Genomic DNA, 47166 nt, shown 5'->3' with positions numbered 1-47166 from the left:
CGGCCTGGAGGACGTTGCCCATGATGACCTCGTCGACGGCGATCTCGCGCAGACCGGGGTCCCAGCCGGCATATTTTTCTTCCAGCTCGATCCGGTCGCGGTCGGCGAGCCGGCCCGGCACGGTCTCGGCCAGATCGGCGCCGGCCGTCGGCCGCAGCCCGGCCTTCTCCATGGTCTTCCGCAGGACCAGGGCCCCGAGATCGACCACCGGCACATCCTTGAGGACGCCGCCGAAGGCGCCCACCGCTGTTCTGCATCCACTGACAATGACTACTTTTTCCATTTCGTGAGCTCCTTTTTGCCGTTCCATTTGCTCCGATTCGTCGGGCAACGGCTATCACTCGTCAGGGTACATTCCCCCATCACCGACGATATCCGCCGTTGCCGTTGCCTTCTCTCTATCCCTTGATGATCCGGGGAAGGAGCATTTGATGGACCGGGGTGATCGATCGTGGGTTCTGATAATTGGCCCCGACAAACGCCTGGATGTACTTGCGCAGATCAGTCAACGCTACGATTTCATCGACGAAGCCATTCATCGCGCAATAGGCCGGACGTGATTTATCCTGATAATCCTTGATCATCTGGTTCATCTTGTCGAGAACCGGATCGAGGGGTTTACCGGCCGAATCCTCCTTGACCAGGCGCCGGGCATAAGAGGCGGCGGCGGCGGTCTCACCGTGCATGACATAAATTTCCGTCATCGGGGTGCCGAGGGTGAAGGCGTTGTTGTTGTTCGCCTGGGGCCCGCACATGATATAATGGGCGGCAGCCGAGCCTTTGCGCAGTACAACGCACATCATCGACAACTCGGTCTGCTCGATCGAATAGATCAGGGACTGACCGAGGGACAGCAGTTCGGCCTCCTCCGCGAGATCACCGACATCGATCCCGGACGTGTCCTGCAGCCAGATGATGGGCAGATTGTCCCGCCCGCAGAGGGTGACGAATTCGCCCTGCTTGATCAGCCCTTCACGGTAATGCTTGCCGCCGACCCCGAAATAGGTGTCGTTGGCATACTTCGGATAATCGGGGAAGAAACCCTGATTGTTGCCGATGAAGGCCACCGGAAAACCATCGACCTTGGCGATCCCGGTAAAGACCTCGGGACCGTAGTCGGATCGATACTCCATGAACTCGCTGTTGTCGGTCAGACGGGCGAGAATCTGCTTGGCATCGTATTGCCGCTTCTGGTTGACGGGCAGGATCCGGTTGAGATCCTCGCCCGGGAACTTCGGCTCCACCGGGGCGGCGACCCGGAACATCGTCGGATCATAGGCCGGCAACATCCGCATATACTGCTTGATACCGTCCAAAACCCCCTGTTCGGTGTCGTGGACCTCGCGGAAATAGGCAGTCTGGTCAAAATGGGTCTCGACCCGGCCGGGACTCTTGGCCTTGAAGGCCTTGGTGGCCTCGATCAGCGCCTTTGCCGCTTCGACATCGAAATGCCCCTTCGGATTCATCCCGCCGACGATACCGGCGCCGCCGACGGCGATGTTGGCATCCTTGTGGGCCAGCAGGATCGTCGGGCTGATCCCCTGGTAGCCGCCACCGGCGGGATTGGTGCCGTAGATGGCGTTGAGGATCGGCACCCCAAGATGATTGAGGTCGGCATGGCGGAAGAACGGGGTGCCGCTCCCCCGCCGCCCGGCGTAGACGGTCTCCTGCTCCATCAGCTTGACGCCGCTGCAGTTGGTCATCCAGACCAGCGGGATGTTGAGCCGCTTGGCCATGTCGGTGACCATCAGGATGTTCTCCGACTGACCCGATATCCACGCACCGGCCATGACCTTGTTGTCAAAACCGATGATGACCGCCCATTTCCCGGATATCTTGCCGATGCCGTTGACCACCCCGGTGCATCCCTCCTCGTTGTCGCGGGGGTTGTACAGGGTGTGGAGGGGGCACCAGGTCCCGGGGTCGACCAGGTAGTCGAGACGGTCATACACGGTCATGCCGCCGCGATCATGAACCTTCTGGGCCGGGATCCCGGCGTTCTTGACCCGCTCGACTTCCTTGGCGATGAGCTGTTCCTGTTCCCTGACCAGATTGACGTTTTCCGCTGTGCGGGTGACCTCAACTTCACTGAGAGCACTACCGACCGGGGGCATGCTCTCAAAATATGGACGTAATGGTGTTTGTCGACGTGACATACCAATCTCCTTTTGTTCAACTTAACACGTGTAATTCCACTGTTTCGAGTTCTGCCCCCGATGTCTTCAGCGGTTGGGGGTATCCCCGAGGGCCATGCCGGCAATGATCGTCTTCTGGATGTTGCTGGTCCCCTCGACAACCCGCAGCGACTGGGCGTCACGCAGGAAACGCTCGGCAGGGAACTCGGTGGAAAAGCCGTAGCTGCCGAAAATCTTCATGGTCTCGAGGGCGGCATGGACCGCGGCCTCGGAAGCAAACAGCTTGGCCATGGAGGTCTGGTACTGGTTGGGCAGGCCCTGATCCTTGAGCCAGGCGGCCTGATAGACCAGCAGTTTGGCGGCTTCGTGCTCGGCAACCATTTCGGCGATCGCGGCCTGGATCATCTGGAAGCTGCCGATCTTCTTGCCGAACTGGGTCCGCTCGTTGGCATACTCGATGGCGGCCTTGATGGCCCCGCCGCCGATGCCAAGGGCGCCGGAGGCACAGCTGACCCGGGTGTTGTTGAGCTGGAACATGCAGATCTTGAAGCCCTGGCCGACCTCGCCCAGAACCGAATCCTTCGGAATTTTGGCGTTGGTGAAGGCAATCTCGCCGGTGGGCGAACAATGGAGTCCCAGCTTGGTCTCGATCGGGGCGGTGACGATGCCCTCATTGTTCTTGAGGTTGATGATGAAGCAGGTCATGCCGTTGTATTTCTTGCTCCGGTCGGTGAAGGCATAGAGCAGGCCCCAGTCGCCGACATGGGCGTTGGAGATCCACATCTTCTGGCCGTTCAGTTCCCAGTGGTCGCCGCGATCGGTGGCCGTCGTCCCCATGCTGGCGACGTCGGAGCCGGAGTTGGGCTCGGTGATGCCGAAAAAGCCCATCGACTCGCCCTTGACCCAGCCCGGGATGAAGCGTTCTTTCTGCTCCTTGGTGCCGAACTTGTTGACGGTGATCGCCGGGCCGATGTTCTGCATGTTGAGGGGTACCCGCCAGGAGCCGCTGACCGTCGCCAGCTGCTCGCCGAGGAGAACCGACTCGAAGAAGCCGCAGCCGTTGCCGCCGTATTCTTCCGGGATCGCACAGCCGAAGAAACCGAGATCGCCCATCTTCTTTACCAGCTCGGGGCGGAAGGTATGGTTTTTTTCATCTTCCTTCAGGGTGGGGAGGATCTCCTTCTCGGCAAAGTCCTTGGCCATGTCCTGCATCATCTTCTGTTCGTCGGTCAATTTGAAATGCATGGTGTTCTCCTTTTGTTCAGTATGATTTTTGTTTGTTATTTCCAGCTTTTTGTAGCCTGTGCTACCTTGCAGAGCATATTTTCCCGCTGCAGTCTTCCTGAACCGCTCCCTGCCTCCATCACCACCGCGGCGTGGCTTTCATCACTATAAAACGAGTTTGTGGGGATCGACCCTGTCCCGCAGAATCGTCAGTTCAACCTCCGTCGGCGGCATCGCCTCCACCGCCCTCGAGACGTCGACCGAAAATTCCATGTTGTCGAGAATCTCCCCGGGGGTCACGCCGGGGTAGTAGCAGGCCAGGTACATCTCCTTGCTGTCGTCATCGAAATGCATGACTCCGAGATTGGTGACGACCGCCGTCGGCCCGCCCGGCATCAGCCCTTCCCGCTCCCTGGCCCCCGGTCCGTCGAGGTAGCCGGGGCTGGTCAGGTAATCCAGCTTGAGCGGGAACTTGCGTTTTTCGTGGTACATGAACACGAGAAACCGGGGGACAAACGAGGCGACATCGCAGGCGCCGCCGCTGCCGGGAAAACGGGTCTCCGGCTGCGCATACTCGCCGATGCAGGTCGAGTTGAGGTTGCCGTACCTGTCGACCTGCGCCGCCCCCAGAATGCCGATGACCCGACGGCCGGTCTTGCGGTTCTGCATCGTGGCGAAGGCCTCCAGCAGCCCGCTGTTGGAGGCCGCCCCGTACATGACCCGAGGATCGGCGACCGCCATCGGAATTTCTTCGAGCTTCGGGTCGATCGCCCCGGTTTCAAAAAAGATGATGCTCTCCGGGGCATTGATGCACTTGGCGGCCATCGCCGTCATGATCGGAAGACCGGTGCCGCAGAAGACGATATCGCCGTTGTCTATCTCGCGGGCGGCCATGATCGTCATCATTTCTTTCAAGGTATATTCCATCACGTCATCGCTCCCGGGGCAACTCAGCGCCGGTCCAGGCCGATCGCATAGCCCGTCGTCTTGTCGGCCGAGATGGTGTCCAGTTGCCCTTTGCCCACAAGATTCAGGAGCCCCTGATGGTCTTTGACGCCATGGACGAACTTGGCCAGGTATTCGGCGTACAGTTTCTCATCCTTGGCGAAATGGCTGACATGCTTCAAATAGACGGGGTCATAATCGTAAAAATTGTGGCATGCGGTCGGATAGGCGCCGAACGGCACATGGACGACGGCATCGACATGGATGAAGGGGATCGAATTGTACTCGGGTTTTTCCCGTAATTGATGGACCTCGACGATCTCTTCGCAGGTGACGATGACGCTTTTCGCGGCCTTGACCTGGTCGATATCGGCGAAATTCAACCCCTCGATCCGGCAGGTGCCGTTGCGGTCGGCCTGCTGGACATGGATGATCGTGACATCGGGATTGATCGCCGGGACCACAACGACCCTGGCCGCGTCGCCCCAGGCGCCGAAGGGGTTGTCGATGATCTCCAGCTTCTTGTCCGGCAATTCCGGGTGGTTGGCCCGCATCTCCGGAGAAAAGCCCCACTTGGCGACGATGTCGGTGCCCAACCCCGATAAGGTCGGAAGGAACGGCACCCCCATGGCGCCGGCAAGAAAGCGCAGCGCCATCTGGTAGTTGGTGTAATCCTCGACCAGGAGTTGTCCCCGCTGGACCGCCAGTTTGAAGCGGATGCAGGTCGGCGCCGCCTTGCCGTTGCCGCCGTAGGCGATCTCGAGCCGGGAAATGCAGCCCCCGCCGATCAGTTCATCGACACCGGTGCCGTTCGAGTGGGCATAGCAATGGAGGTTCTTTCTCCCCTGGCGAATGATCTCGTAGACTGCAGCCATCGGATTGCGATTGACGGTAAAGCCACCGATCGAAATATGACACCCGTCGGTGACAAATCTGGCGATTGCCTCCTCGAGTGTCATGACTTTATCGTGGCTGGAATTCATCTATCCCGTTCCCTGTTGGATGCAGCGTGCTTATCGGCCTACAGATACAGGGTTAATAGCAATAGATGTGCCAATAATTTATGTTATTTTTATATTGTTGTAATTACGTCATTAATAAGGTATCAGGGCGACAATGGATGGTGAGGGTGAAATGTAGGGAGAATGCTACATTAACGGGATGAGTGGGGGTCAAGCGACCGGCAAACGACTTGTTCCACTGAATTTCATGGATAGTGTAGGGATTTTTATACACTGTAGGCTGTTTGCTACATCCCTGAACTCATCCCTCGGCAAGAGCATCGACACCAACCAGGTATAAACTTGCACCATGTGTGCGCCTCAGCGCAGCGATCGTATCACGAACGACAATCATGTCTTTTTTTGGAAAAGTCGGCACTAATCGGCACAAACGCTTGGTTTTGCCAAACCGTCAATGTAATGTATAGCAGTTGATGTGCGGCTTTGTCCGGAATCCAGGGTTTCCTGGAGACCTTCGGGCTGTTACCGAAAACATGATGAACAAGGGATGAAGGCTATGGACGACAGATGGCTGACGGTCGATGACATGTGCAAATATTTGAATGTAAGCAACGAGACGGTCTACAAGTGGATCGAACAACGGTCTATGCCCGGTCATCGCGTCGGCCGTCGCTGGATGTTCAAACAAGACGAAGTGGACGAATGGGTCCGCTCCGGCGGTGCGGCTGACAAATCCGATAAGCCGGACACCGAGCAATAAGGAGCGACCATGGCCGAGCCGATTCACGACAAGATAAAACGATCCCTCCAGGCAGCCGAAGGTCTGTACCACCGCCTGGTGCTGGTGATGGGTGTGGCGGGGTTGAAGAACTGTTTTGCCCTGACCGAGAAGCACCTCGACACCACGCCCATCTGCCCGCATTGTGGCTATCGGCCAGGCGAAACAGAGGCGAGGGGCGAGTGATTAGGGGCAAGCAATGCGGCAGTGCTGCTGAATGCATTTAACGACGAGTTGGATCGAATGCTTGAAAACCGGCCGAGGTAATTGTCGCCAACCGGCCAAGATACGGATCGTTATGGAAGGGTGAACTACGAATGAACACCAGCGAACACCAGTTGAAGGCGCTGATTGCCAAAGGCGAAGGCATCGATTTCGAATTCAAAGCATGCCGTGATCAGTTGCCGAAATCCGTCTATGAAACCGTTTGTGCTCTCCTGAACCGCCACGGGGGAACGATTCTTCTAGGCGTCAAGGATGACGGCTCGGTTCAGGGAATCGATCCGGATGCCCTCGAACAGGTGTGTAAGGATTTCGTCACCGCCATTAACAATCCCCAGAAACTGACACCACCCACGTATTTGTCCATTGATGAGGCTGAGCTGGAAGGGAAAAGACTGCTTCACATCTATGTGCCTGAAAGTTCCCAGGTTCACCGCTGTAATGGACGCATCTATGATCGCAACGAGGATGGCGACCTGGATATCACCGACCACACCGTGCAGGTGGCTCGGTTGTATCAACGCAAGCAGGCCACCTACAGCGAAAACCGCGTTTATCGCTGGATTCAGCCTGAAGACCTCCGCGCAGATCTGATTGACCGCTGTCGCCGCCATGTGCGCATCAACCGGAAGAACCACCCTTGGGCGGACATGGACGATGGAACCTTGCTCCAGAGCGCTCAACTGGTGCAGACCGATCCCGAATCCGGCAAAACCGGTATCACCCTCGCGGGTGTCATGCTCTTTGGTCATGATACGCAGATCCGGCAGGTTTGCCCCGCCCACCGAACCGACCTCCTCCTGCGCAAAGTGGATGTCGATCGCTATGACGACCGCGATCTCGTGATCACCAACCTTATCGACAGCTACGACCGTATTCTGGCCTTCGTGCAAAAGCACCTGCCCGACCCCTTCTACCTCGAAGGCATTGAGCGCCGCAGTCTGCGGGATCACATCTTTCGTGAAGTTGCATCCAACATGCTCATTCATCGGGAATACGCCAGTGGCGCTACCTCCCGCCTGATTATCGAATATGGTCGAGTTTTTACGGATAATCCCAGTCGGCCCCACGGCTTTGGTCTGCTCAATCCGGAGACGATGATCCCTTATCAGAAAAACCCCATCCTCAGCGCCTTCTTTCGTGAAATCGACCGTGCGGACGAACTCGGTTCCGGCATGCGCAAGATGATGCTGTACGGCAAAAAATACGGCGGCGCCGATCCCCAGTTCATCGAAGGCGACAGTTTCCGCATGATCATCAGCGTCCCGGAATTCGGGGCGAACCCGGCCAAGACCACCAGAATTATCCCGAACGAACAAGTCACGCCCCGAGTCGAGGCACAGCCAGAGTCACAGCCAGAGTCACAGCCAGAGTCACAGCCAGAGTCGTTGGACAAACGTGTATTGCGTCTGCTTATGGCTGGCCACATCGGGAAAGCTGCTATTTCTACGACACTTGGGCAGAAGGGTGTGTCCGGGCAACTCAATAAGGTCATGAGAACGCTTTTGACGAATCGCGCCATCGAAATGACCATCCCCGATAAACCCAATAGCCGCCTGCAAAAATATCGAATCACAGAAAAAGGACGTAAAATTGTCACGGGTCGCGAGTCATGAGTCAAAAGAAACACAAAGAATCGGAGTTACTTATAAGGGATAAATACGGACAGCAACGGACTCTATTCGAGATGGAAGAACCCGCGATCCGCGACTCGGGACCCGTGACCTGTTTAGGCATGACCTTTGACAACGACGAGGCCCGCCGCGCCCACTTTACCGAGGAACTGCGCAGGAAGCTGCAGGACCCGGAGTTCCGCAAGATCGAAGGCTTTCCCATCGGCAACGATAAGGGCATTCCTAATCTGAGCGATCCGCCGTCTTACACTACTATCCCAAATCAATAGAATAGGGTGCGTATGATTTAGTTTTGAGTAGTGAGATAAAATGCTATCATTATTTTAATGAGAGATATAAATGAAATTTTGGGTAGGCGTTACTGATAATCAGTGGTTCAAATTTCTTTCTGAATTGCAGCCAGAAGAGGTAAATTTCTGGCAGCCAAGTGCGACACCTCCATTTTCAAACGCACCGATTGGTCTTCCGTTTTTATTTAAGCTAAGACGACCGCATAACCATATTGCTGGTGGAGGTTATTTCGTTACCTACAGCAAATTACCACTGAGCCTAGCGTGGGAAATATTCGGCCCTAAAAATGGTTGTAGCTCGCTTGCTGAACTTCGTAATCTTATAAGTCCTTTAACAGCAAACAATCGTAATGATGGCGAGATTGGGTGCACAGTATTGGCAAATCCATTTTTCTTGACGAAGGATGAATGGCTCGCAGAGCCACCTGGTTGGGCGCCATCTATAGTACGAGGCAAGATGTATGAGACTACCGAGCCCGCAGGTAACAAAATCTGGAATGATATTCAACTTCGAATATCAACACCGCTTGATTTTATAGAGTCTGATGTAATTGGGGCCGAGATTACAACAGAACTTAAAGTGAAGTATGGCGCACCTGTTACCGTTAGACCCCGAATTGGGCAATCGTCATTCCGCCTTTTGGTGACAGAGGCTTATCAGCGGCGTTGTGCAATCACCGGAGAGAAGACCTTGGTGACATTAGAGGCAGCGCATATTGTTCCTTATTCAGGCACAGGTGAGCATGATGTGCGCAATGGTCTCTTGCTTCGAGCCGACTTCCACCGACTATTTGACGTAGGCCTGGTCAGCGTCACCTCTGATCTCGAAATACGCATCAGTCCTCGTATTCGAGAAGAATGGTTCAATGGAAAGATTTACTATCGTCTCGACCATAAACCTTTGTCGGTCGTACCTGCCACTCCGTCTATGCGACCTGATCCCGACCTGTTAGACTGGCATTTCAAAAATCGATTCCAAGCATGAGGTACTCATTTGATTTCAAAAAATTTGTTAAATTTATTGCTTCAATTCAGACATGAAAGGGAATGGGAACAGTTCCACTCTATAAGGAATCTTAGCGCAGCTCTATGTGTTGAGGCAGCTGAGTTGCTCGCCCATTTTCGCTGGGCACGCGACTCTGACATCGAATCTATAAAAATACAACACAAGACAGAAATCGAGTCGGAATTGGCGGATGTAACTATCCTTCTTTTATACATTTGTCATGATCTTGGTCTATCAATTGAAGACGCTGTTGCCAAAAAAATAGAAGTAAATCGAGCTAACTACCCAGTTGAAAAGGCAAAAGGAACTTTTACCAAATATGACAAGCTGTAATATCAACGAAAACTGCATGATGATCTTATACGCAGCATACACGTCGATTGAAAGCGAAGATGCTATCCGCGCCGGATTCAAGAAAGCTTGGCAGGAGCGCGACTACGCCGTCATAGTTGCCGTGGCCGACAAGTTCCTCAACAACGTTCTGAAAGAAAATCCGAAACTACTCATGTGGTACGACCAGGCAGTGTAGAGAATGGGAGGGGTTTGAAATGAGTGGCGGACATTTTGATTATCAAGAAAGCTATCTGGGATACATCGCTGAACAACTCGAACAGGATATCACGTATAATAATGTTGAATATGACAGCTCCAATCCGATAGATACACCTTATGGGTTTCAACATCCACCTGAAACAATCGAATACCTGAAAATCATGGTTGATGAGCTGAACAGGCTTCAAGAATTGCTGCATGAGTACGATTACGCTGTATCCGGCGACAGTTCAAAAGAGCGATTCCTTGAAAAAGCGAGATCGGTCTATCGAAGAGAGATGGGGGGAGAATAATGGCCAAGATTGAAGGTTTTAGAATAAAGAACTTTAGGGCATTAAAGGACATAACGCTTGGTCGGTTGTGGAATCAGCAGCAAGCCGAACCTCTCACACCCATGACGGCGGTGATCGGTAAAAATGGTGTTGGCAAGAGTACGCTGTTTGACGCCTTCGGGTTCCTTGCAGATGCTTTGAAGTCAGGCGTAGAAGATGCGTGCGACTCTCGCGGCAGGGGAGGATTTGAGCGTATCCGGGCGCAAGGCCAAAAAGGGCCAATCGAATTCGAGGTCTATTACAAAGAAGACGGGAATGCTCGGCCGATTACCTATGAAATTTCGATTGATGTTGATAGTTCAGGTCGTCCCTATGTGTTGAAAGAACGCCTCAGGCAGAGGCGCAAAGGCCAGAAGCATGGATGGCCCTTCTCGTTTCTTGTGTTGAACAGTGGAAAAGGTGTTGTTTGGAAAGGCGATCAAGAGGGCCGTCAGATCGATGAAGAACAGGGAGAGTTTGATCTGCTCGGTTTGATGGAGTCCATTAAATCAGGTGAGGCAAAAGAAGAGTCCAAGGAAACCGATGTCGTCGAACTTGAGGACATGCGCAAGCTCGGAATTGCCACACTGGGTTCATTGAAACAACATCCGAGGATTTCTGCGTTTCGCAAGTTCATTGAAGGATGGTACCTCAGCTATTTCACACCGGACGCAGCCAGAAGCCTACCCCTTGCCGGACCCCAAAAGCATCTCAACATCCATGGAGACAATCTTGGGAATGTTGTGCAATTCATGGAGCGGGAACATCCAAAGCGTTTCCAGGCTATCCTGAACCGGATCGCGGAAAAAATCCCGGGCATCAACAAGATTGATACAGAAAAAACAAACGATGGCCGCTTGTTGCTGCGGTTTAATGACAAAGGTTTTCAAGACCCATTTTATTCACAACAAATGTCTGATGGGACATTAAAGGTATTCGCGTATCTCCTGTTGCTCGAAGATCCTACACCACCACCGTTTTTATGTATCGAAGAACCGGAAAACGGGTTGTACCATAAGCTTCTAGAATCCTTAGCGAAGGAATTCCGTGAGCATGCCACGGGTCGCAAGGGCGGATCTCAGGTTTTCATCACGACTCACCAGCCCTATCTGGTTGATGCCTTAGAGCCTGCCGAAGTCTGGATTTTGGAAAAGGGTTGGGATGGCTATTCGGTTATTCGTAGAGCAAGCGACGATGCTATCGTCAAAAACATGGTGGCCGAGGGCTTGCTGTTAGGAGGACTTTGGTACAGCGATTATCTGGATGCGAGGTGATCGAATGCATTTTGAGATCCTCGTTGAAGACCAGTCCAGCAAGAAAGCGCTCGGTATTCTCGTTCCCAAAATTATCGGCGATGACCATACGTTCAAAATCATTGCGTATAAAGGTATTGGTCGTATACCCAAAAACATGCGCACTGGTGTCGATGCAAGCAAGCGCTTTCTTCTTGATAATTTACCACGACTTCTGAATGGTTATGGCAAAACCTGGCAGAATTTTCCAGCTGCCGTTTTTGTGGTCTGTGATCTTGACGACAAGTGTCTGAAGGCGTTTCGCCAAGAGCTCTTTGCCATCTTGAACAGATGCAATCCAAGACCAGAAACCCATTTTTGCATTGCGATTGAAGAAGGTGAGGCCTGGTTCCTTGGAGACATCCCAGCGGTGAAATCTGCCTATCTAAAGGCCAAAGAGCCTGTTTTGAATGCATATGTGAATGATTCCATTTGCGGCACATGGGAACGCTTGGCCGACGCAATTTATAACGGAGGATCTGCCGCACTTTCCGCCAAAGGCTGGCAGGCTGTCGGTGCCGAAAAATCACAATGGGCTGAAAAGATCTCCCCTCATATGGATGTAGCAAACAATTCGTCCCCAAGTTTTGTCTATTTCCGGAAAAAATTGCTCGAGTCCGCAGGAGCAATAGCTTAATGGAGTCGCTTTGGCAATACAGCACCGTTCATAACAGCACCGGCAAGGTCTTCGTGGAACAGGCCTTATGTGGGCAGACGGTGTGCCATGTCTGGTTGCCGAACCAGGACGCGGTGGTTGCCGGATCGACGTTGTCCGCTATGGATTGGACGATGAGCTGTTGAAATTGAAGGGCAAGTAAAAATGCACAGTCCTCCCCCGCCGTCTATCTGTTCACAGGAGAAGATGGCGACTATTCTCGAGGTAGAGGGTTTTATGGACGCTCCATATCCCCCGTCGCCGCAGTTTTTGCCTTGTTGAGCTTGTCGTACAGCGATGTCCGATGAATCCCCAGGATATCGGCCGCCTTCGATTTGTTGCCCTGAACCGACCGCAGGACATCCTCGATGACCTTCTTTTCCGTCTCTTCCAGGATCTGCTTGAGGTTGCCCACCAGCGGCGTATCGTTCTGCCCCTGCCCTTCATCATCGCCATGACGGATCTGCTCCGGCAGATCCTCCGGCATGATCATGTTGCCCCTGGCGATGATCGAGGCCTTTTCCATGACATTGCGCAGCTCCCGGACATTGCCGGGCCAGGAGTAGCGTTGCATCAGTTCCAGGGCCTCGTCGGAGATCCCCGAAGGGCCCCAGGAGATCTCCGATTTGAGTTGCGACAGCAGATAGTTGGCAATCAGCGGGATATCTTCCGGCATCTGCCGCAGGCTCGGCGCCTGGATGTTGAAGACATTGATACGGAAGTACAGATCTATTCTGAACTTATCCTCTTTGATCAGTTCACTGAGGTCACGGTTGGTGGCGGCGATCAGCCGGAAATCGACCGGGATGGTCTTTGTCCCACCCAGTCGATCGACGGTCCGCTCCTGCAGCACCCGCAGGAGCTTGGCCTGCATCGACAAGGGCAGTTCGCCGATCTCGTCGAGCAGGATCGTCCCGCCGTGGGCCATTTCAAACTTGCCCATTTTCCCTTTCGACCGGGCGCCGGTGAACGCCCCGTGCTCATAGCCGAACAGCTCGCTCTCGAACAGTTCCGGCGGAATCGAGGCGCAGTTGACCTTGATGAAGGGTTGATCGGCCCGCTGACTCGACTGATGGATGAAATAGGCGATGACCTCCTTCCCCGTCCCCGACTCACCGGTAATCAGAATCGTCGACGTCGTTTTCGCCGCCAGCAAACATTTTTCCTTGATATCCAGGATGGGGGCGGATTGGCCGATGATGACGTTCCCCCCTTTGAGCTGGCTGACCTGGTTCTGGTAATAGCGCAGCTGGCCGTCGAGCAGTTCGACCTTTTTCTGGAGATCCCAGAGCCGGGTGACCTCGTTCAGCATCCCCTTGCCGACGGCGCCGATCAGCCTGCCCTCGAAATCTTTGAGGGGGATCCTGGAGATCAGCTGTTGCCGCCCGCCGATGTACAGCATGTCGCCGATCCGGGCCTTGCCGTCCTTGAGGATTTCATGGAGGTGGGTGCCTTGTACGACCTCGGTGACATGTTTGCCGACGGCGGCGTCGGCATCGATCCCCAATAGTTTCTCGCTGTAGCGACTGATGAAAACGATGACCCCATCCGGACCGATGACAATCGGGCACTCGTAGGGATTGTCGATCAGGGCGTAGATGTATTCTTCACCGAGGCTGCGTAATTTCGCCTTATGCTCTTCTATTTTTGTGTCGTCCATGTCCCATCTTTATAGCTGCTGGATCGGGTTGAGATTGAAATTGCGTCGGCACGTATCCGGCGGTTGGCCCCGCCGGATACGCAAGTATACCAGATAATATCGTGAGGACCTATCAATGCGACATGTTGAGAGTACAAACCGGCCAGCTGCAAGGCCCTCCTTAAAAAATGATCACCGTCCCTCGTTGCAAGCGGCTTTGTTGAAGGTGGCTATTTCGCACGAGGCAGCGATGTTGACAACTCCGGACATGTTCGATAGCCTAGGCGCCATGGAACGAAGGACCTTATCAACCTTTCCGAGAATGGATGCGACATCATGAGCTTTCTGGATCAATGCGACAAAAAGAACATTCATAACCGCAATATCGATGTAGCGACGTATTCCTGGGATGCCGACCACGTCCTTGTAGTCGGCGAGCTGAAAGAGCAACGGTATGTGGGCTTTATCAACAATTTTGGAGAGCGGATCGTCCCCGGCATCTATCACCACATGAAAATCGAGCTGCTGATCGACACCAGGACCAAGACGATCAAGGATGTGGCCGTGTCTCTGCCCCGGGTCCCACGCGGTGATTGTCCGGCGATGGTGTCCAGCCTCGATCAGATCAAGGGCATGAATATCACCCGCGGCTTTTCATCGAAAATCAGGAAGATGGTTGGCGGCAACAAAGGGTGTGCGCATTTGAATACCTTGCTGCTGGCCATGGCCCCGGCGGCTGTTCAGGGGGCGTGGATAAATATCGCCTGGCTACAGAAAGAAGCTGTACCACCCGATCCGCAAACTGGCCGCCACCTCGTCGATTCCTGCTGGGCATGGCGCAAGGATGGTCCGCTGGTGGCGGAAAAAGGTATACAGGTTGAGAAATAGCTTGGAAAAACTTTGCGCGCGGATGAGGCCCCGATGCATTCAACGTAGTGCAGTGTGATCAAGGATCCAAGCTGGTTTGACGATTCCCCCTTTGCATTCGCCCCCAGCCGATAGTGAAATTGCGCCACCTTAGCCATCTCGGGAACGAAATGGCCGAGGCGGTGCGAAGAATCAGGCGATATATTTGCCGGCTTCCGATATTTCTCCGGCAATCTCTCGCCTGAGAGCAATAATGTCGACTGGAGTATACTGAAAGATCATGGCTACATTGGCCTGCATTTTCACCAGTTCGTCCCCTGCGGCAAGATTCGCCAGGGCCTCTTTGGCGGCCAATATGACTTTCTCGACTGTAGTGTAAATGAAGGCGTTGGCCATGTTTTCCTTATGTTTTGCACCACTTTGCCCATTCATTACCGCCTTTTGTGCTCGACACCAGGCGCTTTCCATTGCATAGGCCAATAAAGCCATATCCGCCAGACGTCCAAGGATTTCCTGCTGCTTCAGCAATTCGTCGCCAAAGGTGTCGGTTGCAATCCCCAATGTGAACAAAAAGGCGTCCTTTGTTGCCTGTACAAGATCGCCCGCATCTTTCCGCACCGGGATACCGGTCGTCAATCGCGATCGCACCGAACTGACGGCATCCATCAAAGGCAGTGCCCTCTTGGCAGCCCGACGAATCAGCGTGGTGGAAATCAGATTGCGATTGATTTCATTCGTTCCTTCGAAAATCCTTCTGACTCGTGCATCTCGATACAATCTCTCGATCGGATACTCGGCGATGTAACCATAACCGCCGTGAATCTGGACACCCTCATCAACGACGAATGCTTCCGCTTCGCTCGCGAATACCTTTTCCATCGAGCACTCAAGGGCGTACTCCTCGATTCCCTTGGCAGTAATCCGTCCGCCATCCGGTCCGCTCCGATCAAGGCTGTGCATCATATCGTTGAGCAAGCCTCCGGTTCGATAAACCGCGCTTTCGGCGGCAAAAGTGCGAATGGCCATCTCCGCAAGCTTTTCCTTGATGAGACCGAACCGGGCGATCGAGACCTTGAACTGTTTACGTTCATTGGCATACCGGGCTGATTCGTCGAGAGCGAGTTTCGCCGCCCCTACTGCATTGGCAGCAATCTTGTGCCGGCCGATATTGAGAATATTGAAGGCAACCACATGTCCCTTGCCTGCTTCGTAGAGCAGGTTTTCCACCGGTACGTTGACATTATCAAAAAATACACTGCGGGTTGAGGATCCCTTGAGCCCCATTTTATGCTCTTCAGCTCCGGTCGTTAATCCTTCAGAATGCCCATCAACAATAAAAGCACTGAATTTATCTCCATCAATTTTCGCATAAACAATAAATATATCTGCAATGCCGGCATTGGAAATAAATGTCTTACTGCCGTTGAGAATATAGTGCTTACCATCGGTGCTGAGGGTTGCCTTGGATGTCGCCGACAGGGCGTCCGAGCCGGAACCTGGTTCAGTCAAGGCATAGGCCGAAATCTTGTCGGCGGTCACTATTGCAGGAAGATAGGCTGCCTTCTGAGCTTCATTGCCGAAATAAACGATGGGCAGATTGCCGATACCGGTATGACCACCATGGGCTATCGCAAAGGAACCCGTAGCACCAACCTTCTCGGCAATGATAGTGGTGCAAATCTCATCTGTTTCCGTACCATCGTACTGTTCCGGAATATCGGCTCCAAGCAGGCCGAGTTTTCCAGCTTCAACAAGGAGCTCGCGCATCAGACCTTCTTTTTTGGCGTCTATTTCCTCCATTCTCGAAAAAACATATTCAGCTAAAAAATGTGTGACTGTTTCCGCAATCAACTTATGCTCATCATCAAAATCTTCAGGTGTAAAAATATTCCGGGGAGCTGTAGTCTCAAAGAGGAAACTTCCACCTTTTGGTAATGTTTGCATTTCAATAGTCCTTTTTTTTACCGGTACATCAGGTTCCAGGAGAATGAAGAAAAAAATTCAGTTGGTTTTTTCTCGATGCTGAAGATGAGGGCGCTATACTGGTTTCCATTCCAGGTAGAGCGGTAGCCGCAAATGCCGAATCCCTGGTACAATAAAATTGTGGACATACTTGCACATCCTTATTCATCTGATGTCAGTCAGTGGCAAGGAGGAAATATGTCCACATTGTATTGAAAAAACGCTTAAATCGAATGAACCTTATTTTACCTTCAAGACGATGGCAGCACCGGTATCACCGGCGGCACAACCGGTGAAAAGGACATAACCGCCGCCCTTCATGACACACTCTTCAATGGCTTCAATGATGGATCTTCCGGCCGTAGGGGCCTGGGGATGGCCAAAGACCAATGAACTTCCGTAATTATTGAAGTTATTGACATCAAGATTCATCACTTTGGCCATATAGATGTCATTGGCTGCAAATGGATTATGCGTTTTAATGACCGAAATATCGCTCACTTTCAGACCCGCTTTGTCCAGGGCCATCTGGGCTGCAGGAACCGGCGCCTTCGCCATCTGGGCTTTTTCCACCCTCGAGTAGCCGTAGGACACGATCTGAATTTCAATATTTGGATCGCTGCTTAATGCCTTGGCATTCTCTTGCGTAGTGACGATCAATCCGCAGTTGCCATCTGCCGGATGCGTCTGGGCGCCAAATGTATGCGCTCCATTCGGTAAAACCGGCCTCAATTTCGCAAGACCTTCGGCGGTTGTTTCCGTGATGCCTTCATCACTCTCAATGACCAAGGTCTTTTTCTTGCTCAGCTGAACTTCCACTGGGAACATGTACCGTTTTTGAAAGGCCCTGTCGTTCGCCAAGGCCTCGGTGTATTGTACGTATCGGCGCAATGCTACCTGATCACACTCTTCACGGGTGACCCCGTTCAAGGAGGCGACATTCTCGGCAGTCTGGATCATCGACGCACCGCCCCAAGGATCATAGTTGAAATGTTCCATCATCCAGTTTTCAGAAATAACCTCACCACCCGGCCCCATCGGATTCGGCCAGATGGTATGCGGGCCATTCGAACAGCGATCGGAGAACAACGTATACGCATTTTTGCAAAAACCAGTCTCAACACCCATTGCGGCTTGAAAAATACCGACAGTCGATGTGGAGCAAGCCTGACTCACCAGTAATCCAGGAATATTGTCGGCACCGATCAGGGCTGCAGACCAGGGGCCGCCATAAAAAATCTTGGGCTGTCCAATGGTGACTCCCAGGATAAGGTAATCGAACATCTTCGGATCCCATTGTTTTGAGGCCAGCCAGCGCTTGGTGGTGTTCGATCCAAGGACAATGGAATTTTCATTCGCCATGCTGCTCTGCCAACGAGAGAATGGGGAGCTGTAATACCCTTTATAGGGGATAAATGCTTTGCTTAACATATCGTTATGTCTCCTTTTAAATTGGAAATGTTTAGTCTTTCCCAGATAAGATGCAGCCTGCCTGAAGTTGACAATCCCCCTGAGAAAAGCTTGACTGCGTACTCTCGTATTCAGATTTTCCGATGGTTGACGTGCTATTTGCCCTGATACTGGGGAGGTTTGCCTCCAACCGACGAAAGGCCAGCCAGGGCATCTTCCGTAGAAAATATATGGTTGAGCTCGGCGAGTTCCAGCTCTATGGCTTCAGGTATTGACACTTTCTGCTGAGCGTCTATAAGCCGATCAACCAACAGAAGAGCCAAAGGCGCTTTACGGGAGATGATCTTCAGGGTCTTCTCCGCCAAATCATCGGCAACCCCTTCCGGCTTCAAACCAGCCAACAGTGCTTTGACGTTATCCGGTGAGCAGACTTTGGCCAATTCCACAAATCGTTCCGGATGTTTCCTTGACCTGTATTTATCTGGTTTTGGTCCGTTGCAAATTTCCAGAACAGTCTTTTCAAGATCCTGCGGATTTACAATTTTTGATACAATACCAAGATCAAGTGCGTCTTGAGCAGTGATTGTTCTGCCGGTGAAAACATAATATTTAGCCAGCTCCGTTCCGATCTGACGGGCAGTGCGAATCATGCCGCCAAGCCCAGGAAAAATCCCGATTGCTGTTTCCGGAAAACCCATCGAACCGGCTGAAGTCGCAACAATAACCTGACAAGCCAGAGCCAGCTCGCTGCCACCGCCGAGAGACAGCCCATCCAATACGGCGATGGTTCGCTTGGTCGAATTCTCGATACGGAGCAGAAGTTCATGCCCGCCTCTGGTAAATGCTACCGTATCGTCAATGCGATCCTTTTTGATATTGTTGATGAAATAGCGAATGTCAGCACCAGCCACGAAAGCCTTGCCGGCCCCCTGAATGGCGATTCCCTTGATATCCGGGTTGCTTTCGGCCTCAGAGAATTTTTCCTCAAGCTGGCGGACAACCGCTTCATTCAAGGCGTTCATCGCCTCCGGTCGGTTAATGGTGATATACGCAATCTGATCTTTGACCTTTAGGTCGACCCACCTGAACTCAAACGGTTTGCCGGTCTGTTTATGGCTCTTCAGAATCTCAGGGACCGCGAAATCAGCGTATTTCAGAGCAAGAGCCTCGACTACCTGACAGGTTTTGGCAATTCCGATTCGATTGATGATTTCAAATGGGCCTTTCGCCCATCTCAAACCTACTTTTGCCCCCAGATCGGTATCTTCAACAGACGCCACTCCTTCATCTACCAAGGCGGCCGCAACTCCTAAACAAACGCCCAGAAATCTGTCCTCGACTTTTTCAAGTTTCGATTCGTCAACCTGGCCTGAAAGATCCCAGTTTTCCTTTTTTTCCATCTGGTTTCGAAGAATCGCGGAAGTGGCATAAAACGGTCCTAATTCCCGGCCAAGGGTGTCGGCAGAATGAACTGCAATGGGAATGCCGGTAACATTCATCAATTCAAATGCTCCCATGCCAATTTTGAATGCGTGTTTGGCGGCGGCTTCGATAGTGGGAATGTTGGCGAGGTTTTCTTCGAGCATTCGTGCAGCTTCGTTTAAGAATGGGACGAAATATCGGTTGACGGCAAAACCAGGTGCATCTTTCACTGTAATCGCCGTCTTGCCATGAAGCCTTGCAAACATCTTTGCTGTTTCAACCGTTTCCGGGCTTGTTCCCTGATGGGGGATCACCTCAAGGAGACGGTTTTTGGCCGGGTGATAAAAATAATGAAGCCCGACAAACCGGTCTGGTCGATTGATTTTCTCAGCGAATTCTCTGACATAGAAGCTTGAGGTATTGGTCGCAAGTATGGTGTGCTGGCTGCATATCGCATCGAGTCTCTGGAAAAGGGCCGTCTTGACATCCTTGTCTTCAAATACTGCCTCTATGATCAGATCAGCATCGGCAACCTGATTGAGATCAGCTGTTGCAGTGATCCGGGAAAGAGTTGCCGCCATTTGTGAGGGCGAAAATATTTTTCGTTCAACTCCTGCCTGGAGCAATGACTTGATATTCGCCAGGCCTTTTTGCACGAACTCCTCGTTGGTATCGACCATGACGACAGAAAGACCTTCCTGGGCAATTTTCTGGACAATTCCGCTGCCCATGTTTCCTGCGCCAATGACACCAATTTTCGCTAATTGTTTCATATCGTAACCTTAATATCTTTATGATGTTGCTTTTGTGGATCGTTTTCCCTGAGCAACAGTCAAAACCACCGATGCTATAAACGCAGGAGTATTTTCATGTCATACTTCCCATACAGATGGGATTCCCGCGGCAAAGGTCTTGGGCATTTTGAACGTGCCGTTATCGACAGTCAGGTGTACCAATCTGGCGGCCTCAGCCATCCCCATTTCGTTCATTAAGGTAAAAGGTCCTTTGGGCCAAGCCAAGGCCGTTTTTATTCCCAGTTCAAGGTCTTTGATGGAAACGACGTTCTTTTCTATAAGATGAGAAGAGATCGCAAAGATTGATCCCAACAGACGTTCCTTCGCTGCTTTCAGCAGTGCCTCATCATTCGACACCTCAGCTTCGATGTCCCAGGGTTTTCCGCTTTCAAATTGAGTTTTCAGTTGCACCGGAACCGCCGGAAAGCCGACATCGGTATCCGCAAGGTATTCATGCATGGATACAGCAGCGTGATAGGCTGTTCCTAACCCAGACCCGTTCAGTACCCACATGATGCCGTAACGAACACCCAATGCCAGTTTTGAGACATGATCCAGGGTTGCCGCATTGCAGGTATCGCCAAACATCGAATTGAGGACCATATAGCTGGAAATAAATACCGGATTGATTGCAAATCCCGGAAAATCATTGACAGAAATTGCTATTTTTCCGTTTTTATCGGCAAAAGTCATCAGGGCATCGAAGGTCTCGTCACTGGTCTTTGTATGGCGGATTACCTCGACCAACCTGTTTATATTAGCTGGGAAAAAATAATGTAATCCAGCAGTCCGCTCAGGATTTGAGACTGAGGCCATCAGTTTCTCAATAAGAAACGTGGAAGTGTTGCTGACTAAAATGGTGTCGGGACGGCAGGATAAATCCAAGTCCTTGAATATCTGGATTTTTAAATCCATCTTTTCAACCGCCGCCTCAATAACCAGATCACAGGGCGCCAGATCGGAATACCGGGACGTCCCTGTAATCCTGCCGGCAACCTTATCCATTTCTTCCTGGGTCATCTTCCCTTTTGCCACTCGCTTGGCAAGGGCGTCACGCACCCATCGGTCATACATGGCTTGGACGAGGGTATCATTGAGCTCTTTGTAAATAACCCGAAAACCGGATGATGCTGCATTGAGTCCAATAGCCGCGCCCATTACATTAAAGCCGATGATTCCTATTGTTTTTATTTCCTTACCCATGTCATCATCCTTTATACTGTTGATTATCCTTGATTGTTCGATGGAGTTGTGAGCGATACGATAAAAAAGGCATCATGCGATACCTCCCGTCTCTTCATACAGATGGGGACCTGTAATGTAAATCGGAGCTGCTATTATTTTCAACTTATTAAAAAACCTAAAATTAATTAGGAAAATCTCCTATGAGATGATAGGAAAACATCCTATAGGGTGAAATGTGGGACGGAATGAACCGTAGTTTCCAATAAAAGACTCATCCCGCCCTCCATTTCGATTCAAAAGAGGTCACACTTTTTTAACAGAAAATCTACTGAACAATTGGAGCGGTTGTCGGCAGAATCTGCTTGCCGAAATGGGTGTTGATAGAAATCGCTCCTGCAAGATAAATGGCAAGGATTCCTGTTATGAACAATGAATACCCACCTATTTTGGCGATGGTGGCTCTCCCTGCGACGATACCGAAATCAAGAGCAACGATGCATGGAAGAGCGATGCAGATGAGGACACCAATTATGAAGAGTATTTTCGGGCTTTTCAAGAAGCACGGAAGCATCATGAAAAACCATAATGTTATAGCAAGCCACAACCAACCTTCGATGGCAGCGTCATACGGCATTCCAGCTTGGTGAAGATAATATTTAGCACTGAAACTCAAGGCTCCGGTCAGCATAAAGATGCAGGAAAACATAAGGAACACATTGGCCCCTGGGAGGTTTTTGTCTCTGAACTCAATAACTGCAACCACAATCTGAACGAAGAAACCGCCAACAAGCCATACAGCCAGTATTGGGGTTATGTCATGGGATACCTTCCCGGTCAATAGTGCACCAAAGCCGAAGCATGCCATTGCCAACGTGCCCAAACCGGCGGGAAGAGGATTTGCAAACAGATGATCCTGTGAAGACATAAAATTATCCTTTCTGTGGTTTACATTTCTATTTTCAATGCACCTGCCGGTACGTCGCTTTCCGGCAGGCAGATTGCGCTATTGACCCACGCTCAATCGATGAGTCATCCCTCACGAAACAAACAGTTCATGCGTATCGGCCTCAAGGGTGGCCATGCGCTGTCGTACAGTCATGAAAAAACCCGGCCTGTTTTGAATCCTGCGTACCATTGACACGTTCATCAACAGGCCGATGACTAAAAAATAAGGGGAGGCGCCCCACACCGATCAATTGAGTTTTTTAAAGGCTTCTTTTCTGCCTGTGTACTTCTCTCTGATTAATGGCTTCCTCACTTTTCCTGTCGCGCTTCGCGGAATATCATCGAAAATTACCTTACGCGGAATTTTGTATTTCGCCATTTTCGATGCGGCATACTCAATCAGTTCCGCCTCAGTCATGGATCTGCCTTTTTTGAGTTGCACCACCGCCAGCACGATTTCAACCAGTCGATCATCAGGATATCCAATGCAGGCTACGTCTTCTATATCGGGATGATCCATCAGTGCATCTTCGATTTCCACCGGATAAATGTTTTCGCCGCCACTGGTGATCATATCCTTCATGCGGTCGACAATGTAGAAAAACCCCTCTTCGTCGGTTTGCACCAGATCGCCGGTACGAAGCCATCCGTCTTGAATTGTAGCAGCGGTCATTTTCGGGTTGCCGTGATACCCTTTCATCATGCGCTCAGTTGCAAAAACCAGTTCGCCGATCGAGTGGGCAGGCACTTCATTGCCTTCAAAATCAATGATTTTTGCCTCCACACCATAGGTCGGCTTTCCAATTGAACCTGGTTTTCTCAAAACATCTTCAGGATAGAGATTGAACAGGCCGCCGCCGCCGCCTTCTGTAATCCCGTAGATGTTGGAAATGCCGCAGGGCAAGTTTTCGACCAGATTCTTCATGATGTCGAAAGGCACCGGCTGGGCGCCAATCTCCATGTACCGCCAGGCCGACAAATCGTAATCGGCGATGTTGATCGTCCCATTCTCAATGGCATTCAAGATCATGATACCAACCGGCACGACGAAAAGGACGTCGGTGCATTTTTCTTCGGCAATAGCCTCGAGAATGTACTTGGGATCATTGAATTCACGAAGGATAGTGCCGGTGGCGCCCGTGGTGTAAAATGGCGCCCATAAAAACATGGTCCCACTATGGAAAAGGGGTAGAAAAAATAGATAGTTGTCGTTTTTTTCGACAAAATAGGTCATGCCGTTTCCGGCAGCCGTGTTTTTCAAGGAGAAATGCGTCTGCATGACCGGCTTGGGTGTTCCAGTCGTACCGGAGGTGAACATCATGGCAAGGTCATGATTGTCTTCCACGTCATTCATGACATCCGACACGTCATCGTATGCATCGACTTTGGCATAATCGATCATGTCGTCCGGAACCGTATCGCCGATACAGATATAATGCCGGACGGTTTCGAGTTTGTTCTGGATTGGTTGCACCACCTTCAAAAATTCGGAACCCAGAAAAAAAACACGGGGATTGCAGACGTTGGCAGCATACAGAACATCACTGCTTTCAAACCTGAAATTGAGCGGAACGATGATGGCGCCCAGACGAATGACGGCATAATAGGTGATCAGCCACTCCAGGGAATTGTTCTGAAGATGCATGACATATTCGCCGTCTTTAACGCCACATTCCTTGGCCAGATAATTAGCAGTGCGGTCAATGGCGTCGTTAAATTGTTTCCAGGTAAGCGTTCTTCGCTTTCCGATCGATGGTGTTCGCTCGATCAGGCAGATTTTGTTGGAAAGGTGACGGGCATGTATGGCGGCATATTTAGAGTAGTTCACTGCTAATAACCTCCAAGTAGATGTTTAAAACAATTTCGTTGAATGTATATATTGATACAGCTCAAACATATTATTTTTATCCGGTTTGTACCCCCTTTCTCTGGAATGGATTTTTTAGAATTTTGAAAAACCCTTATCTGATCCGATTCTCAGGTATCACCAACCAATGATCAATCGGCTACATCGAGTTAAGATAAAAGTTTTTCCCGCAACTTCCTGTGCAAGATTTTTCCAGTTGCAGTACGAGGCATTGCTTCCGGCGTAATGAATTGAACTACTTTTGGACACTTGTAGGTGGACAGATTTTTTTTGCAGTACTCCTTTATGTCCTGTTCATTGATCTCGGCGCCGGATGGTCCAGGCTTCGGAACGACAATAACCGCCACCTTTTCCCCCCATTTTTCGTCAGGCAGGCCGATGCAGGCGCAATCATCCACGGCGGGGTGGTTCCCAACCATTTCCTCGACTTCACTGGGATAGACATGCTCACCGCCTGTGATGATCATATTGTCCTTCCGGTCTACAATGGAGTAATACCCGTCCGCATCCATCCGACCCATATCTCCGGCGGAGAAATATTGACCTCGGAAGGACTGGGCGGTTTTTTCAGGAAGTTTGTAGTATCCGCTGAAAAGCATCGGTCCGCAGGAGTAAATCTCCCCCACCTCTCCAATCGTCACTTCCTTGCCATTCCCATCCAGAAGCCTGATCAAATCCGTGCCCAAGGTTTCGCATCCGATCGATCCAAGTTTCTTCAACTGGTCCTCAGGCTTGAGTATGGTGACAACCCCGCCCTCTGTCGATCCATAGGCCTCGTACAGCTGTACATTTGGAAAGAAATCCATTATTTCCATCTTCATCTTCTGTCGCACCGGTGCTGAAGAACAAAGAATTTTGCGTATGGAACTCAACTCCCATTTTCGTCCTTCTGCTCCTGCGCGCAGAATAAGACTGTAGTGAGTTGGAATCAGTGAAATGAAGGTTATTTTTTCTTTACCTATAATATCGAGAACTTCTTCAGCATTGAAAGACATCGCCGGGTGAATATAGACAGTCGCCCCGAGATAGATGAAATTGAATGAATAATACACCGAGTTGATATGACAGAGCGGCATGATATTCATGCAGATATCATCCTTGGTGAAACCGAATTCCAATCCATTGAGCAAATAATAGGCTATGTGAGATTCATGCGAACGGAGCACGCCTTTGGGCTTGCCGGTTGTGCCTGATGTGTAAATCAGGATCCAGATATCTTCCGGCAATACTTCGCAATCCGGTTCTTCAACGCTCCCACCGGTGAGAAATAAATCATAGGCCAGGAATCCAACACTCTCCTTCCCCACCACGAAGTAATGCTCCGTCGGCAGGTTAGTCAGTCCGTCCCTGATCCCGTTTACTGTGTCAGCAAACTGATCATGAACAAATACTGCCTTTGCGTCTGAGTTATTGAGGATATATTCGACTTCCCGTCCAACCAGCCGGAAATTGATCGGGACGATAATGACACCGGTTTTGGCGGTAGCAAGGAACAATTCGACCATTTCAACACAATTTTCCAGCAAAACTCCAATCTTGTCACCCTTCTTCAAACCCAGCGACAGGAGGCTGTTGGCCAGTCGATTCACACGCTCATTTGTTTGAGCGTAGGTAAAACTTCTGCTTTTCTCCTTCAGTGCGACTTTGTCCGCAAACTTTTTCGCATTAACTTTAAAGTTCTGCCCCAGATTCATCCAGTGCGTCATATCCGACCTCCAATATCAAAAATAAAAAAATGTCTTTCTGTTGGCTTTCTCGGAAATCATCTGAATATCATCCTTACGCTTGCTGTACCTGCAAGACCGGCGAAGCAATTGTAAGGTTTATCCAAAATTTTCTGAAATAACGAAATCGTTTACTCTGGTTCTCGAGCTGGAGTTTGGGAGCCAGAAACAACTGGTACCATTGCCCCTGGTTGATTACTTAAAAAACGATAGAACAGGAAAAATAGAGGTCAGTTTTTTGATTCTTCCAACTGCTCGATAAAAGCCTCTATATTTGTCTTTGTCTGCTCATCCGAAAGGAATCTAAGATCATTGAGATCTCCGTTGATAATCAACGATGGAATATTTGTATGCGCCTGAAGTCGTAGCGGTAAACCATAGCGACAGTTTGAGTTGTTCGGACAAGTTTTGGCGTCATGGTAAACGATTCCATCGCATTGGAAGAATCGAAGCTTTTCCTTGATGTAATTTTCTTTATATTCATCGGAACGAACTATAAACAGCTCTGAATACGCTCTTGCCATACTTTCAAAAGGTGCTGCCGGATCCAATGCACTGAAAATCCAGCTGCTGCAGTAGGTGGATGCTATCACACTCGCATTTAAGCCGGCAAACAGCTTGGAATGCATGCCCAAACGGCCCCAGACCGGCATTCCGTCCCAATAGATGCGATACCTTTCATTATTGATGACCCCTACCTTCTGGGTGACACGTTCATTCAGCTCTTCCAGCAGCAGCTTGTATACATCGACGGCCTTCTGTGTTCCCCTGCCGACAACTGCAGGCCCCATCAACGTGGTTCCATCAAAGAACGTCAGGGGTGAGGGAACCGCCGCTGCCGTTGCCAGGCACTGTTCCCAGAGATCGGAACATTGACGGGATAGAGCGACTGCATTCTTCAACTCTTCCATGTCAAGCTTCCTGCCGGCTATCCTTTCGAGTGGCTCGACGATACTCTCCATCTGTTCGGCAATGGACGAGACGTGCATCGGGGTGACCTTGCCGATATTTCGATGTGTCTCAATCCCTACGGAAGGCACACCGAATCTTCGCGAGTACCATGCAAACCAGTCCTGAACATCCCGGCACTGGTTTGTATTGAATACAAGGACATCACACCCCGGAATGCGTTCGATCCCGGGGAAAGCTTTGGACAGGGGGGTAACGCCCTGGAGATACGCTCCTATATCGGCAGTCAAATAGGAACAGATTTCCGGCGAATACCCGATGGCATTCGCTTTGGGAATCAGCTCGGTGGCCATTCTCGTACTTCCCAGCATGGCCGAATGAGTTTCCGGAAAATAGATGAGAAATCCCATCCCTCGCAGAATTTCCGCAGGGCCGACACTGGTGCACCATGCAATCTTTCGCTTACCTGATTTGGTGGCATCATCCAACTCATGGTAGTAATCCGACATGAACCGGACGATATCTTGAGCGGTCTTGAGACGCCTGATTTCAACCTCTTCTTTAGCCATATTGTGCCCTTTCTATAGTTCTTCCGATTTTAAAGGGAATAAATCGATGGCATACAGTGCAGCCCCAATCGCACCTGCCAATTGAGGATGTTTGGAGACCAGGATTTTTCGGCCGATCAGTTCCTCGGTCATGGTTACGATATATGGGTTGTTTTCCACCACCCCTCCGGTCATGACGACGTTTTCAGTAAGGGAATCCATCTCCAGAACTCTCTGGATCATCGAAAAGAAAACGCCTTTGACGATATCCTCGAGTCTTTTCCCACTCCGAATATTCTCCAGGACCTCCGTGGCAGAGAAAACCGTACAAAAGCTGCCCAGTTTCACCATATTCGTTGACCGGCTGGCCAGGGAGCTCATTTCATCCAATGGCACCTCCAGGCGAAAGGCCATTTCTTCCAGGAAGCCGCCGGTCCCAGCCGCACATTTACGGTTCATTTTGAACCCGGTTCGTCGTCCTGCCTCATCCAGCTTGATAATCTTGTTATCCTGTCCCCCGATATCGATGATCGTGATGGCCAGGGGAAAGTAGAAATAGGAGCCCTTGCCGTGGCAGGCTATTTCGCTCTTGGTCTCCTGGGCAAAAAGGACATTTTTTCGACCATATCCCGTTGACACGACTCCGGCTGTATCGGCCTTTGTGCGACCTGCCATCTTGAGGGATGCTTGAAGGCATTCTTCCGCCGTTTTTGAAAAATCAATACCGGATCGCCTGACGTTATATCCAACAAGGTTCTTCTTCAGATCGAGAACCGCTACTTTCGTTCGGGAGGCGCCGATATCAACTCCGACATAACAATGATTCATGTACTCTCAGCTCTTCTTTATCGTTTTTTCTGCCAATACAGTTGTGCTATCCGGCGAAAATCATCCGCCAATCGAGAGCGTCATGAGGCCCCTTTCAGATCGGCCGCAACATCATTGGTTATCGGCTCCGCATCGTGGATTCGAGCCCTTTGACCAAGGATTGAAGTGTGTTGTTGTAAGGCGTTTCTATCCCAGCACGGATGCCGTATTCAATGAACTTTCCGTTCATAAAGTCTATCTCCGTGCGCCGCTTGTTTTCTATATCCATCAGCATTGATGGCTTATGATTTCCCGCCGTTTTCAAGTATTCAACGGCTTTCGGGTAATAGTCCCAGCCTAAGAGGATATCGTTGCCCCGTGCGACTTGTATACATTCCTTCATCAGAGCGTCTACAAGCCTGAAAATAATAGGGTCGGTTGTGGCTTGCGCCATGGTCAGCCCGGTTACGGCACATACGGAATTCATGCATGCGTTCATCACGGACTTCTGCCAGACCATTGGTATGATCCTATCCGTGTGTTCGGTCGGCAGTCCACATTCAGTCAATATCCTCGCGATGGTCACTGCCGCACCGGAGGATTCAGCCGCAAGCTCCTGCAGATAGTGGGGTGGGTGATGAAACGGCATGACAACATGACAGGGACCTTTCAGGCCGCATCCCCAGTTGACTACGCCTCGCATTACCGGTTTGTTGCCAAGTACTTTTGAAACCTCGAGTTCCGTATCGATGCCATTCTGCCAACTGATAATGTAGGTGCCATCTTTGTAAAATTCTTCAATGGCCGAGACGATCAGCGGCAATGCATTCGCTTTTACAGTGATGAAAATCACATCAGGATTGTATTGCGCCAAATCGTCAATGGAGTGACAGGTACGGGCAACCTTCTGGAATACCTGTTCCGCACCTTCGATGGTAATACCTGTCGTTGCGGCTGGATCAACCAACTCGGGGACAACATCACAGATTGTTACGTCATAGCCGCCTCTTGAGAGGAATGCGCCAACGATACATCCCACAGGCCCGGCGCCGATGATCGCAAACCTTTTTGGCCTAAAGTCAGGATTTTTATTTGTCATCACCTTCTCCCTTCTTTATCTGATTGTCGTTGCTTCCGCTTTTCAGTGTTTATTTGCCACTTTCCAATATTCCAAAAGCCTTGGCATCAAGAAGCGTCACGCCTTGTTGCTGCAAGATCTCAATCGCCTTATCGTTATCACTGAACCGAAAAATCATGACGGCCTTACCAGGTGATGTTCCATGAAACGCATACATGTTACTGGGGTAGACCCCTGTGTCCTTCAGCAACCTCAACAGATCGGCGAGGCTTTTTGGGGCATCCGGAATTTCCGCTGCAACTACCTCCGTAATGAATGCGGGCATCTGCATCTCCATGAGAAGGCGTCGCGCAGTGGCGACATCGGAGACGAGCAGTCTCAGTTGCCCAAATTCTCCGGTATCCACCAGATTGAGCGCTCTCAGGTTGATCCCTGCCTCGCCCAGAGCGTTGGTCACCTCGTATAATCTCTCAGGCGCATTCTCTATAGACAAAACAATTTGCTTCAGCTTCATTATGACCTCCTTTTTAAAAGGCCTCATGTTCATCCCTTTCCAAGAAATCCAAGAGGGACCTTTGTTCTTTGATTACCTTTACGCCCTGGACAGCTTTGACAGCCGTCCAGTTTTTGCCGTTTTCTACGGAGACAGATTGCCGATCAGCTCTTTGAAAGATGCTTTCAAAGAATTTACCGGATAATGGTTATTTATTTTTCTGCTGTGCTGCAGAAAATCCCAGTTCAAAAGCCTTAATATTCGACTCGACAAATGCCTGTTTCGTCTTGGTTCGAATAACTTCCTTGACGGTTTCCGCCTTGACAGGAAGTTTTTCGGTTTGAATCAATGCTCCCAATAAAACCATGTTTACGGCGAGCTCGTTACCGGCTTCCCGCGCCAACCTGACAGCGTCGATGGAAATCAGTCTGGCGGTCTTGGCGCGAATCAAGTTCTGTAATTCATTCAGGTCGGGATATACGCCTTTTCCGATCGCAACGGTGAATGGCGGCAACGGCTCGAGGTTGGTGATCACCACAGTTTGGTTATTGCATTTTTTCAATGCCCGAAGCGTCTCCGAGGGCTCAAACCCCACTAACACATCGGCCTCACCATCCGAAATTACAGGGCTTTTGGCATCTCCAAACACCATCGCCGATTCCACAACTCCTCCTCGCTGGGCCATACCGTGTATTTCACTCATCCGAACGGGAATCTGTGAAAGGAGTGCGGCTTCGCCCAATACACTCGATGCCAGAAGATTCCCTTGTCCCCCCACGGCTACTAAGATTACTCGTGTTGTGTTCATCTCGACTCCGGCTGGTTATTCTTTTATTGGCAGGATTGCATTTTCAGGACAAACTTGTACGCATACCGCACAGCCTGTACACTGCGCAGGATTGATCTGAACCCTTCCCTCATTCAGGAAAAAGGCCGGGCACCCCAATTGATTGATACAATCACGATGATTCTTACACTTGTCGCTGACCCGATATCGTTTGCCCTTCTGAAGTTTCAGACTCTTGGCGTACAACGTACACATTTCCCTGGAGATGACGACCGATACCCCCTTGAATTCAAATGCCTTTTTGACCGCTTCGATGCTCTTTTTCAATTTGAACGGCTGGATGACGGTCACTTCTTTCACACCCACAGCCCGTACGACATCCTCGATGTCGACACGACCGAAACCCGTCTGGTTGAGCAGGGTCATGTCCACTCCCGGATTGGGTTGATGGCCGGTCATGGCTGTCGTTCCGTTATCCAGAATAAAGAGGGTGAAATTGTGGTTGTTGAAAACCGCGTTGATCAGCCCGGGTATGCCGCTATGGAAAAAGGTCGAGTCGCCGATAAAGGAAATGACTTTCTTGTTGGTTGCCTTCGAAAATCCGCACGAGGTAGTTACCGATGACCCCATGCAGATGACAAAGTCGGCCATCGACATGGGAGGAAGCAACCCCAGCGTGTAGCAGCCGATATCGGTTGGAATGATAGTCTCCATTCCAGCGGCGGCCTGTTTGGCGATGTAGAAGGTAGCCCGATGCGAGCAGCCCGCACACAGGTTGGGCGGCCGCTGCGGAATTTCCGGGACATCGGACATGTCGGGAATGGCAGGTGGTTGATAGGCAAGGTCAAGATACTCTGCAATAACCTTCCTTACCAAGGCCGGACTATATTCATACAATCTGGAGAAGTGTGATGGGCTTTTTCCCTTGATGGGGATGGTCGATCCTTCCTCCTGGGCAAACGCCTTGACCGTCTCCTCCATATAGGGCTCTCCTTCCTCCACGACCAGCACCTTCTCACAGCCTTTGAGGAAGTTTTTCACCGTTGATTCAGGCATAGGATTGGAAAACCCTATTTTCAAGATTTTGACTTTCTCCTCGCACCCGAGATCCTTCACGGCATCCGAGACATAATTGTAACTGATGCCATTGCAGACGATTCCACAGGGACCGTCCCCTTCGATTAAGTTATACGGAGAGTTTTCTGAAATGCTCTTCGCTTCATCCCAGTGCTTCAGAAGCTTTACATGGAGGTTTCTTGAAACAGCCGGTACGGTAACATAGCTGAACGGGTCTTTGACAAAATCGCCGCTGCTATTCACCGGAGCTATATCTCCAAGAGTAACGATTCCGCTCGAGTGGTTAATTCGGGTTGTGGTCCTGAACAGTACCGGCTCCTGGAGTTTTTCGGAAAGTTCGAAGGCGTATTTGATCATTTCCTTGGCTTCATCGACCGACGACGGTTCAAGGACCGGCAGCCCCGAAAGCTTTCCATAGTACCTGTTGTCCTGCTCGTTCTGGCTGGAGAACATGAATGGATCATCAGCCGACAGAATGACCATTCCGCCTTTGACACCGACATAGGCAAGGGTCATCAATGCATCGGCAGCGACATTCAACCCCACGTGCTTCATGATCGCCATACTGCGCAGACCGCAATTCGCTGCCGCTGCCGCCACCTCGAGGGCCACTTTTTCGTTGGTGCTGTACTCGAAGTAAAGATCACTCTGATGAGATATCTCGAATAGAGCAGCCGAGATTTCCGACGATGGGGTGCCAGGATATGTCGCCCCAATCGCAAGTCCAGCTTCGATTGCGCCCCTTGCAATCGCTTCGTTGCCTAAAAGGAGCATCTTCTTGTCACGCTGATCTGAAAGTAATTTGTGCATGATCATCCCTTGGTAGTTGGAATATAGATTATCCGGTAGTCCTGAACTTGTAATGGTCCGGAAATACCTTGATCACAACCTGTATACATCGCCCGTTCTAAGATCTTTCCGCAGTAAGGGTGAACGCCATAGAGCGGTCGGTTTGCACCATCTCGCTCTTGCTTTCCTGAAAATCCAGATGTATTTCAACTGTCGAAAGCGGGATAAACATATCAGGAATATGCCTCCTTCTTCTCCTGCGTTTTTCTACATCCCAATTCCGAGGAAATCATATTGGCGCTTTCCTTTACCAGATCGATCAATCTCTCTTTATTCTCTCGAAAAATTCGTTCCGCAGGACCTGCCACTGAAATGGAGGCAATGACCTGCCCTTTGTAATCAAAAATAGGAGCGGCAACAGAGCATACATCAGATTCAAACTCGGAATCACTTTCGCTGTATCCCAGTCTTCGAATATCGGCCAACTCTCTTTTCAACTTTTCACTATCGATAATCGTGTTTTTGTTGAGTCTGGCAAGCCCTGTAGTCGCAATTAACTGGTCAATGAAAGAGTTGTCTTTGAAGGCCAGCAGCACCTTTCCAGGAGCACCCGCGTACAGCGGCATGGTATAGCCTTTGGCGGTCATGAATTTGACTGCCCTCGGGCTTTCTATAATATCGGCACAAATTGCATGTGGACCTTCTCCCACGACGAGAATCGCTGTCTCTAGAGAACGATCGGCCAATAATTTCAGATAAGGAGCTGCAACTTCCATTACCGGAGTTTTCTTGGCGGCCAGAAGCCCGAGTTTAAGGATCGTCAGACCGAGAAAAAACTGATTTGTCTGGTCATTTTTGGAAAGAAGCTGTTTGTTTTTGAAAACCTGCAAATATTTATATGTTGTGCTTAATGGTATGGAAAGTCTATCGGCAATCTCCTGAGCAGAGAGTTCAAGGTGTTCTGATTCGAAGAGACTGAGAATATCAATCGCTTTTTCTAAACTGCCAAAAGATTTAGCCAAGATATATCTCCCTGATTTCCCTAGGAGCAAACGTTGTTTCTGATAAGAAGTACACAATATTTCAGACAAAGTTGTCGTACGCCATGAAACAGATGGACAGACGCATCCCACAATCTGACTATTTTGTTTCCTGCCGAAAAAACAGACTATTTTCCAAACTATCGCTTGCCAATCTGGCAAGTTTCTGATTCAAAAGACAACCCGTACAAGATACAATCAATTATCATATTGTGATATTGTATTATCTCTATGTGATAAATGTATCAAAGCATAATCTGAGTGTCAAGAGAACATTTCAATTTTTTCCACATGACATACAGCCTGTCTCAAGTTGGCCCTAACCCTGAAAAATCCCTCACAGATTTAGCTTAGAAAACAGGAGATTGCGATGTACAGACGGAAAACCGACAGAAACCGGTGCGCCGATGTATAAAGCGATGAAACTGCTCAACGCCGGCATCGATGAAGTTGAAAAGGCGGTGTTTTTCAATACCGCCGATCTGTTCTGGAGGTCGATCTGATCTTCCATGACATGAATACGGCATCCTTCCATGTCGACGACGAAGACTTTTGGAGCGAAAAATTGAGTCAATATCCTGTGACCAAAAAAAAAGCACGACTGGAGCGGATTATCCCGCTCCAGTCGTGCTCAAGGCTCAGGCGCTGGTCTGTGCGTCCCGTTTAAAAGAAATTATAGGTGGCACTGACCTGAATACGGTTGAGCTCGCCTTCATCGCCGCTTTCAATTTCACGGTAGCCATGCAGATACTCGATACCGAGATCAACAGAGGGAACCGGGCTCCAGATAAGGTTGGCATGAACGGACTGGAATTCCTTGTTGACAGTATCGGCGACAACCGACAAATCATTGTCGGCTGCAGCATAGGAGTAGACCAGGTTGGAACGGAGATTGTCGAACCAGAAATGGCGATAGGCGAGAAAACCGCCGAACTGATCGAAGGTCTCAAGTTCTCCTGTAGTTGTATTGAATGCCGCGTCTTTAAACTTCGTGGCCATATAACGGCCCAGGGCATTGCCGTAGTGGAGCTGGAAACGCAGGTCATCCTTGCCGAAGGTGGGGATCTTGCCACCAAGAGCCACGGCACCGCCCCAGGTGGAGTCATCGACGGCGGCACCGTCGTCAGCGCTTAATTCTCTGGCCATGACTGCTACGGAATAGGAGCCATAGTCGGATTTACAATTCACGCGGGCGATCATGTCGGCGACATGGTCGTCATCTGTTTCGGCGGAATTATCCAGTGTAGCGCTTGGATCTTCAACCGCGAACTGCACAGAGCCCCAGGCAAAGGGCTCGGTCCAGCGGATCTGACCTTGACGCATGAAGGTCGAGGCAGCCGGGCCGCCGAAGTCGAGGGTGTCGGGTACGGCATCCACGATTTGAAAGGTGGACCAGGTCTGACCGGCCAGGAGTCTCCCCAGCTCTCCAAAGGCATGGCGGACCCGAAAATCAGCAGTATTGGCACTCGTGCCAGTGCCAAAAAAGTCCCCTTCGAAAAAGGTGTTCAGTTTGCCGTAGGTAGTATCCGTAGTCGTACCCACGTTAAAGCGGGTCTGGCGGGCGTGCAGCACGGTCTGGTCATCATTGGGATTGTCTTTATCCAGCGGAATCGTATATGCCAGGAAGAGTTGATCCCCGGCGCTGTTATCCGCAACGCTTTTATCGTTGTAGATGGCGTCGAGTTTGGCGTAGCCGCCGATCTTGAGGCTGGTCTCGGTGCCGGGAATGACAAAATATCCCTTCTGCGCCGGTTTGGCCGGAGCAGCCATCTCGCCGGTGGCAGCCACGACCTTGGTCTCAACCGGACGTTTTTCCAGAGCTTCGATCCTCTGTTGCAGGACCTTCAATTGCGCTTTTAACTCGGAGACTTCATCGGCTTGTGCCGGAGAACCCATGGCGAGTACGCCGAGTCCCAAGATCGCGGGGGTCAGCGCCATCACCTTGTAAGACTTTTGGATAGAAAACTTCATCGTCCTCTCCTTGTGTTAAAAATAGACCGCGTTGATGATAAACTCCGCTCCCGGGCGCCTTTTTCGAGGTGCGGAAGATGAGCGTGTCGCCAAAGATCAGAGACCAGACCGGTTGCGAAAAAAACGTCACCACCAGCCTGGCCGGTTGCACTCCGAGTTCCATCCATGATCACCCGCCCTGCTGGGGCTTTGAGTGCTTCAGTTATCAAAAGACAAGGACTGAAACTCTGAACTCAAGAGATAATATTATACCTATGCTTGCTTTATGATACGGTTTCTTCGGAAAGCCTCGCATGAGCCCCGAGCGCTCCGTTTTTTCCAACCACTACCAACGGTTTTCCAACCGGTAATATCGTCTGCTGAAAGGCCGTATTCAACATATTAGCCGTCGCGAGATAAAGCCCAAGCAAGCCGACTATGAGAACGCAGTATGCCGCACCAAGTGCAGCAGTGGGAGGTGGAAGAACGGCCTGGAATTTCAGGGCAACTAAAAACCAAAGCGTAGCATCCGCGAATAACAACGCGACAAAGAAAACAGGAGAACCTACCAGATAGGCCGGGGTGAACAAAGTTAAAGCAATGGCCAGCACCAGCCAACCATATGGGTCACTGGCCATTGCAAAATGGATTTCATTTACATGGCAGATAAATTCGGCCATACTGATAAGGGCCGTTACCAGCATAAAAAAACTGCTGAAAAGCAACATCACATTACCACCAGTATGATTCTTGTCCTTCAGTTCCATGATACCTGCAACAAATTGACAGATAAATCCGCCAAAAAGCCAGCAAGCTACAGCTAAACGACTATCTTGACCTATCTTACCGGTCAGGAGTCCGAAGAAGATAAAACATGCTACAGCCAAGGCGGTAAGGGCCTGGGGAGCAGGACTGGAAAAGCTGTGCGATTCGCTCGCCATAATTTTCTCCTTTTACTGATAATGGTTTATCGAAATCGTTCTTAACTCCCACTTTCTGTTGACAAATACATGCTTAATTTGTGTTGAATATACCACCAATACCGCAAGCAATTATCGAGATAAAATTTTTCGGTGCGGTTAAGCAATTTGCCATCAAACACCGGCGCGTAAAACCCGTTTTAAAATCTTACCGGTCGGACTTTTTGGGAGTTCGTCTACAAATTGAATTTGTTGAGGAACCTTGTATTTGGCCATTTTCGTACGGCAGAATGCAATAATATCTTCTGGTTCAAGCGTTGTACCGGGTTGCAGAACAATCGCCGCCTTTACACATTCGCCCTTAACGTCGTCATGCATTCCGAAAACTGCAACTTCAAGGATGGCTGGATGACTATACAGATGGTTTTCAATTTCAGTGGGATAGATATTATTCCCCGCGGAGTTGATCATGTCTTTTACCCGGTCGACAATGAAATAATCTCCATCTTCATCCTGGGTACCGACATCACCCGTCAGCAGCCAGCCGTCTACAATCGTTTTCGCCGTCGCTTCAGGCTTGTTCCAATACCCTTTCATGACATTGGGGCCCTTTATACAGATTTCGCCCCATTCTCCGGGTGCTACAGGATTTCCGACTTCATCGATAATTTTCATTTCACAGTTCATGACAGGATGCCCGATGGAGCCGGGTTTGTGCTTAAAATCATGATTATAGGACGAGAAAGGGGAACATTCGGTCAAGCCATAGCCATCGTTGATGGGCATGTGGTACTTGGCATGCCAACTGTCTGCGACTTCAGGGGGCATGGATGCAGCAGCCGTAAAAAAGTACCGGATACTGGACATGTCCAGATCCTCGTCTTTCATGTTTAACAGGTAGATATAGATCGTGGGGACGGCAAAAAACATGGTCACCTTGTGCTTTCTAACGGCTTCTACCACTGGTCCGGGTTCAAACCGTTTATGCATGACAAGTGTGGCCCCTCTTTTGACACTGGAGTTCATGATGAAATTCTGGCCGAAACAATGGAACAGAGGCAAAAACAGGTGGAGGATATCTTTTTCTTTTATTTCGGCGTGGTAAATGGTGGCACTTATGTTGGAGAGGACGTTTACATGGGTGAGTGTCGCCCCTTTGGGAAATCCTGTGGTGCCGGAAGTATACAAAATAGCCGCAGGATCATGAGCATCCATATCCAGGGCTTTAAACGTGTGAACGCTTTTGTCCAGTATTCTGTTGAGATGGCGGCTGTCATTTTCATCGCCTTCGACAAGAATAAGGTGTTCAAGGCTTTCCACCTCGTCCATCGGGACCTGTTCGGCCTGGTCTTTGCCGGCAAAAATGATCCGGGCCCCACAATCGCTCAGGATATATTGCACTTCGTTTTTCACCAGAAGAACATTCAGGGCAACGACGATGGCGCCAAGTTTCTGCGCGGCAAAATAAATCATGATGAATTCAGGGATATTAGGCATAAAAAGAGCCAGCCGGTCTCCTTTTTCAATACCCATCTGCGCAATCCCTGACGCCAGTTGGTTTACCTTTTCATCAAGTTGTGAATAGGTGATTGATAAATCTTCAAAAATAATAGCTGTTTTGTTCGGCAAAAATTTAGCGGTTTGTTCAAGATTTTTAGCGATATTCATTGGACTGCCTCCTTTTCTTGATAGCCCCATCCTCTATGAAATAATACATTGTTTGGCGGTGTTGACTTGATGCTCTTTCAATCTTAAAATCATTAAACTGAGGAAAGATATACAAAGAGGTAGGGATGCTGTAAATCGGAGGTACCACTAATTTGAAACTTATAAAGACCTAATTTGAACTAGGGAATTTTCCTAGGATGATGGAAAATAAGGCGGGGGATGAATATAGACGATGCAAAAAGACAAAAGATACTTCAAAAAAGTTCTGTTTCAAGCCAGAGTACGGCATATCGGACAAGTTCACCGCTTGTTTTTGCTCCAAGTTTTTGCTTGATCCGTTCACGGTGGGCACTGATGGTTTTCACACTTAGATTTAATCTTTCCGCAATCTGCCCTGAGGAAAATCCTTTTCCGATCATCTGAAAAATCTCCAGTTCTCGATCTGTCAGGCCAATGGCAGGGGACTCTTGAGCCGCTTCCGCCTCTTCACCGAACTTGTCTAAAAGCGTATCCATTACGCGTTGGCTGATAAATTTTTTTCCTTCAAAAATTCTTCGAATTGCCTTGATTATCGAGTCTTTTGTTTCATGTTTCATCAAATATCCCTTTGCACCGGCAAGCAGACATCGCTTGGCATGCAAAGACTCTTCATGCATGGACAACACGAGGACGGGGATTTCCTTAAAATACTTGTTCATTTCCCTGATAAGCGTCATGCCATTACTGCTCTTTAAGGACAGATCAACGATAACAAGGTCAGGGTTTGTCAATTCGATTAGATTCCGGGCCTCGGGCACGTCTTCGGCACTTCCGCAGACTATAAGATCTTTTTCTTCGCTGATCAGTTCACACATGCCCATTCTGAAAATCGGATGATCTTCTACGATCAATATCTTTTTTTCTTTTTTCATGTTCAGCTCACACATTCGTTTTTTGTATGACCGGGCCGTCCATCTCCAGCAACACTATTGTCTCACCTCGCACACTTCGACGGATATCCAGCGTGGCATTTAACAACTGAGCCCGATATTCCATTATTTTCAGACCCAAGCCTTTATGATTTGTTTGATTTTCTATGCCTTTACCGTCATCTTTGACCATCAAAACGATTTTGTTTTTGTGGGTTGAGAAATGGATGGTGATTTTTTTTGCATCGGCATGCTTGACGGCATTGTGAACCGCTTCATGAGCAATGTAATAGGCATGGGTTGCCGCCGTGTTTCCTGTAAACGGGCTGGAGCCATCACAATCAAGATGGCACACTACGCCAAACATGTCTTCCACATATCCAACAAGCTCTGAAAGAGAAGCATCAAAACCTTGATTGATAATATCCACGGGACAGAGCCCGCGGGACAGAAGCCTTGTTTTTCGGATGGAATCCTGAACGAGCAGCTCGATCTTTTCAATACTGTCTACCTGAGCAGGAAGTGTTTTTTTAAGTTTCTGGTGTAAGATTCCAATGAGCAATTCTATCCCGATCAATTGCGGACAGAGATCATCGTGCAAGGCAAACGCGATTTCCCGGCGTTGCCGCTCGGTCATTTCCAGAAATTGTCGTTCAAGCTTCTTGGTTTCGGTGTAATCGACTAAAGCGGCAAGGATACAGGTCTCCCCCCAGATTTGTATCACCTCTGCCGAAATCATGCCATCTCTGACGTCGCCAGAGATTCTGCAAAATTCTATTTCCTTGTTTCGCAGACTTTTCTTTTCGTTGATCAATTTGAAAAATTTTTTTCCTTCATTTTCATTCTTAAAAAAATCCAGGTTCAACATCTCTTTTCCTAAAACCGTGGCTTTATCATATCCGGTGAAGGTTAAAAAACTGTCATTAACATTGATGAGTCGACCATTTTCAATATCCGCCACAAACATGCCGCAGGGACTGCTCTGAAAAGCTTTTGAAAACATCTCCTCGGAGAGCAGCAATGCTTTCTGGGCTTGAATCCGTTGGGTTACATCCCGTACCACTCCCCGAATACCGGCCTGGTTGCTGACATTGTTAGCTATAGTCGACAAAGAAGTTTCAACAAAGCACGGTTGGTCGTCTATGCGTTTCAACTCCCATTCAAATATACCGATATTCTGCTCTTTGAGACCATTACCGTCAAAGATGTCAGACATATTTTTTTGGTCTTTATCGCTGGTTATATGTAATATATTTTTATGTCGCAGAGCTTCTCTTGAATAGCCGGTAATCATCGACAATGAGTGGTTGGAGAAGCTTATATTTCCTTTCAAATCTGCTTCAAAATATCCTTCATGAATACACTTGAGAATAGTTCTGTTCCGCCATTCACTTTCCATCAAGGCCTCCGCCGTCAAACGGTGTTCAGAAACCTCTTTTTTCAGGTTGTTACTATAGGTTTCGAGCTTTTTCATAAACCCGTTAAAGTATGTTACAAGCTTTCCGATTTCGTCATTGGAAGTTACCGGCAATCGCGTGGTCAGATTTTGTGGAACCCCCATGCCCAGAAAAACCATCAATTGGTTAAGGGGCTTAATAATCAAGCTGCTCAGCCAGAACGATGTCAAAAGCGCAAATCCCAGCATGAAAAAAATGCCGATCATACATATTTTCTTAACCGTACCCAGAACCGAATAAAATTCGTCAAGATACCCGGATGATGCGACTATCCAGTCATATTCAGGAATATAATTAAAGATTACCATCTTTTGCCGATAAGGATCATCTTCAGCATTTTTCCATAAATACACCAGTTTTCCTGTTTTTAATTTTATCATTTTTTCTTTTAAACTATCTCTGTACTGGGCACTGGAACCTTCCAGCTGGTTGACTTCCAATTCTGGGTGAACAATGATATTTCCCTTGCCGTCAAGGATAAACGAATACCCGGTTTTCCCAAATTTCAAAGCCAAGACACTGTGCCGGAAATCATTGACATTGATCAGATCTTTGAGCTCATCCGTATAGGTGGACACGGACAAAATCCAGTCCCACGGTTCAAAATAACTCATATAGATGGCTTTGGGCCGATAAACAGTTTCGCCTGGATTCTTCCAATCATATTCCATGTAGCCATGCTTCATCTTGATCATCTGCTTGACAAAGGGTTGCTCGGCCCAGATTTTTTTTCCAGCAACATCCGGATTTGGATGCTGCACGGGAATCCCAAGACTGTTAACACAATAGATATAACCGGTTTTACCGATGGTCTGTGAAAAGATGACTCGTCTAACCTCATCTTTGGCCTGGATTTCGCTTATTTCTCCGGACATATATCGGTTATAGATGGCCTGTATATTTTCTTTGTTCTTATCACAGACAGCTCGAAGATAATTTTTTATTGAAACATTAGCAGCTGTTTTGACCATGTTTAGAACAGCACTTGTGCTGTTATTCAACTCATCTTGAATGTTTTTGGTTATGGTATTTTTAACCTGGAAATAGATAATCAAACCACCAAGGATAGAGGTGAGTACAAACATGGAGGTGTAGCCGGTAAGGATTTTAGCCCGTATACCTTGCGTTTTGAAAAACTGCATCAGCTTTATTTCCTTCATTACCAATTTTTCGCTCCAACTTTAACCGACACAATTATAAACCCATGTCTGACATGGTCTATGAGCAGGAATCCCCATCGAAACCCGGCGAATCACCGTACGGTACATTGGCCTTGTGGTCGAAATCGATGCCCAGCCGTGCCATTTTTTTATAGAGCGCGGTACGATGAATACCGAGCAGGCGTGAAGCGAGGGCTCGATTTCCCTCTGCTGCCTGGAGGGCCGATACGATGGCATTGCGTTCGGCCTGATCAAGCTGTTCTGCCAATGTTCCTGAGATTGCGGCTCGACTCCGCCCCTTGTTGAGCGTCGAAGGCAGATGATGCGGTTCTATTGTCCGCCCCTGCGCCTTCCAGGTCATCTGTCGCATAAGTCCACGTAATTCGCGTACATTGCCAGGCCAGCTATGCTGTGCCAGAATCTGTAAAGCCTCCTCGGAGATTCCCAGCATCGGCAACTGTTCCCGCCGGGAGACCTCGGCCAGAAAGTGGCGCGCCAGCAGCGGGATGTCTTCCGGTCGTGACCTCAGCGGAGGAATCTCAATCGGGTACTCGTTGATCCGATAATACAGATCACTGCGGAACTTGCCGGATTTTGCAAGAGTGAACAGATCACTGTTGGTAGCGGTTACCAGACGAAAGTCAACGGGCAACGAGGTTGTGCCGCCCAGGCGATCGATCCTCCGCTCCTCGAGAACCCGCAGCAATTTGGCCTGGCTTTCAAGGGGCAGTTCCCCCACCTCGTCGAGAAACAGGGTGCCGCCCGAGGCCAGCTCGAATTTTCCCGGTTTTCCTTTTTTCCTGGCGCCGCTGAAGGCCCCCTCTTCGTAACCGAACAACTCCGATTCGATCAGCTCACTGGGAATGGCGCCGCAGTTGATGGCGATAAACGGCCCCTTGTTGTTGTTCGAGGCCTGGTGGATGGCCTGGGCGAACAGCTCTTTGCCGGTGCCGCTCTCCCCCAGGATCAGCACCGTGGCGGAAGCGGCGGCGATGCGGCGCGCCTGGTCGATCAGCCCGAGCATGAGCGGGTTGGCGGTGAGGATATCGTCGAAAGTGTAGAGATGGCCGCGCATCTCGTCCAGCAGGGTTTCGTAGCGTTCGACCTGCAACTCGACCGCCCGGACCCGGCCCGCCAGTTTCTCCAGCTGCTCGGTGTTCTGGAACAGGATCCGGCCGACGGCGCCGATCACCCTGTTGTCCTTTTTGATCGGAAGATTGACTGTGATCTTGGTCTTGCCCTGGAGGTCGACAATCTGGGCGTCATCGGCAACGCCGGTGCGGGCCACCTCGGCCAGGCGACTGGCCGGAGCGAAGGAGGCCAGCGCAATCCCCGCCCCCTCCCCCATCTGCAGATTCAGCCAGCGTTCATTGGCGGCACTGAGGAAGGTCACCCTGCCTTCAGTGTCGACAACCGTCAGGCCCTCGTAGGGATTGTTGAGGACCATCCGCACCATTTCCTCATTGGTCGCCGATTCGCCGTAGGGTCCCAGCAGCTGGTCGGCCATCCGCAACCGCCGGAAGACCAGGATTTCAGCGGTCTGTCGCCCTGCCGCCTCGACAAACCAGTCTTCGCCCCAGAAGACCCATTGTCCCGGGTGCAATCGCGATAATTCCGCCGGCAGTTGGAAGCCTGCTTCGAGTTGCAGATTCTCAGGCCAGCCAAAGTCACGACTCAGGGCGATGACTCGCCCCGTCCTGTCGGAGAAGACGATACCGCAACGGCAATACTGAGCTTTTCGGATCAAGGCGGTTGCGGCAGGTGTCTCCATCGAATCTCTCCTCTCCCGTTGGGGGCGACCCGAGGCATGGTCATTTACGGATGACTCGGGCCCCCTGTATACACTTGGCTACAGATTGGCAATGTACCAGATCTTCGCTTCTTTGGGGAGAGTATCCAATCACGACAATTTTTCGATCGTCCCGCCCCGCCTCTGCCACCGGAGCGAGCCCAGCCTTCGCCGGCGCTGCACGACGGAGCTTGACGGAGGCGACCGTCCTGCAGTATGAACTGGAGTGTTGGCCTCCTGTTCGGGGAGGCGCCGAGATCTGACAGAGAAAAGGAGCTTTGAATGTTGATCGTGCCGGACAATGAAATACAGGCAAGGATTGAAGCACTGCGGCCCCGCCTGACGGGTCGGGGATTGCGCGGGGCCCTGTTCACCGCCCGGATCGACCGGTTCTACCTCACCGGCACGGCCCAGGAAGGAATCCTCTGGGTCGGCGCCGAAGGAGAGCCGCGATTGTTCGTCCTTCGCGACGCCGATCGGGCCCGGTCGGAAACGGCGATCGAGATCGTCCCGGTCGCCAACTGGCGCGAACTGTGGACCCGGGCCCGCGACCTGGTCGGGAGCGGCGGAATCGGCCTGACCCTCGATGTCCTCCGGGCCGCCGATCTGCGCTACCTGGGTCTGACCGACCTTCAGGCCGTGATCGACGTCAGCCCCGACCTCCTGGCACTGCGCTCCCGGAAAAGCCCATGGGAGATCGGCCGGCTCGAGGAGACCGGCCGGGTTGCGGCCGCGGTCTATCGCCATGCCGCCGAGATCCTGCAGCCGGGAATGACCGAGGCCGAGTTTGCCGGTCGGCTCTTCGCCTACGCAATGCAGCTCGGCCACGAGGGGCTGCATCGCAGCCGCGGCAGCTTCGAGGCCTATTCCTGGCATGTGCTGTCGGGGCCGAACACCGCCCGCCCTGGTGCCGTCGATACCCCGATGTCCGGCGAGGGCCTGTCGCCGGCCTTTCCCTGGGGCGCCGGGCGCCGAGTCATCCAGCGTGGGGAACCGGTGATCGTCGACTTTGCGATCAGCCTGCTTGGCTACCAGACCGATCAGACCCGTACCTTCTGCATCGGGCCGGCGCCCGACTGGCTGGAGGATGGCCATGCCCGGATCGTCGAGGTCTATGACGCCATCGTGGCGACCCTGCGGGAAGGGGCGATCGCCGGCGAGGTCTTCGCCCGGGGGGAGGAGGCGGCCAGGGCCCGGGGCTTGACCGGCTATCTCGGCCGCCCCGGCCAGCGCTGCCGCTTTGTCGGTCACGGGGTCGGCCTGGAGATCGTCGAGCCGCCCCTGATCGCCCTGGGGGTGAAGGCGGGGCTGCCGCTTCATTCAACACTGGCGATCGAGCCCAAGGCAATCATCGACGGCCTCGGTGGATTCGGGGTCGAGGATACCGTTCTCCTCGAGCCCGGCGGTGTCCGCTCCCTGACTTCCATCCCCCTGGAGCTGATCTCGGTCTGACTACCCCTGCTGCTGTCGGACCCTTCCTCGAGGCCCGGCAGGCCGCGATCCTCTGACCGCCTCCTGTCTGGGAAAACCACTTCTGTCCCAGAACACCCATAATCCCAACCCCGGACGATCAGATCGTCCGGGAGTTGCGGTCCATCTCTGATTTTTAAAATTTCAGGCTTCAAAATATCCGGATGCAAACTGGTCAGCCGGCCGGTTCGGTCGCAAAGGATCATGCCGCATCGGTGATAAGCGGAGGTTCGGATCGAGGCCGCTGCCGAGCACTGTATCCAATGGTCGACATGTATCCCGTTAGGTTCAACCCGCCAAAGGGCCGATTCCGGGCAGAACCGAACGGTCACGTGTAGACGATCGTCTACACCTTTCCGCTGATCCCCATCCCGCCGCGTTCTCGCACTAACTAATTTTTCGTTTTATATCAATTATTTGATTTTTTCGGCCGGCTTCCATCGGTTCTGGCACGATTACTGGATAAAGGCAGCAGAGTCACTCGCAGCATTCAAACCCAGAAAACATCAAGCAGGAGGCCCCATGTTTACCGAATCAGATGAGATCCGCATCGTCACCGAGACTATCCGCCAGGCCGGACGAGAGAAGATCGCCCCGGTGGCGGCAACGACCGACGCCACCGGCGAACTCGACCGCGATGTCTTGACGCTGTTGTGGGACCTGGGACTGATGACCATGGTGTTCCCGCCAGAACACGGCGGCCCGGAACAGAATAAGGGCACCCTGCTCTGTGTCGCGGTCGAGGAGATCGCCCGCCACTGTGCCTCGTCGGCCCTGATGCTGATCATCCAGGCAGTCGGCAGCTTCCCCCTGCTCCACGGCGGCAGCCCCGAGCTGCTGGCCCGGATCCTGCCTCGCATCGTCAAGAACCGGGAACTGGCGGCCTACCTGGTGTCCGAACCCGGCGCCGGCTCCGATGTCTCTGCCCTGCGCACCACGGCGGTCAGGGACGGCGCCGACTACATCCTCAACGGGACCAAATGCTTCTCCACCAACGGTCCGGTCGCCTCGTACTACACCGTTCTGGCCCGTACCTCCGATAAGGGCCGCAACGGCCTGACCTTCTTCCTGGTCGAACGCGACACCCCCGGCCTGACGGTGGGCAAGATCGAGCGCAAGCTGGGGCAGCGCGGCTCGAAGACCTCGGAAATGTACCTCGATGGGGTACGGGTCCCGGTCGCCAATGTGCTGGGCGAGGTCGACAAGGGCTTTCTGCTGGCGATGCAGGATTTCGACATGTCGCGGCCGGCGATCGGGGCCCAGGCCCTGGGGATTGCCGAAGGGGCCTTCGAGCAGATGGTGAAGCATAGCAAGGAGCGCAAGACCTTCGGCCAGGCGCTGTGCGAACACCAGATGATCCAGCAGATCATCGCCGACAGCGCCACGAAGATCGAGGCGGCCCGAGGTCTGATCTACCGGGCGGCGGCCCAGTTCGACAACGGCCAGCGCAACACCAAGCTGGCTTCGATGGGCAAGCTCTTCGCCTCCGACGCGGCGATGCAGATCACGACCGACGCCATCCAGGTCTTCGGCGGCTACGGCTACATGCAGGACTATCCGGTGGAGCGGATGTTCCGCGACGCCAAGCTGACCCAGATCTTCGAAGGAGCCAACCAGATCCAGCGGCTGGTCATCGCCCGAGAGATACTGAAAGAAACCGCGTGAACCGCCCTGTCCGAAATTCTCCACCAATCATAACGAGGTGAATCGATGAAACATCTGACTGAAGAACAACGCTTGACAATCGATATGGTCCGCGACGTCGTGGCCAAGGAAATCGCCCCCCGGGCCCAGGAACTCGACGAGACCGCGGCCTTTCCCGAGCATGCCCGCGACCTGTTCGCCGAGCTCGGCCTGCTCAACCCGCTGCTGCCGGAAGAGTACGGCGGCACCGGCATGCCGGTCTCGACCCTGGCCCTGGTCCTGGAAGAGCTCGCCAAGGCCTGCGCCGCGACGGCGCTGCTGCTGATCGCCCAGACCGACGGCATGCTGCCGATCATCCACGGCGGCAGCCCGGAACTGAAGGAACGCTTTCTTCGCCCCTTTGCCGGCGAATCGAAGCTGTTGACCGCCCTCGGCGCGACCGAACCGAACGCCGGTTCCGACCTGCTCGGCATGAAGACCCGGGCGGTGCGCCAGGGCGACACGTACGTCATCAACGGCCAGAAGTGTTTCATCACCAACGGCTCGGTCGCTGACATCATCGTCGTCTACGCCATGACCGATCCGGACAAGAAGGCCAAAGGGATGACCGCCTTCGTCGTCGAAAAGGGCACCCCGGGTCTGATCTACGGCCGCAACGAGAATAAGATGGGGATGCGCGGATCGATCAACTCCGAGCTGTTCTTCGAGAACATGGAGGTCCCGGCCGCCAATATCATCGGGGTTGAAGGGGGCGGGTTCAAGAATCTGATGGAGACCCTGACGATCAACCGGATCTTCTGCGCCGCCCAGGCGGTGGGCATCGCCCAGGGCGCCCTCGATATCGCGATCAA

38 protein-coding genes and 2 pseudogenes are annotated in these 47166 nt (G+C 51.2%); 14 read left to right on the top strand and 26 right to left on the bottom strand.

Annotated features, from left to right (window positions below; all coding sequences use genetic code 11):
• The 5 genes from HNQ81_RS15525 to HNQ81_RS15505 form a co-directional block, all read right to left on the bottom strand.
• The coding region (locus HNQ81_RS15525; RefSeq protein WP_492212469.1) for a thiolase family protein at positions 1-283 on the bottom strand (283 nt) is incomplete at its 3' end.
• Between the two features lie 115 nt (positions 284-398).
• Entirely contained in the window at positions 399-2156 is a 1758-nt protein-coding gene (locus HNQ81_RS15520; RefSeq protein ID WP_183352226.1) for an acyl-CoA carboxylase subunit beta, read from the bottom strand.
• A 66-nt stretch (positions 2157-2222) separates the two neighbouring features.
• The gene (locus tag HNQ81_RS15515) at positions 2223-3380 is read right to left on the bottom strand and encodes an acyl-CoA dehydrogenase family protein (protein ID WP_183352225.1); all 1158 of its coding nucleotides are present in this window, start codon (positions 3378-3380) and stop codon (positions 2223-2225) included.
• A gap of 144 nt (positions 3381-3524) precedes the next feature.
• Entirely contained in the window at positions 3525-4286 is a 762-nt protein-coding gene (locus HNQ81_RS15510) for a CoA-transferase subunit beta (protein WP_183352224.1), read from the bottom strand.
• A gap of 23 nt (positions 4287-4309) precedes the next feature.
• On the bottom strand, positions 4310-5287 hold the full coding sequence (locus tag HNQ81_RS15505; protein ID WP_183352223.1) for a CoA transferase subunit A: 978 nt from the start codon (positions 5285-5287) through the stop codon (positions 4310-4312).
• Between the two features lie 535 nt (positions 5288-5822).
• Here HNQ81_RS15505 and HNQ81_RS15500 point away from each other — a divergent pair.
• The 10 genes and pseudogenes from HNQ81_RS15500 to HNQ81_RS15455 all read left to right on the top strand — a co-directional run bounded on the left by HNQ81_RS15500 (position 5823) and on the right by HNQ81_RS15455 (position 11988).
• The gene (locus HNQ81_RS15500; RefSeq protein WP_183352222.1) at positions 5823-6026 is read left to right on the top strand and encodes a helix-turn-helix domain-containing protein; all 204 of its coding nucleotides are present in this window, start codon (positions 5823-5825) and stop codon (positions 6024-6026) included.
• Between the two features lie 93 nt (positions 6027-6119).
• Positions 6120-6203: pseudogene (locus HNQ81_RS18285) on the top strand (DUF6079 domain-containing protein); the annotation flags it as partial.
• Between the two features lie 158 nt (positions 6204-6361).
• The gene (locus HNQ81_RS15490) at positions 6362-7882 is read left to right on the top strand and encodes an RNA/DNA-binding domain-containing protein (protein ID WP_183352221.1); all 1521 of its coding nucleotides are present in this window, start codon (positions 6362-6364) and stop codon (positions 7880-7882) included.
• Positions 7883-7953: 71 nt separating this feature from the next.
• Positions 7954-8163: pseudogene (locus HNQ81_RS15485) on the top strand (hypothetical protein); the annotation flags it as partial.
• 76 nt (positions 8164-8239) lie between these two features.
• On the top strand, positions 8240-9175 hold the full coding sequence (locus tag HNQ81_RS15480; protein ID WP_183352220.1) for an HNH endonuclease: 936 nt from the start codon (positions 8240-8242) through the stop codon (positions 9173-9175).
• Positions 9176-9184: 9 nt separating this feature from the next.
• Entirely contained in the window at positions 9185-9529 is a 345-nt protein-coding gene (locus HNQ81_RS15475) for a nucleotide pyrophosphohydrolase (protein WP_183352219.1), read from the top strand.
• A gap of 16 nt (positions 9530-9545) precedes the next feature.
• A complete protein-coding gene (locus HNQ81_RS15470; protein ID WP_183352227.1) occupies positions 9546-9725 on the top strand; it encodes a hypothetical protein in 180 nt (59 codons plus the stop codon).
• 19 nt (positions 9726-9744) lie between these two features.
• Positions 9745-10041 carry a hypothetical protein gene (locus HNQ81_RS15465; protein WP_183352218.1) on the top strand — a complete coding sequence of 99 codons (297 nt, stop codon included), beginning with the start codon at positions 9745-9747 and terminating at the stop codon, positions 10039-10041.
• Entirely contained in the window at positions 10041-11333 is a 1293-nt protein-coding gene (locus HNQ81_RS15460; protein WP_183352217.1) for an AAA family ATPase, read from the top strand. Before HNQ81_RS15465 ends, HNQ81_RS15460 begins: the two co-directional genes overlap by 1 nt.
• A gap of 4 nt (positions 11334-11337) precedes the next feature.
• Positions 11338-11988 (top strand): hypothetical protein, encoded by a 651-nt coding sequence (locus HNQ81_RS15455; protein WP_183352216.1) that lies wholly within the window; start codon positions 11338-11340, stop codon positions 11986-11988.
• A 253-nt stretch (positions 11989-12241) separates the two neighbouring features.
• On the opposite strand, the gene HNQ81_RS15450 is transcribed toward HNQ81_RS15455, so the two are convergent.
• Complete coding sequence (locus HNQ81_RS15450; RefSeq protein ID WP_183352215.1) at positions 12242-13666, bottom strand: sigma-54 interaction domain-containing protein; 1425 nt, start codon at positions 13664-13666, stop codon at positions 12242-12244.
• A gap of 315 nt (positions 13667-13981) precedes the next feature.
• Here HNQ81_RS15450 and HNQ81_RS15445 point away from each other — a divergent pair, with 315 nt between their 5' ends.
• Positions 13982-14533 carry a DUF2889 domain-containing protein gene (locus HNQ81_RS15445; protein WP_183352214.1) on the top strand — a complete coding sequence of 184 codons (552 nt, stop codon included), beginning with the start codon at positions 13982-13984 and terminating at the stop codon, positions 14531-14533.
• A gap of 171 nt (positions 14534-14704) precedes the next feature.
• Here the strand turns inward: HNQ81_RS15445 and HNQ81_RS15440 are convergent, their stop codons facing one another.
• From HNQ81_RS15440 to HNQ81_RS15345, 20 genes are all read right to left on the bottom strand, one after another.
• Positions 14705-16456: an acyl-CoA dehydrogenase FadE gene (locus HNQ81_RS15440; RefSeq protein WP_183352213.1), complete on the bottom strand. Its 1752-nt coding sequence runs from the start codon at positions 16454-16456 to the stop codon at positions 14705-14707.
• Between the two features lie 258 nt (positions 16457-16714).
• Entirely contained in the window at positions 16715-17905 is a 1191-nt protein-coding gene (locus HNQ81_RS15435) for a thiolase family protein (RefSeq protein WP_183352212.1), read from the bottom strand.
• 134 nt (positions 17906-18039) lie between these two features.
• Positions 18040-20079, bottom strand: coding sequence for a 3-hydroxyacyl-CoA dehydrogenase/enoyl-CoA hydratase family protein (locus HNQ81_RS15430; protein ID WP_183352211.1), 2040 nt, complete (start codon positions 20077-20079; stop codon positions 18040-18042).
• A gap of 99 nt (positions 20080-20178) precedes the next feature.
• Positions 20179-21303 (bottom strand): 3-hydroxyacyl-CoA dehydrogenase, encoded by a 1125-nt coding sequence (locus tag HNQ81_RS15425; protein ID WP_183352210.1) that lies wholly within the window; start codon positions 21301-21303, stop codon positions 20179-20181.
• Positions 21304-21610: 307 nt separating this feature from the next.
• Positions 21611-22210, bottom strand: coding sequence for an acetate uptake transporter family protein (locus HNQ81_RS15420; RefSeq protein ID WP_183352209.1), 600 nt, complete (start codon positions 22208-22210; stop codon positions 21611-21613).
• A 267-nt stretch (positions 22211-22477) separates the two neighbouring features.
• On the bottom strand, positions 22478-24058 hold the full coding sequence (locus HNQ81_RS15415) for an AMP-binding protein (protein ID WP_183352208.1): 1581 nt from the start codon (positions 24056-24058) through the stop codon (positions 22478-22480).
• Positions 24059-24246: 188 nt separating this feature from the next.
• On the bottom strand, positions 24247-25803 hold the full coding sequence (locus HNQ81_RS15410; protein WP_183352207.1) for a class I adenylate-forming enzyme family protein: 1557 nt from the start codon (positions 25801-25803) through the stop codon (positions 24247-24249).
• Between the two features lie 248 nt (positions 25804-26051).
• Positions 26052-27299: a 2-hydroxyacyl-CoA dehydratase subunit D gene (locus HNQ81_RS15405; protein WP_183352206.1), complete on the bottom strand. Its 1248-nt coding sequence runs from the start codon at positions 27297-27299 to the stop codon at positions 26052-26054.
• Positions 27300-27311: 12 nt separating this feature from the next.
• Positions 27312-28106: an acyl-CoA dehydratase activase gene (locus tag HNQ81_RS15400; RefSeq protein WP_183352205.1), complete on the bottom strand. Its 795-nt coding sequence runs from the start codon at positions 28104-28106 to the stop codon at positions 27312-27314.
• A gap of 118 nt (positions 28107-28224) precedes the next feature.
• Positions 28225-29184: a ketopantoate reductase family protein gene (locus HNQ81_RS15395; protein ID WP_183352204.1), complete on the bottom strand. Its 960-nt coding sequence runs from the start codon at positions 29182-29184 to the stop codon at positions 28225-28227.
• A gap of 49 nt (positions 29185-29233) precedes the next feature.
• Positions 29234-29677: an amino acid-binding protein gene (locus tag HNQ81_RS15390; protein ID WP_183352203.1), complete on the bottom strand. Its 444-nt coding sequence runs from the start codon at positions 29675-29677 to the stop codon at positions 29234-29236.
• A gap of 187 nt (positions 29678-29864) precedes the next feature.
• Positions 29865-30464 (bottom strand): indolepyruvate oxidoreductase subunit beta, encoded by a 600-nt coding sequence (locus HNQ81_RS15385; protein WP_183352202.1) that lies wholly within the window; start codon positions 30462-30464, stop codon positions 29865-29867.
• Positions 30465-30479: 15 nt separating this feature from the next.
• Positions 30480-32330 carry an indolepyruvate ferredoxin oxidoreductase subunit alpha gene (iorA, locus tag HNQ81_RS15380; RefSeq protein WP_183352201.1) on the bottom strand — a complete coding sequence of 617 codons (1851 nt, stop codon included), beginning with the start codon at positions 32328-32330 and terminating at the stop codon, positions 30480-30482.
• Positions 32331-32542: 212 nt separating this feature from the next.
• The gene (locus tag HNQ81_RS15375) at positions 32543-33331 is read right to left on the bottom strand and encodes an IclR family transcriptional regulator (protein ID WP_183352200.1); all 789 of its coding nucleotides are present in this window, start codon (positions 33329-33331) and stop codon (positions 32543-32545) included.
• 681 nt (positions 33332-34012) lie between these two features.
• On the bottom strand, positions 34013-35320 hold the full coding sequence (locus HNQ81_RS15370; protein ID WP_183352199.1) for a DcaP family trimeric outer membrane transporter: 1308 nt from the start codon (positions 35318-35320) through the stop codon (positions 34013-34015).
• Between the two features lie 263 nt (positions 35321-35583).
• Positions 35584-36240 carry an acetate uptake transporter family protein gene (locus tag HNQ81_RS15365; RefSeq protein ID WP_183352198.1) on the bottom strand — a complete coding sequence of 219 codons (657 nt, stop codon included), beginning with the start codon at positions 36238-36240 and terminating at the stop codon, positions 35584-35586.
• A gap of 153 nt (positions 36241-36393) precedes the next feature.
• Entirely contained in the window at positions 36394-37887 is a 1494-nt protein-coding gene (locus tag HNQ81_RS15360) for a class I adenylate-forming enzyme family protein (RefSeq protein WP_183352197.1), read from the bottom strand.
• A gap of 254 nt (positions 37888-38141) precedes the next feature.
• Positions 38142-38798: a response regulator transcription factor gene (locus tag HNQ81_RS15355; protein WP_183352196.1), complete on the bottom strand. Its 657-nt coding sequence runs from the start codon at positions 38796-38798 to the stop codon at positions 38142-38144.
• A 7-nt stretch (positions 38799-38805) separates the two neighbouring features.
• A complete protein-coding gene (locus HNQ81_RS15350) occupies positions 38806-41412 on the bottom strand; it encodes a cache domain-containing protein (protein ID WP_183352195.1) in 2607 nt (868 codons plus the stop codon).
• A 58-nt stretch (positions 41413-41470) separates the two neighbouring features.
• Complete coding sequence (locus tag HNQ81_RS15345; RefSeq protein WP_183352194.1) at positions 41471-43183, bottom strand: sigma-54 interaction domain-containing protein; 1713 nt, start codon at positions 43181-43183, stop codon at positions 41471-41473.
• 300 nt (positions 43184-43483) lie between these two features.
• Here HNQ81_RS15345 and HNQ81_RS15340 point away from each other — a divergent pair, with 300 nt between their 5' ends.
• The 3 genes from HNQ81_RS15340 to HNQ81_RS15330 form a co-directional block, all read left to right on the top strand.
• The gene (locus tag HNQ81_RS15340; RefSeq protein WP_183352193.1) at positions 43484-44653 is read left to right on the top strand and encodes a M24 family metallopeptidase; all 1170 of its coding nucleotides are present in this window, start codon (positions 43484-43486) and stop codon (positions 44651-44653) included.
• Positions 44654-45193: 540 nt separating this feature from the next.
• A complete protein-coding gene (locus tag HNQ81_RS15335; protein WP_183352192.1) occupies positions 45194-46336 on the top strand; it encodes a cyclohexane-1-carbonyl-CoA dehydrogenase in 1143 nt (380 codons plus the stop codon).
• A 45-nt stretch (positions 46337-46381) separates the two neighbouring features.
• On the top strand, positions 46382-47166 hold a 785-nt coding region (locus HNQ81_RS15330), incomplete at its 3' end, for an acyl-CoA dehydrogenase family protein (RefSeq protein WP_183352191.1).

This window comes from Desulfoprunum benzoelyticum, assembly GCF_014201505.1.
In the GTDB taxonomy this organism is placed as follows: Bacteria; Desulfobacterota; Desulfobulbia; order Desulfobulbales; family Desulfocapsaceae; genus Desulfoprunum; species Desulfoprunum benzoelyticum.
Note: the sequence above shows the minus strand (reverse complement) of the source record. Positions and strands in the feature narration are given on the sequence as shown.

What these genes read in the sequence shown, in the direction of transcription:
- HNQ81_RS15345 (WP_183352194.1), bottom strand. Translation starts at nt 43,183, where the DNA reads ATGGAGACACCTGCCGCAACCGCCTTGATCCGAAAAGCTCAGTATTGC.
- HNQ81_RS15355 (WP_183352196.1), bottom strand. Translation starts at nt 38,798, where the DNA reads ATGAAAAAAGAAAAAAAGATATTGATCGTAGAAGATCATCCGATTTTC.
- HNQ81_RS15405 (WP_183352206.1), bottom strand. Translation starts at nt 27,299, where the DNA reads ATGGCTAAAGAAGAGGTTGAAATCAGGCGTCTCAAGACCGCTCAAGAT.
- HNQ81_RS15490 (WP_183352221.1), top strand. Translation starts at nt 6,362, where the DNA reads ATGAACACCAGCGAACACCAGTTGAAGGCGCTGATTGCCAAAGGCGAA.
- HNQ81_RS15370 (WP_183352199.1), bottom strand. Translation starts at nt 35,320, where the DNA reads ATGAAGTTTTCTATCCAAAAGTCTTACAAGGTGATGGCGCTGACCCCC.
- HNQ81_RS15365 (WP_183352198.1), bottom strand. Translation starts at nt 36,240, where the DNA reads ATGGCGAGCGAATCGCACAGCTTTTCCAGTCCTGCTCCCCAGGCCCTT.
- HNQ81_RS15465 (WP_183352218.1), top strand. Translation starts at nt 9,745, where the DNA reads ATGAGTGGCGGACATTTTGATTATCAAGAAAGCTATCTGGGATACATC.
- HNQ81_RS15430 (WP_183352211.1), bottom strand. Translation starts at nt 20,079, where the DNA reads ATGAAACAATTAGCGAAAATTGGTGTCATTGGCGCAGGAAACATGGGC.
- HNQ81_RS15350 (WP_183352195.1), bottom strand. Translation starts at nt 41,412, where the DNA reads ATGAAGGAAATAAAGCTGATGCAGTTTTTCAAAACGCAAGGTATACGG.
- HNQ81_RS15410 (WP_183352207.1), bottom strand. Translation starts at nt 25,803, where the DNA reads ATGACGCACTGGATGAATCTGGGGCAGAACTTTAAAGTTAATGCGAAA.
- HNQ81_RS15385 (WP_183352202.1), bottom strand. Translation starts at nt 30,464, where the DNA reads ATGAACACAACACGAGTAATCTTAGTAGCCGTGGGGGGACAAGGGAAT.
- HNQ81_RS15460 (WP_183352217.1), top strand. Translation starts at nt 10,041, where the DNA reads ATGGCCAAGATTGAAGGTTTTAGAATAAAGAACTTTAGGGCATTAAAG.
- HNQ81_RS15335 (WP_183352192.1), top strand. Translation starts at nt 45,194, where the DNA reads ATGTTTACCGAATCAGATGAGATCCGCATCGTCACCGAGACTATCCGC.
- HNQ81_RS15500 (WP_183352222.1), top strand. Translation starts at nt 5,823, where the DNA reads ATGGACGACAGATGGCTGACGGTCGATGACATGTGCAAATATTTGAAT.
- HNQ81_RS15390 (WP_183352203.1), bottom strand. Translation starts at nt 29,677, where the DNA reads ATGAAGCTGAAGCAAATTGTTTTGTCTATAGAGAATGCGCCTGAGAGA.
- HNQ81_RS15510 (WP_183352224.1), bottom strand. Translation starts at nt 4,286, where the DNA reads ATGGAATATACCTTGAAAGAAATGATGACGATCATGGCCGCCCGCGAG.
- HNQ81_RS15505 (WP_183352223.1), bottom strand. Translation starts at nt 5,287, where the DNA reads ATGAATTCCAGCCACGATAAAGTCATGACACTCGAGGAGGCAATCGCC.
- HNQ81_RS15360 (WP_183352197.1), bottom strand. Translation starts at nt 37,887, where the DNA reads ATGAATATCGCTAAAAATCTTGAACAAACCGCTAAATTTTTGCCGAAC.
- HNQ81_RS15515 (WP_183352225.1), bottom strand. Translation starts at nt 3,380, where the DNA reads ATGCATTTCAAATTGACCGACGAACAGAAGATGATGCAGGACATGGCC.
- iorA (WP_183352201.1), bottom strand. Translation starts at nt 32,330, where the DNA reads ATGCACAAATTACTTTCAGATCAGCGTGACAAGAAGATGCTCCTTTTA.
- HNQ81_RS15435 (WP_183352212.1), bottom strand. Translation starts at nt 17,905, where the DNA reads ATGTTAAGCAAAGCATTTATCCCCTATAAAGGGTATTACAGCTCCCCA.
- HNQ81_RS15420 (WP_183352209.1), bottom strand. Translation starts at nt 22,210, where the DNA reads ATGTCTTCACAGGATCATCTGTTTGCAAATCCTCTTCCCGCCGGTTTG.
- HNQ81_RS15450 (WP_183352215.1), bottom strand. Translation starts at nt 13,666, where the DNA reads ATGGACGACACAAAAATAGAAGAGCATAAGGCGAAATTACGCAGCCTC.
- HNQ81_RS15455 (WP_183352216.1), top strand. Translation starts at nt 11,338, where the DNA reads ATGCATTTTGAGATCCTCGTTGAAGACCAGTCCAGCAAGAAAGCGCTC.
- HNQ81_RS15470 (WP_183352227.1), top strand. Translation starts at nt 9,546, where the DNA reads ATGATGATCTTATACGCAGCATACACGTCGATTGAAAGCGAAGATGCT.
- HNQ81_RS15440 (WP_183352213.1), bottom strand. Translation starts at nt 16,456, where the DNA reads ATGCAAACATTACCAAAAGGTGGAAGTTTCCTCTTTGAGACTACAGCT.
- HNQ81_RS15340 (WP_183352193.1), top strand. Translation starts at nt 43,484, where the DNA reads ATGTTGATCGTGCCGGACAATGAAATACAGGCAAGGATTGAAGCACTG.
- HNQ81_RS15425 (WP_183352210.1), bottom strand. Translation starts at nt 21,303, where the DNA reads ATGGGTAAGGAAATAAAAACAATAGGAATCATCGGCTTTAATGTAATG.
- HNQ81_RS15480 (WP_183352220.1), top strand. Translation starts at nt 8,240, where the DNA reads ATGAAATTTTGGGTAGGCGTTACTGATAATCAGTGGTTCAAATTTCTT.
- HNQ81_RS15395 (WP_183352204.1), bottom strand. Translation starts at nt 29,184, where the DNA reads ATGACAAATAAAAATCCTGACTTTAGGCCAAAAAGGTTTGCGATCATC.
- HNQ81_RS15400 (WP_183352205.1), bottom strand. Translation starts at nt 28,106, where the DNA reads ATGAATCATTGTTATGTCGGAGTTGATATCGGCGCCTCCCGAACGAAA.
- HNQ81_RS15445 (WP_183352214.1), top strand. Translation starts at nt 13,982, where the DNA reads ATGAGCTTTCTGGATCAATGCGACAAAAAGAACATTCATAACCGCAAT.
- HNQ81_RS15520 (WP_183352226.1), bottom strand. Translation starts at nt 2,156, where the DNA reads ATGTCACGTCGACAAACACCATTACGTCCATATTTTGAGAGCATGCCC.